This is a genomic window from Aporhodopirellula aestuarii, from assembly GCF_023701485.1.
Lineage (GTDB): Bacteria > Planctomycetota > Planctomycetia > Pirellulales > Pirellulaceae > Rhodopirellula > Rhodopirellula aestuarii.
The window spans coordinates 1-57671 of record NZ_JAMQBK010000029.1 but is presented as its reverse complement, the minus strand read 5'-3'; the positions used below and the strand labels follow the sequence as shown (position 1 = coordinate 57671).

Annotated in this window: 37 protein-coding genes, 1 tRNA gene, 1 pseudogene and 1 CRISPR repeat array (1 of these 40 running past the window's edge); of the genes and pseudogenes, 18 read left to right on the top strand and 21 right to left on the bottom strand. The window is 54.3% G+C overall.

What is annotated here, in order from left to right:
* From NB063_RS10800 to NB063_RS10790, 3 genes are all read right to left on the bottom strand, one after another.
* Positions 1-508, bottom strand: partial view of a trypsin-like peptidase domain-containing protein gene (locus tag NB063_RS10800; protein ID WP_261367321.1) — the 5' portion only. 890 nt of this gene lie to the left of the window's left edge; only the first 508 of its 1398 coding nucleotides appear in the window; the start codon lies at positions 506-508; its stop codon lies off the left edge, out of view.
* Positions 509-873: 365 nt separating this feature from the next.
* The gene (locus tag NB063_RS10795; protein WP_250928743.1) at positions 874-1629 is read right to left on the bottom strand and encodes a tributyrin esterase; all 756 of its coding nucleotides are present in this window, start codon (positions 1627-1629) and stop codon (positions 874-876) included.
* Positions 1629-2525 (bottom strand): purine-nucleoside phosphorylase, encoded by an 897-nt coding sequence (locus NB063_RS10790; protein WP_250928742.1) that lies wholly within the window; start codon positions 2523-2525, stop codon positions 1629-1631. Before NB063_RS10790 ends, NB063_RS10795 begins: the two co-directional genes overlap by 1 nt.
* 473 nt (positions 2526-2998) lie before the next feature.
* Here NB063_RS10790 and fusA point away from each other — a divergent pair, with 473 nt between their 5' ends.
* The gene (gene fusA, locus NB063_RS10785; protein ID WP_250928741.1) at positions 2999-5086 is read left to right on the top strand and encodes an elongation factor G; all 2088 of its coding nucleotides are present in this window, start codon (positions 2999-3001) and stop codon (positions 5084-5086) included.
* A gap of 373 nt (positions 5087-5459) precedes the next feature.
* Here the strand turns inward: fusA and NB063_RS10780 are convergent.
* Positions 5460-5545, bottom strand: a tRNA-Leu gene (locus tag NB063_RS10780).
* Positions 5546-5766: 221 nt separating this feature from the next.
* Between NB063_RS10780 and NB063_RS10775 the strand changes: the two genes are divergently transcribed.
* The 7 genes from NB063_RS10775 to NB063_RS10745 all read left to right on the top strand — a co-directional run bounded on the left by NB063_RS10775 (position 5767) and on the right by NB063_RS10745 (position 14430).
* Positions 5767-6243: a hypothetical protein gene (locus NB063_RS10775; RefSeq protein WP_250928740.1), complete on the top strand. Its 477-nt coding sequence runs from the start codon at positions 5767-5769 to the stop codon at positions 6241-6243.
* The gene (locus NB063_RS10770) at positions 6240-6479 is read left to right on the top strand and encodes a helix-turn-helix transcriptional regulator (RefSeq protein ID WP_250928739.1); all 240 of its coding nucleotides are present in this window, start codon (positions 6240-6242) and stop codon (positions 6477-6479) included. Before NB063_RS10775 ends, NB063_RS10770 begins: the two co-directional genes overlap by 4 nt.
* A 472-nt stretch (positions 6480-6951) precedes the next feature.
* Positions 6952-8340, top strand: coding sequence for a hypothetical protein (locus NB063_RS10765; protein ID WP_250928738.1), 1389 nt, complete (start codon positions 6952-6954; stop codon positions 8338-8340).
* Positions 8341-8759: 419 nt separating this feature from the next.
* Positions 8760-10439 (top strand): hypothetical protein, encoded by a 1680-nt coding sequence (locus NB063_RS10760; RefSeq protein ID WP_456061990.1) that lies wholly within the window; start codon positions 8760-8762, stop codon positions 10437-10439.
* Positions 10440-11034: 595 nt separating this feature from the next.
* On the top strand, positions 11035-12498 hold the full coding sequence (locus NB063_RS10755; RefSeq protein WP_250928736.1) for a hypothetical protein: 1464 nt from the start codon (positions 11035-11037) through the stop codon (positions 12496-12498).
* Positions 12499-12700: 202 nt separating this feature from the next.
* A complete protein-coding gene (locus tag NB063_RS10750; RefSeq protein ID WP_250928735.1) occupies positions 12701-13237 on the top strand; it encodes a hypothetical protein in 537 nt (178 codons plus the stop codon).
* A 500-nt stretch (positions 13238-13737) separates the two neighbouring features.
* The gene (locus NB063_RS10745; RefSeq protein WP_322975123.1) at positions 13738-14430 is read left to right on the top strand and encodes an NAD-dependent epimerase/dehydratase family protein; all 693 of its coding nucleotides are present in this window, start codon (positions 13738-13740) and stop codon (positions 14428-14430) included.
* Here the strand turns inward: NB063_RS10745 and NB063_RS10740 are convergent.
* Entirely contained in the window at positions 14427-14618 is a 192-nt protein-coding gene (locus tag NB063_RS10740) for a DUF2997 domain-containing protein (protein ID WP_250928733.1), read from the bottom strand. The two genes, NB063_RS10745 and NB063_RS10740, sit on opposite strands and share 4 nt — an antisense overlap.
* A complete protein-coding gene (locus tag NB063_RS10735; RefSeq protein ID WP_250928732.1) occupies positions 14615-14785 on the bottom strand; it encodes a hypothetical protein in 171 nt (56 codons plus the stop codon). Before NB063_RS10735 ends, NB063_RS10740 begins: the two co-directional genes overlap by 4 nt.
* Here NB063_RS10735 and NB063_RS10730 point away from each other — a divergent pair.
* Together NB063_RS10730 and NB063_RS10725 are read left to right on the top strand one after the other, a co-directional pair.
* Positions 14768-15523 (top strand): hypothetical protein, encoded by a 756-nt coding sequence (locus tag NB063_RS10730; protein ID WP_250928731.1) that lies wholly within the window; start codon positions 14768-14770, stop codon positions 15521-15523. The two genes, NB063_RS10735 and NB063_RS10730, sit on opposite strands and share 18 nt — an antisense overlap.
* Entirely contained in the window at positions 15504-15764 is a 261-nt protein-coding gene (locus NB063_RS10725; RefSeq protein WP_250928730.1) for a hypothetical protein, read from the top strand. Before NB063_RS10730 ends, NB063_RS10725 begins: the two co-directional genes overlap by 20 nt.
* Here NB063_RS10725 and NB063_RS10720 read toward each other — a convergent pair whose 3' ends face one another.
* From NB063_RS10720 to NB063_RS10670, 12 genes are all read right to left on the bottom strand, one after another.
* Positions 15765-16757, bottom strand: coding sequence for a hypothetical protein (locus NB063_RS10720; RefSeq protein ID WP_250928729.1), 993 nt, complete (start codon positions 16755-16757; stop codon positions 15765-15767). It lies immediately after the preceding gene.
* Between the two features lie 233 nt (positions 16758-16990).
* Entirely contained in the window at positions 16991-17233 is a 243-nt protein-coding gene (locus NB063_RS32600) for a tetratricopeptide repeat protein (RefSeq protein WP_407652607.1), read from the bottom strand.
* A 204-nt stretch (positions 17234-17437) separates the two neighbouring features.
* Complete coding sequence (locus NB063_RS10715) at positions 17438-19537, bottom strand: DEAD/DEAH box helicase (RefSeq protein ID WP_250928728.1); 2100 nt, start codon at positions 19535-19537, stop codon at positions 17438-17440.
* Positions 19538-19620: 83 nt separating this feature from the next.
* Positions 19621-21327: a DUF262 domain-containing protein gene (locus tag NB063_RS10710; protein WP_250928727.1), complete on the bottom strand. Its 1707-nt coding sequence runs from the start codon at positions 21325-21327 to the stop codon at positions 19621-19623.
* A gap of 10 nt (positions 21328-21337) precedes the next feature.
* A complete protein-coding gene (brxD, locus tag NB063_RS10705; protein ID WP_250928726.1) occupies positions 21338-22654 on the bottom strand; it encodes a BREX system ATP-binding protein BrxD in 1317 nt (438 codons plus the stop codon).
* Between the two features lie 2 nt (positions 22655-22656).
* Positions 22657-25350 (bottom strand): BREX-2 system phosphatase PglZ, encoded by a 2694-nt coding sequence (gene pglZ / locus NB063_RS10700; RefSeq protein ID WP_250928725.1) that lies wholly within the window; start codon positions 25348-25350, stop codon positions 22657-22659.
* Positions 25351-25353: 3 nt separating this feature from the next.
* On the bottom strand, positions 25354-26049 hold the full coding sequence (locus NB063_RS10695; RefSeq protein ID WP_261367320.1) for a DUF1016 N-terminal domain-containing protein: 696 nt from the start codon (positions 26047-26049) through the stop codon (positions 25354-25356).
* Positions 26050-26166: 117 nt separating this feature from the next.
* Positions 26167-27879, bottom strand: a complete 1713-nt coding sequence (locus NB063_RS10690; RefSeq protein ID WP_250928723.1) for an RNA-binding domain-containing protein — start codon at positions 27877-27879, stop codon at positions 26167-26169.
* On the bottom strand, positions 27876-31610 hold the full coding sequence (locus NB063_RS10685; protein ID WP_250928722.1) for a DUF6079 family protein: 3735 nt from the start codon (positions 31608-31610) through the stop codon (positions 27876-27878). Before NB063_RS10685 ends, NB063_RS10690 begins: the two co-directional genes overlap by 4 nt.
* Before the next feature lie 66 nt (positions 31611-31676).
* On the bottom strand, positions 31677-35303 hold the full coding sequence (pglX, locus tag NB063_RS10680) for a BREX-2 system adenine-specific DNA-methyltransferase PglX (protein ID WP_250928721.1): 3627 nt from the start codon (positions 35301-35303) through the stop codon (positions 31677-31679).
* Positions 35304-35305: 2 nt separating this feature from the next.
* Entirely contained in the window at positions 35306-39619 is a 4314-nt protein-coding gene (gene pglW, locus NB063_RS10675) for a BREX system serine/threonine kinase PglW (RefSeq protein WP_250928720.1), read from the bottom strand.
* 18 nt (positions 39620-39637) lie between these two features.
* A complete protein-coding gene (locus NB063_RS10670) occupies positions 39638-39892 on the bottom strand; it encodes a MerR family transcriptional regulator (RefSeq protein ID WP_250928719.1) in 255 nt (84 codons plus the stop codon).
* Between the two features lie 242 nt (positions 39893-40134).
* On the opposite strand from NB063_RS10670, the gene NB063_RS10665 reads away from it, so the two are divergent.
* Both NB063_RS10665 and NB063_RS10660 read left to right on the top strand, forming a co-directional pair.
* On the top strand, positions 40135-40506 hold the full coding sequence (locus NB063_RS10665; RefSeq protein WP_250928718.1) for a hypothetical protein: 372 nt from the start codon (positions 40135-40137) through the stop codon (positions 40504-40506).
* Positions 40507-40564: 58 nt separating this feature from the next.
* Positions 40565-40891: a hypothetical protein gene (locus tag NB063_RS10660; protein ID WP_250928717.1), complete on the top strand. Its 327-nt coding sequence runs from the start codon at positions 40565-40567 to the stop codon at positions 40889-40891.
* Between the two features lie 121 nt (positions 40892-41012).
* Here NB063_RS10660 and NB063_RS10655 read toward each other — a convergent pair whose 3' ends face one another.
* Together NB063_RS10655 and NB063_RS10650 are read right to left on the bottom strand one after the other, a co-directional pair.
* Positions 41013-41564 (bottom strand): hypothetical protein, encoded by a 552-nt coding sequence (locus tag NB063_RS10655; RefSeq protein ID WP_250928716.1) that lies wholly within the window; start codon positions 41562-41564, stop codon positions 41013-41015.
* 515 nt (positions 41565-42079) lie between these two features.
* Positions 42080-42724, bottom strand: coding sequence for a hypothetical protein (locus NB063_RS10650; RefSeq protein WP_250928715.1), 645 nt, complete (start codon positions 42722-42724; stop codon positions 42080-42082).
* An 893-nt stretch (positions 42725-43617) separates the two neighbouring features.
* Between NB063_RS10650 and NB063_RS10645 the strand changes: the two genes are divergently transcribed.
* From NB063_RS10645 to NB063_RS10615, 6 genes and pseudogenes are all read left to right on the top strand, one after another.
* Positions 43618-45270, top strand: a complete 1653-nt coding sequence (locus NB063_RS10645; protein ID WP_250928714.1) for a Cas10/Cmr2 second palm domain-containing protein — start codon at positions 43618-43620, stop codon at positions 45268-45270.
* Positions 45271-45386: 116 nt separating this feature from the next.
* On the top strand, positions 45387-47471 hold the full coding sequence (locus NB063_RS10640; protein ID WP_250928713.1) for an RAMP superfamily CRISPR-associated protein: 2085 nt from the start codon (positions 45387-45389) through the stop codon (positions 47469-47471).
* Between the two features lie 126 nt (positions 47472-47597).
* Positions 47598-48974 carry an RAMP superfamily CRISPR-associated protein gene (locus tag NB063_RS10635; protein WP_250928712.1) on the top strand — a complete coding sequence of 459 codons (1377 nt, stop codon included), beginning with the start codon at positions 47598-47600 and terminating at the stop codon, positions 48972-48974.
* Positions 48974-51490 (top strand): hypothetical protein, encoded by a 2517-nt coding sequence (locus tag NB063_RS10630; protein WP_250928711.1) that lies wholly within the window; start codon positions 48974-48976, stop codon positions 51488-51490. Before NB063_RS10635 ends, NB063_RS10630 begins: the two co-directional genes overlap by 1 nt.
* A gap of 36 nt (positions 51491-51526) precedes the next feature.
* On the top strand, positions 51527-52822 hold the full coding sequence (locus tag NB063_RS10625; RefSeq protein WP_250928710.1) for an alkaline phosphatase family protein: 1296 nt from the start codon (positions 51527-51529) through the stop codon (positions 52820-52822).
* A gap of 363 nt (positions 52823-53185) precedes the next feature.
* Positions 53186-54618, top strand: a pseudogene (locus NB063_RS10615) (IS701 family transposase).
* Positions 54619-54795: 177 nt separating this feature from the next.
* Positions 54796-56341: direct repeats of the CRISPR family, unit length 37 nt; unit sequence GTTTCAATGGCCTGTGATTGGCCGGCAGTACTGAGAC.
* 225 nt (positions 56342-56566) lie between these two features.
* Here the strand turns inward: NB063_RS10615 and cas1 are convergent.
* Positions 56567-57671, bottom strand: a 1105-nt coding sequence (gene cas1 / locus NB063_RS10610) for a CRISPR-associated endonuclease Cas1 (RefSeq protein WP_250928707.1), incomplete at its 5' end; no start/stop codon positions are given.

The following is a 57671-nucleotide window of genomic DNA, read 5'->3' as shown; positions in this document are numbered from 1 at the left end:
CAACGACTTTTTGCGAACGCCCCAACGAGTTAATCGCCGAGCGAGGGTCCGCGGTGGTGGCGGATGTCAGCGACTCCAATGATCGCCAACCGTTCTCTTCACGCTCACGTCGCACCGAACGGTTTGAAGAAGAACTCATTCCCCCGGTGTGCGCCGGCAGCGGTGCCAAGCGCGTTTGTGGCTCTTGAATACTGGCCGAAGGCCGTGTCGGCACTGCGATCTGGCTACCCGTCGATACGATCTGACCGGACGGGCTTTGCTGCAATGCGGCTTGTAACTGCGATCCGGTCTGAGCACCGATCAAACGAGTGACTTCGCGTCCCTCGCGGAGAATGACATAGGTTGGCGTGCTGCGAATTTTGTATCGCTGAACGAGTTGTGGTTCGGAATGAACGTCGACTTGGCGAACCGGGACTCCGCGGGCGATCAGCTCCGAGACGATCGGCTGCATGGCTCGACAAGGTGGGCAGTTCGATGAACTGAATTCGAGCAATACCGCATCCGCCATCGCGGTGCCGGCGAATCCGACAACCGCCAACAAGAGGAGCGTGGCGGACCACACGGCTGGAAAGGTAGCGCGTTGATTTGTGGGGGTATGTCGCACGTTTCGTCCCTCCTTGGACGCTTTAGAAAAGGAGTACCGCCGCCCGCATGCGAAAAAACTCGATGACACAGACCGTCGATGGTCAGCGAGAAATTTGAAGTCCATTACCGATCGCGATCCTTCACGATGGCAATGACGCGTTGACTGCGGTGAAGGGGGATCGTCGGCGATCCGGCCGTTTGATCACAACCCCAATGGACAGCGAACGAGGCGGAACTTGAATTTTTTTGAGTTTCACAGGCAAGAAAACCCAAAAAAGTTTAGAAGACCTACCGCCAGTTTGGGCGTACTTCGCCGGCACCGGCCTCTTCCGCCTTCCAGCGGGCCTCGGGAATGATGCGTCTGAAATCAGCTGCCTTGCCCCGTATCGAAGCGCTCATCAGGAGCAGACCCAAACGGACTTCTTCGCGTTTTCGCAGCGGTGCCTCGATCACGCCCGGAGCGAGCGAAGTCGCCTTGCCACGCAGAAAAACCGTGACGTTGTTAAGCCCGTCTCCGAGGTTTGCCCCCGCATCTCCTCCGACGACAATCGTGCCCGCCAATGCCCCCGCCCCGGTATCTTCGCCCACATCACCGCGAACAAAAATGCTGCCGCCACGCATCGCAGCCCCGACCCGGGGCCCCGCCGCACCGTAAACCGCGAGCGTCCCGCCCGTCATCGCGGCCCCCAAACCACAACCCGCGTTCCCTGTAATCCGAACGACGCCCCGCCGCATTCCTTCGCAAGCTCCGTCACCCACGCTGCCTTCCAAATGCAAATCGACGCCGTTGAACCACGCAAACGCGAAATCGCCGAGATCCCCCAAGGCATGCACTCGGACGAGATGAGACCAACGCATGCAGGCGGATTCCTGACCACTCAACCCGGTCAATCGAACCAACGGAAAGGCCTCCACACCAGACGACGAAGAGTCTGATTTGCTAGCAGGATCGTCCGTGGGAATCGCCTGCACCGCGGACTTCAATGCAACGTAATCGATGCCCTGAAGGTCAAACGTGTAGTCGGCCAACTCGGTTTCATTCATCACATGGACTCCGTTTCGTGAACGAGTGATCGGGCAATCGCCCGCACTACTTTCTCGAGATTCATTCCCGCTGCCTGGGAAACCGTCAAAACATCTTCGTGGGTCGTCGTCGCTGGCGAATCCGGTATCGCCATGTTGGTCACAACTCCGACGGCGAGCGTCCGCAAACCTGCCCGACTTGCCAGCACGACCTCGGGTACCGTGCTCATCCCGACCAGATCCGCGCCCCAGTTTTTCATCATCCGGCACTCCGCTCGGGTCTCGTAGTTCGGCCCCGTGACCGAGAGATAGGTCCCCCGACACAATCGAAAACCCGCCTCGCGAGCCGTCCGCTCCGCAATTTTAGTGAACGTTTCATCACAAGTGGGACGTCCGCATCGAAGCGCCCCCGCCCGTTTCCTCTCGAGTGCTTGATATTCCGGCAACTCTCGGTCCGCCCCGACCGCACCCATCTGCCCGTGTAGGAGGCTGATATGCTCATCAATCACCACCAAATCACCGACCCGATACCGCGGATTCAGTCCGCCAGCGGCACAGCTCACGATCACCGCCACCGGATTCATCGCCGCCATCACCGCCATCGGTCGCGTCAGGGCCTCGATCGAATGTCCTTCATAGGCGTGCAACCGGCCCGCCATCGTGACCACTCGGATGCCCGCGATCTGCCCCAGCAAAAACTCGCCGCGATGGCCCGCCGCAGTTGAGGCCGCTAGCCCCGGAATACTCTCGTACCGGATCACGGTCGGCGATTCGATTGAATCCGCCAGTCCCGCCAACCCGCTGCCCAACACGACCGCCAACAAGGGCAAGTTCGAATCCACGAATCCACCATCTGCCAGAGCACGAAACCGCTCCGTCGAATCGGACAAACGGAAGCCTTGAGAGTGGGCTTTCAAATTTCTCGCCGTTGAGGGCACGTTTGGAAAGGGAACTCCCCGCAAACGGGGATGGATGAATGATCGGAGGCCGAAACGATCACCTGCCAACCTAGCGAGAAAGAACCGTTCCTTAAAGTCTACTTGCGGGCAGCACGTGACCCCCAGACCGCACGTCAATTGCCGCACTGATTCATTTTGGTTCACACCGCCTGTGGCAAATGTTCGCTGCGCGGGCTCAGGGAGTCGGCGGCGGCCCACGAATTGCTGACGAAGTATCGGCGATTTGCGTGTTTTGGGGTTTCCGTTTACGCAGTCCTTTGCGATATTTTCGATTCGCGCGCACCCATCGGTGAATTGAATCTTAACCATCCACACCACGACGATCGAGGCGATTTCGCCTCCGAATCCGCCGGCTTTTTCCAGATGCACACGTTTGTCGCATCCCGGGGTTTCAGCGATCGAGCGTGTGCGTCAGCTTAGGTGAATGTAGCATGAAGTTGGAGAAAGTCAGGAACATCGGTATTAGTGCCCACATCGACTCGGGCAAAACCACATTGAGCGAACGCATCCTGTTCTATTCAGGACGGATTCACAAAATTGAAGACGTTCGTGGCGGTGGTGACGGCGCGACAATGGATCACATGGAACTGGAAAAAGAACGTGGAATCACGATCACCAGCGCCGCAACAAGCGTTCAGCACAACGGCCACCACATTAACCTGATCGACACTCCCGGCCACGTCGACTTTACCGTCGAAGTGGAGCGGTCACTGCGTGTCCTTGACGGTGCCGTGTTGGTTCTATGCAGCGTTGGCGGCGTCCAAAGCCAGTCGATCACTGTCGACCGGCAAATGAAGCGTTATCAGATTCCACGCCTCGGTTTCATCAACAAGATGGACCGCACCGGTGCCAACCCACGACGCGTCGTCGAACAACTCCGCACCAAACTCGGTGCGGACGCGTTCCTGGCACAAATCCCAATCGGCGCCGAAGAAAACTTCCGTGGCGTTGTCGACTTGATCGAAATGAAGGCCTACACGTTCGAAGGCGAGCAAGGCGAAAAAGTCGTCACGTCAGATATCCCTCAAGACCTTCAAGACGAAGCCGCCGACGCCCGCATCGCCATGCTCGATTCGCTGTCCAACTACAGCGATGAAGTCATGGAATTGCTGCTCAGCGAAGAGGAAGTCTCCAAGGACCTGATCTACAAGACCATGCGTCAAGCCGTCCTCAACGGTGCCACCCCCGTCTACTTGGGCAGTGCGTTCAAGAACAAGGGTGTTCAGCCATTGCTCGACGCGATCACCCGTTACCTGCCCAGCCCGCTGGACCGCGAAATCTACGGACGCGACCCTTCGGACGAAACCAGAAAGATCGAACTCGCTCCCGACAAAGACAAACCGTTCGTCGGCATGGCGTTCAAGATCGTCGAAGATCCGTTCGGCCAGTTGACCTTCATGCGTATCTACCAAGGTACGATCAAGAAGGGTGATGGTTACGTCAACCAACGTTCGGCCAAGAAGGAACGGTTCAGCCGAATCGTCCGCATGCACAGCGAAAAACGCGAAGAGATCGAAGAAGCCTCGGCCGGTGACATTGTCGCCGTCATGGGAATCGATTGTGCATCCGGGGACACCTACTGTTCCGAGCGTGACTACGCGACGCTTGAGTCGATGTTCGTGCCTGAGCCCGTCATCAAAATGGCCGTCACCCCACTCAACCGTGGCGATGGCGACAAGATGAGCAAGGCTCTGCAACGATTCCGTAAAGAAGACCCAACGTTCAGCGTTTACACCGATGACGAAACCAATGAGATCTTGATCTCGGGCATGGGTGAGTTGCACCTGGAAATTTACATCGAGCGGATTCGTCGTGAATACGGCGTCGAAATCGAAGTCGGTGCTCCGAAAGTGTCCTACCGCGAAAGCCCAACCAAGACCGTCAACTTCGACTACAAACACAAGAAGCAAACCGGTGGTTCGGGTCAATTCGCTCACATCAAGGGCACGCTCATGCCGATCGAATCGGACAGCGAAGACAGCTTCGAATTTGAAGAGAAGATCGTCGGTGGTCGGATTCCAAAGCAGTACATCCCTGCTGTGGAAAAAGGCTTCCGCGACAGCCTCGGCAAAGGCCCGATCGCCGATTTCCCTGTGGTGGGAACCCGTATCGAACTGCTCGATGGTAGCTATCACGAAGTCGACTCGAGCGAAAAGGCGTTCTATACCGCCGCACAAGGTTGCTTCCGTGAGTACTTCAAGCAGGCTGCACCGAAACTGCTCGAACCGATCATGAAAGTCGAAATCGAAGTTCCTGAGACCTTCCAAGGTACGGTCACCGGTGACGTCATTCGCCGCCGTGGTGTCATGCACAGCAACGATACCAACGATAACATGACCGTGATCATCGCCGAAGTACCGTTGGCAGAAACCTTCGGCTACGCGACCGACCTTCGCAGCATGACGCAGGGCCAAGGTACCTTCACGATGGAACTCGCGAAGTACAGCCAAACGCCAAGCAATATCCAAGAAGAGATCATTGCCGAACGCAAGAAAGAAGAACTCGCCGGCGCCCGCTAATCGCGAAGCGTCGATATTCTGAAAACAAGAAAGCCGGGGACAATCGTCTCCGGCTTTTTTGATGCGCGTTCACAAACAGAACCACCGCATTTCCAACAAAACGCGAGACAGACCGGGTCGAGCGTGTCACCAAGGCTGGTGCAAAAGGGCAAATGGAAAAACACCCCAAACGCTAAACCTGATTGCACCTGTCCCCGATCCCAGTACTGCACCGCAGCAAGCCAATTCGGCCATTCGTGCCAGGAGCCAAAACTCCGTCAATGACATCGCGGCACAGGGGGACGGACGGAAACTTCACAAAGTCGAGGACGTCGAAAAACCAGCTGAAACCGCATCTTTCGACGCCGACAATTGCCTTCATTCCTCTAAGAAATACCCAGGGCGGGACTCGAACCCGCAAGGCCGTATCCGGCCGGGGGATTTTAAATCCCCTGTGTCTGCCAATTCCACCACCTGGGCGTTGGTTTTTTTGAACTTCTCTCCAATTGGGCACCAAATAGGGCACCAAGGCTGCGAGCGAAAATTTGAGAAAGATGATCATAATCCTGGGATACCCGCCTAGAAAGCCCAAAATTGGGTCCCTCCTCATTGAAGCGATGTTCAGCATCCATTTCTTGTGACGGTGAGTGCCACTAAGTAGATGGCGACACCCACGCAGACCGTTCTAGGGAGCTTTCAGGATGAATCAAAGTATTGGAGTCAATGGTCGGCCGTTTGTTGCAATCGTAAAGATTGCAGAGAGCCGTAGTCACTTTTTCGGCAGCCAGGCCGCGATCGCCCGATGGCGTCAACGCATCGGCGGCAAATTTAATCTAGCGGTAAACTGTGCCAGCGAAACGCATCGTCGTTTCTACCTCAACTTGAGGTTGAAAACGGCTGGTTGCGAGTTCGCTCCGTCGAGGTCTCGCCATCCTGCCACGCATGGCCCCGCCTCGGATGCGTCACGTGACGTCGCGGTCGAATTTGGGTCGGCGACCGTTTGGAGCGAACACCAATTCGTCAGGTCGTCTCCCCAGGAAAAGATTGAAATCGCACTTCGGTTACAGACTGCCGGAAACTCAAATTCCATTGAACAGGAACGGTTAGTTCGGTGCAGAATGGATATTCGATTCACAATGCCCACCGGCCTGTCGGAAACAGAGGAGGTGATCCAGTGAAGCGAAAAACGAATGGCGCAGATGCACTTAAGTTTCACTTTCCGCCAACCGCGATGCCCAAACGGATTGCCGCTTACTACTGCGGATTATCAGTGCGGAGTTTCGAGCGTCTCGTCGCTACTGGCAGGATTAGGCCGAGGCGGGTAGCTGCCCGCACCATCGTCTACCTTCGCTGGGAGTTGGACGAGTACCTGGCTGGCCTGCCCGCCGGCGGTGGCGAAACGCCAACTGCCTGAGCGAGAGCCCCAGTTCGGAAACGGGCGAACCACGTTCGGAATCCAGACAAGAGCTAAGACGGCCACGTGAGAGCCAAGACGGCTCGCCCAATTAATCAGGCATCGCGCACCCTGCTGAGTAGGGCACGACTGAACTGAATGGGTAAGTGCCATGAGAGGCGAGAGCAGATTCGACTCGCCCGCAATAGGGAACGCCCAACAGTCAGGTCACAGACAAACGTCCGACGTCGGCGAGCGGGCCGCAGGGAAGCCCCTGAGAAGAGCAAGAGTTAGAAGGAGACCTGGGAGGGGGTAATAACCTACCAGCACATTTAAAAAGGCTCCGGAGACGAACGGTCTCGAAAGCCTTTGAATTGATTTGTTGGGTGGAACCAACAACCAATGACGCACGCGATTTATATCGTGCTTGGGAGTCTAGTTCCACCCTCAGTACATATAGCTGAGGCAGTACATATAGCTGAGGACAGAGAACGTGAAGACGAAAGACATCACCGAGGCCACCGACCGCCATTACCCGACACATGCTTGCTTGGTCGATTGGGTGGAGAGGGAGTGCCCAAGCAAAAAGCAGTGGGCCAAGCAGGAGCTGGCGCTGCTCTACCGGCGCGCTGAATACACGGGTGAATTCACCATCAACCTGAAACGGTTCAAGCATGGATTCAGCAGGGGCTACTACGAGATGTGGCATGTGCTCAATAAGTGCCCCTACATCCAGCAGACGAGCGTGGGCCGGAAAGGTTGCTCCGCTGGTCAATACAAGTTCAAGAATCTCCCAGGTGCTCAAAAAAGGGAACCAGATAATGGGAGGGAGAGAGAGTGGAAGGGGTGGTTTGTGTGGGGGGAGAAGTCTAACAAACAAATGTGGAGTAGTGATAAGTCTGAACGAAATGATGAAAATGGAAAATTGAAGGATGCGAAATGGGAGAAGTATGGACGAAACGGAAAACATTCTGACGATATCCGCGTTGAAGGTCAGCACATGAAGACAATCGTCGCCACAGGAGAGTTTCGAACGAAGCGAGCGATAAAGTGGCAGGCGTTTTGTGACAAGGAAGGCTACCAAAACAAGGTTGATTACCTCGCATGTCGAGAGGAGACGCAATACCTGTTCGACGTGTTCGAGCGCATTCGATTCCCTGATGACCCCTCGTTCCTGCAATTCCTCTCGGGTGAAATGCGGAAGACCAAGGAGGGCAAGGACAAGATGAGCGTACGCGAAGCGTGCGCTAAATACTGGGAGAGAGCGACCAGTGGGAAGATGATACGAAAGTGCGTCTACACCGATGGCCGGATTTACCACACGTTGTCGGGATGCCCAAAGCAGTTGCGGTGGCTGATGCAAATTGACGGTTGCCCGGTATTAGAAGCCGATTTGAACGTCTCCTACTTCGCTTACCTCGCTTCATTGGTCCGAGAACATGCCGACCGTAAGAAGTCTATCGAGGCTGTGACGTCGGGTGAGTTTCGCGAGCGATTGCAGGACATGGCTGGCACGGACTTCACCGAAAACGAGCTGAAGAACGAGATCATGCGGATGCTGTTCCGTCGGTGGCGTGACCCTGAGGAAGTGTACCCACTGGACGAAGCCTTCCGTCGTGAGTTTCCAGGCATGTGGCGTGCATCCACCAACGAATTCAACCGGGTCGGATGTCGTGGGCTCAGCCGGATGTTGACTCAGGGCGAGGGTGCTGTGATGTCGGAGGCGCATCGTCTGCTCCGTGTCGACGGGACGCCGTACATCCCGAATCAGGATGGAATCATCTCGAAGAATATCGACATCGAGAAGACGGTAAAGGCGATCGAGACGGCAGGGCTGTCGATATTCGGGTTCACTCCGCGAGTCGAGACGAAGCCGGAGTAACCACCACCGAGCGATCACCGGCCTGGGCAGCGATATCCCGCCATACGACTGCACCTACCGCGCCACCAGGGTGTTGCGACAAGCATTGAATACGCGGCAAATCTTAAGCGAAGCTACTAGGACTGCGTTTCGACACCGGGCTAATGTCGACGTCACGGGATTGCGACGCGATCCGTGATGACCATTGAATCGGTCCTTTGAAGATGTAGGCTCCAAAGCCTTGAGACATGGCGGCTGACCCTTGAGCGGCCGCCACTACGTTCCCCCGAGATTGCGCGAGGAATGGTTTCCTTCATTGACTATCAATCCGTAACTAGGAGATGAATCAGATGTCCGAACTGCGACTGGTTCCACTGGAGCTTCTGCACGACCACCCCCACAACCCCCGATTTGCATACGACGAGGAGACGATCAATGGGATGGTCACCGCGATGGAAGGCGGGGAGTTCCCGAAGGACATGGCGGTCACGTGCATGCCGAGCCCCGACGGAAACGGGTTTCAGATCATCTCCGGTCACACCCGGAAACGGGCGGCGGAAAAGGCCGGTGTCAAAATGGTGTGGTGCTTCGTCGATGAGGCGATCACTGAAACCGAGGCCCTGCTGTCGCTGGTTCTTTACAACCTCCAAAAGGGGCTTGATCCGGTCGAGATCGGGATCAACTGCTATCTGGTCTGTGATCTCGCGGCTGGAGGGCACGGCCTCACCGGAGGCGTTTCCGAGTACGCCCGCAGGCTTGGCAAGTCGAAGGCGACCGTCTCACGGCTGAGGTCTGCGGGGATGGTGGTGCAAAGAACCGTTTCAAAATGGAACAGTTCTTGTGCACCCACTTCGTTCAAAGGGATGTCGGTGCAGCTGTATGAAATCAGCAAAATGCCCGAAAATTGCTGGTCAAAGTGCTGTGACTGGCTGGTGAACCTCAGCGAGGACTCTCGTAAGCAGGGCGTGGGAACGGTCGCCGACGTCTCCGAACGGGTGGCGATGGCCATGTCGATGCGAGTTCCGAAGGAGCACAAGGGCACTGCGTTGGAGACCAAGGCTCGGCTTCAGATGTTCCTCACGAAGAAGTCTCAGCTGAACGACGAGTGGAACAAGGTGGCGTCGAGTTCGGCCAAGCCTCTAGTCGCTGTGAAGCCGAAGGCCGAGAAAGGGGTTGTCGCCGAGCGACGACAAGGGGAGGGGTTCACCTCGATCGACACGACGATGTCGAAGCCGGTCAAGGCGTCACAGCCGAAGGCAGATGCCCCCGACCCGTCTCCGGTCCCGACGCGGCTCGAAGACACGTGGAAACTCCAGGAGCCCGAGACCGAAGTTCCCGAAAAGCACGAAGAGACAAATGAGGTTGAGGTCGCTGAAGTTGCTCAGCCCGTCACCAAGGCTGCGAACCCGTTAGCCGACGACGAATTCTTCGGGGTGGAGCCTCTCACGATGGAGGACGTCAAGCAGTTCGCCCGGCGTCTGGCGTTGAGCGGTGATGCGATCCAGGTGGCGGCGCTCGATGCCGTGATGGGGTCGGAGGACATGCCTGAGAATGCCTTGAAGGCCAAGCATGTCGAGCCGGTCGCTAAGTTGATCAACGGCGCGACCGACAAGGTCCGAACCAAGATCGTCGAGCCATGCATTCCCCACCTCAACGATCCGTCCAAGATCCGGATTCTCAAAGAGATCACCAACATTCCGGATGAGCGAGTGCTCTCCGAAGTCCGGCGAATAGCCAAGAAGCACCTTGGTGAAGCCAACATCAATTTGGTTGATAAGCCGTCGTCGGCCAAAGAGGTCATGGCCTATGCGAGGGAATGCAGGGACAGCGGCAAGAGGGTCGACGCGATCAAGTACGCCGAGATGTTCTGGGATCACTTCGAGAGCAAGGGTTGGCAGATCGAAAAGGGCAAGCCAGTGGTGAACTGGAAAGCGAGGTTCCTGATTTATTGCCGCATGCTCGGCGGCAACGGCACCCTTGAGAGGCGAGTCGATGTGGTGACGGCCAAGACGATCGACACGATCGGCGAGCGGAGGAAGCAGATCATTGAGGAAAACAAGCGAATAGAGGAATCAGAACGCGCTGCTAAGTCAGCACAGAAGACCCTAGAGGGATTCTAACGCCTCGTTCTCGTGCACTCACGGACTGGAGGCGGCAAGAGCAGCCGACGAACGAGGAGCAATACCAGTGCCGCTAGAGGCGCCTAGAAGGCGCTGTAGAGCAAGCGATCACTGTTCGAGAAAGCACGAGGGAGTCGAGCACAAACGCTTCGAAAACTCACCGAGACTAACCCACACAACAATCGCCATTTGCGATTTACCTGGATCACGCGAGTGAAGTCGCCACGCACTCGCTCGAACTTGGCCACCGGGAGAGAACGACGCCTCGTAAGCTACCGTACGAGCATCGCCTTCGAGCAACCGCGCAGAGCCGCAAACGTCCAAATACATCTGGCAATTGGACATTTTACCCGCCTAGTTTTTGAAGTAACGGGCCCTTGCCTAATTGAGTGAGGAACGCTCCCGACAGCTTGGCAAGTCGATCGGAGAGACCCAATCACTCGGATCGCGTTTTCAATACCTTCTTTTCGATATCGTGACTGCAAGAGCGGCCGCGACAGACGACTTGCGAGGTTGTGAGCCCAGACGTTGGCTCACGGTTCGGGTGTCATCCAGCAGTGGAAATCCATTTTCCATTTACTGACTGAACCCAAACATGAAAACGAAAGAGCTATCTGCACGTGCAAGCCTTTCGCTTGGTGCGGGTGATGCCTTTCAACGATGCATCACCCTGATTGATCTGAAAGCTCAACATTACTCACTACCCATAGTCACATTCAACGAAGACCATTCGATGCCAAATCGTCCATCACCTTCTTTCGTCGCCATTCCCGCCACCGCGGATGTCCCGAACACGGCCAAAGGCGACAACTTAAAAATATTGCTTCAGTACCTTTCAAATCGCATGGTAATGAATGGGGAGAATCCCAGAGACTACTTCATCTCGGTATCAAGTCAAAAGTTAGAAAAGCTTTGCGGCAGTCGGTATAAGCTTGTGATCGATCAAGCGGTGTCTGACGGTTTAGTAGAGCGAAACAGTACCTATAGCACAGGCAGGGTAAACAGGCCGCCATTTACCAAGTCGTACAGACTGGCAAAAGATCACCGACATGGTCGAAGTAAGATTGTTCCCATCGTTGGAGCCCACGCACGTCGCCGGATGGCGACCGCATATGAGCCAGATCCCAAGAATCTGAAAGAATCGGGGATGCACCTAGTCGGTCATTCCAAGAGTTTCAATTTGAATGATGCTGCACTCGATAGCAGCACAATCGGCAAGCACGAGAATCGGTGCGCGGTAGCGAGGTACGCCAACCAACAAGAGTTCGCCAAACGCTGTAAAAATGGCCGGCACCACTCGCTGAACACACAATTACCGGCGAGAGAAAGAAGACACCTTTCGGTAACACGACCAAACGGATGCAAGACAGGCGTGGCCTTGGTCGACGTATCATCCTGTCAACCACTACTTCTTGCAGCACTGGTGGCGCACAACCAACGAACAGGGACACCAGAGGTACCATTATATGTTCCCCGCTTTTGTGACCTGACCGGTGGTTGGATGAATGAAGTTTCACCTTCAATCCGAGATTGGATTTCACTCTGCGAGAGCGGACAACTCTACTTGGAGCTTAGGAAGATAACTCTGTCGATGGAGGGTCCCTTGACAGTACCGATTGAGCTGACCAACGGCCGGTGGATCAACATCGACTTGAGAAAGAAGTCAGCGCGTACCTTCAAACGTGCGGTGCTGGTTCCCATTTTCGATCGAATTGATGCAATGCTGCAAAATCCGATCTTTCATGCCATCAAAGAGCTCTGTCCACCGATCGCGGACTACGTCCTCGCCGCCAAGTCGCAACATGGTTATAAGGCCGTTGCCAACTACTGCCAGCGGCTAGAGTCGACACTCATGGTTGACAACGTTATTGGCCATTTCATGCGTGAACACAAACAGGAGCCGGTCCAAACCATCCATGACGCCTTGATGGTTTCGGAGGAATTCGAGGACGAGGCGAAAAACGTCATTCGTCACGAATTTGAATCGATCGGTTTGAAGCCAAAAATCAAAAGTGAATTCCCTGGGCGTTCATGTTCCAACCAGCCGGACCGGCCATGAAGTCAAAATCTTCAGTTGCGGGTTGCCGGAATCACGTTCAACAGATTGGGGACCGTGGCGACGGCCGCGAACTTGAATCGCGAACTTGAATACTGGGATCGCGACTGTAGGTTCACCCGTGAACCGTCTTTCGGGGTCAGCGAGTTCTGTTATTTGCCGATCCGCCGTCACTATTTTTGGTTAAATTTAAGGAGAGAGAGAGATGTCGAAATCAACGAAGGAAGCACCGCAGAAAACCGCCGATCACGATGAATTATACAATTACGTTTTTGGCGCCCCTCGATCTAACCGGCTCAGGGCATTCGCGGAGATCACGGCACAGATAGCCAATGAGGACTACTGGAGGCTCCTAGCGAAAGTGTACATCGACTCTGAAAACACTGGGCAAATGTTGGAGCTGTACAAGATTTACTTTGCCTCCAAACGACCGGGGCGAGAGCACATGATGAACACTGACGAGCGTAGCTTTCTAGCAAAACTCCCGAGTGTGATTCCGGTTTACCGTGGCCATACGCATCGCAAAAATCAGGGGCTCAGTTGGACCCTGGATCGCAACATAGCCGAGTGGTTCGCACGCCGCTTCGGCGGTGATCCGGTTCTATTGATCGGTAATGTCAATAAGGAGGATGTCATCGCATATTTTGCCGAGCGGAACGAGCAGGAAATTGTTGTCGCCCCAGAGCATGTGACCATTTCACAACGGTTGAAACTCGCACCAACTAGTGAGAGTGTGTGCTGATGAAAGAGACTGCACCGTCCGCTGGAATCGGTTCTCACCGGTAGCGGTGGTGAGTCGTGAAAGACGTGGGAGTGTCTGGGCGGACGCCTGCTCCCGCGTGAGGTGTTGGGAGATCAGGTTCGATGCGGTCATAGCTGCCCGAACGCAGGAGCGATCGTTGCGGATGACCGCGATTAACGCCGGATGCCTTCACTTGATCACCCACGCCCAGAGTTCACGGCCACTCAACACCGAACCTCTCCGCAGCAGACGGATATAGGGGTTACAGGGGGGAGGCCGATCGCGTAGTGATCTTACCTATATAGAACCTGCGCATTGGGGCGTGTGGTTAGTCCGACGTGGGTACTCGTTGAGACCGGAGATCAGCATCAATAATTCAGATGCGTCTGAGGCGCAAAATCGGACTGAAGAAATTTATCTCGGTCACGCGAGAGCCACTGGCGTTCTCCCAATTACGACATGTTGGATTGTCTCGCTAAGATCGCAAAAGGGGATGGCGTATCCAGAACGCACGTGCCACCGAACGCCTTGGAGCCGAAGGCGACATCGTTGACTTCGTCGAGAAAAACGTCGTGGGCACATTGAAGCTGATTGAAGCCGCTCGCTCTGCTGGAGCCGGTCGTTTCATCGCGTTCTCAACGTGCGCCGTCCACGATCAAATTCTCGCTGAGCGACCACTCGATGAAACTCATCCGCTCTGGGCCAAGAGCCACTACGGCGCCCACAAAGCAGCCATCGAAAAGTTTGTTCATAGTTACGGACTCGGACAGGGCTACCAAATCTGTGCGTTACGACCGACGGGCGTCTACGGTGCTTCCCGACCACCTGAACAAAGCAAGTGGTACGATCTCGTGTCAGCAGTCGTCCGTGGGGAGAACGTCGAGTGCTCGCGTGGTGGTAAAGAGGTCCACGCGGCCGATGTGGCGAAGGCTGTCGGGATCTTGTTGATCGCAGACGGGATCACCGGCCAAGCATTCAATTGCTATGACCGATATGTCTCCGAAGTCGAAGTCGCAAAGATCGCCCAAGCCCTCACCGGAAGCAACAGCCAGATCACCGGCGAGCCGAAACAGCCGAAGCATCAGATTGTCACCGACAAGATCCGAATGCTCGGTATGGAGTTCGGTGGGCACAAATTGCTGACGCAAACGACTACAGAACTGATCGACCACACTCGGCAATCGGGCGGTTAAGCCTGTTCCGTGTTTGTCTGACGCGATTGCTGGTGATGGTACTCATTCGTCAGCGTTTCACTCGTGCGAGTACCCAGGGCCTTCTCGATGAATGCGCTCGCTTCGCGGCACTCACCACCCGAGAAGCCCTTCGTTTCAACTTGTGTCTCACCTGTAGGAGCCACAAGGACTTCGATGATCTTGGTCACAAGGCACCTCCCACGCGGATGGTGAGTTTGATCGATCCATTGTCGAGCTTCTGCTCGGTGACCGAATGACCATTCTTGCGAGCTTCGATCGTAGCCCGCTCGACCGCATAGGCCTGCAGGAACTGATCGAGCCGAGCCCGATCACCCCAGTGGCCTTCCGAACCCATTTTGCTGACTTCACGGATCACTACGTGATGATCGGTGGGCCGGATTGCTCGATCGCCATGGAGAGCGTCGGGATTCAATTTCGGTCCACCAAAGACCTCGATATTGTCCTGTGTGTTGAAACCCTGGATGTCCCGTTTACGGAAGCGTTTTGGCAGTTCGTGCGAGACGGGGGATACGAAATACACGAAAAGGCGACGGGCGAAAAACAGTTCTACCGTTTTAAGAAACCGAAAGCCGATGACTTCCCTTTCATGCTGGAATTGCTCTGCCGATCACCGGAGTTGCTGGAGCCGATTGGTGAGAGCCATCTGACGCCCATTCCCATGGACGATTCCGTCAGCAGCCTGTCCGCGATTTTACTGGACGAGACCTACTACGGATTCCTGATCAGCGGCAAGCAATTACTGGATTGGGTGTCAATCGTCGGACCGGGGTATTTGATTCCACTGAAGGCCCGAGCCTGGCTGGATTTGACTGATCGCAAAACGTCGGGCGAAAGCGTTGACTCTCGGGACATCAAAAAACACAAGCTCGATGTGTTTCGCTTGCTCACGATTGTGGACCCCGGATTCAACAGCGTGATCCCCGATTCCGTTGGCACCGACTTGGCCCAATTTTTGGATCGCATGTCCGATGAAGCCATCGATATGAAGGCGGTTGGCCTGGGCCAGCGCAAGAAGGAAGACGCCGTGAATGAGTTACGGAGGATCTACCAACTTGTCTCATTCATCGAATGACACCGAGGCACCCGTGATCGTTTCGATCGCGGACGCGCTAATCAAGTCCGTTCGCGGCGCCGCGGTTTACAACGCTAATGTCGAAGTGGCTCCAGCTTGCATCTTGTGGCCTGACCGGACCAACCGTATCAATGATGCCATTCGTGACGGGATCAGTGATGCGACGGTGGGCGATAGCTTGCTGGTGTACTTGCTTCGGGTCATTCCTCTCTGCATCCCTTTGGTGCTGGGCAACTTATAACTAACTCAAGCCGTCGTCATCAAGAAAGTCAGTACCGTGTTGCGACAATTCTCCTTCGGCTACCCATCCTGGTGGGGGAAGCGGCACTCGATCCACTCTGGCCATGTCTGTGTAGAGATAATCGGTCGGTTTTTCGAACTCAGCGAATGAGTGGAACAAGCCGTTGGGAGCAGTCGCCGCTAAAGCGACTTCCAGCCATCGTGCGTACTCGGGGTCTGGTCCCCAACCAGCACAAGCAATCTCACGCCGTTCCCGCACAAATCTTATCGCCAACTCCGTGGGAGTGCTAAAAGCGGCATCATTCCACCCAAATGGGAACTGGCCACTAGCAGACGAGTAAACGTGTTGGCCGCTCTTAATTCCGAACCAATGCTCCATCTGCGAGTTCGGTTCATCGTACATTCCGCCGTGTGAACGCAGTGTCCAGTAAGCCGGAACGATGGGACATCGCCATGCCAAGGGGTATTCGTAAGCTGGTGCTCGAAGCCTTTGGAAACCTAGCTGATGCAGTTCTCTTACCATCAGGAGGATTCGGCGGTAGGGCGACAAGCACATCTCGGATGCCGCAGCCAGAAGCCCTAGATCTCGTCGGCGTGATTCTAAGTTTCCAGACTCACTGATTAGGCTCTCTGCATCTTGAAAATCCAACCATGCAGCCCGATTGCCTTGGTGGGGGACCGGCTGGCCTTCATTTTTCATCATGCCCGCAAGGTAGAAGCCATTGCTGTTGGACGTAGACCAGACAATCGGAATGGGAAACACGCCTACTACACTTTGCCCAACTTGATCACGAAGGCAACGTTCGACGGTTTGGCTGGGGCGTTCGTCGATCTTGACTTTAACTTTGTTGAAGGTCGCAGTCACGCCGTAAGGATGCCCGTTGGGTTCCGTGACGAGGTATTGCCCCAACGTGTTGGTTACCACAAACCCCAGATGCGTTACGCCATTTGGCACCACGGAGTTGATGGCATCGTGTAGTTCTTCCGGTATCATGCAGACACGCCTTTCAGTTTAATAATTGCGTCTTGAGATAATGCAACGCTGGTAAATCGATGCCCATTTAGCCGTGAAGACAAGCAACGAATGAACAGGGCATCAGGTTTTGTGCAGGGGGATCAGGCTTTCACCAATTATTTCCCCAAAATGCATCGCAGTATTTGCCAAAGGTATTCGGCATTGGAGTCGCAGCAAGCCTGCGCAAACGCAGCGGGGTCAATCAGACTTTCTCAACAGTAGCACCCGTCACCAAAGAGATAATGAGTTGTCTCCATCTTCTCTTCTGATTCACAAGACAACTCAAATGCCTTCTCCCTATCTTGCTCAACTCCATCTCCATTTGAGTAAAGGATCCCTAGCTTGTACTTTGCCTCGTCAAATCCTTGAGCCGCAGCTTTCTCGAACCATATGGCTGCTAACGAAGAGTCTTGAGCTATTCCCTTGCCAACCCACAATAGATGGTTGCCATACATTACCCGATGTATCGACGATTGGTTCAGTGCTATCATGGCGCCACGCTCGCTCAAAGGAGACGAGTTCCCCGTAGATTGCCATCTCACGTCCGGCTTTGCTGGCGATCTGCCTGCGGGTTGCTTTTATGTGCTTGTCTTCTGGCATAACGGTACTCCAATGCAAGCGTTTTTCTACGCTAAGGTGTTAATGGGTATGTGACTTTTCTATTCCTGCTGAACGACAACACGTCGCCGCTCCTGAAACGCTTGTTCAACTGCCTTGCGGTCGTTGAACCGAGACGTAAACACCTCGGCTGAGAGTTCGTCGGAAAGGCATTCGGAGAATTTCAGGTTCTCCATCGCTTGGATGTTGGGGATCGGCCTTACGTTTTCTGGTTCGATCTCGTTGATCAAGGCGGCGATAGGGTCGAGTGATGTCGCTTTGGGGAATACCAGCGAGAGGTTGTCTCCCTTTACGTCACAGTGTGGTTTCAATGCGTCAGCCAGCAGCGTGTTGGCGATGCCACCGGCGAAGGTCCACCAGCGGAGTTCGCCATTGGGCTGGAGGACGACGGAAGTTGATTCTGCTGATATCCATGGGAACTCTTCCCGGATCTCAGCGAATTGAGACTTGGCTCTTGATGACCATGATGGATCGTCGTTATCTGTGCTGAGGATGCGACGGATGCTCTGGCAAATCGCTTGGCTGAGCATCTGACCTTCGCCGAGCCAACGTGACTTGCCCTTCTGGTCGGTTGGCTCGACGTGAGCGATTTTTCGCTTCCAGTCCAAGTGCTTTGTCTTCCAACTTCGGCCAGCGAGTGCGAGGATCGGTGGTCCGTCGCTGTCGTCTTTCTTAAAGAAGGTGGACTCGTGGACGAATCCAAGTTCCTTTTGTCCCGACATCACTCGAAACAAAGGCGGCGACGTGAACACGGACAGGAGGTCCATGAAGTTCTGGCGACCAAAGATCGACTCACCTTCTGGTGCAAAGGAGACGATCCCGTTGTCGTCCCACAGGATGAGCTTGGCGATCATGTACTCGACAAGTTCAGCGACACGCTCTTCGGGCATCTGGGTGAAGGCTGGAACATCTGAAACCCACGAGAACCATTGCGACCGTCCGACACCACGCTCCTGAAGGATCAATGCCATCAATTGTTGAGCCAGAATATGATACGGGCACGGTGGAGCTTGAACCGGTTCGACATACTCTCGTCGCCACAGTTCGATCAACGCTGCCGCACGAAGAAGCCCTTCGTCTTTTGTTGCCAAGAACAAACAGTTTCGAGTCGTGTTCGATCTTCGACCCGTTCGTCCCATTCTTTGTAGAAACGATGACACGCTTCCGGGGGCATCGATTTGGATCACTCGGTCGAGGTCTCCGACATCGAGACCAAGTTCCAATGAACTGGTTGCCACAATCACACAATTCTGGCGTTGAGCAAATGCTTCTTCTGCCTGTCGCCGCTCATCCAATCCAACTGAACTATGCGAGACGAATGTGTCTACTCCATAGCTGCGAAGGGAAACGGCCAACTGCTCAACCCGTGATCGGCTGTCGCAGAAGACGAGGCGTTTTTCACCCTGATGTAGCAAGCTGATCACTTTGGCGGCGTTGGCCAGTGAACCAACGAAGTCCAGTTGAACATCAGGTTGCTCATCACTCTTACCTTTCGGCCAGACAACCTTTTGCGGACGTTCCGATCCAGACGACAACCAAGACAACATTTCATCGGGATTGCCAACCGTCGCTGACAATCCGATTCTCTGAAGATCGTGTCGGGCAAGTTTGGCGATTCGAGCGAACACCGATAGCAAGTGCCAGCCTCGGTCGTCACCAGCGAATGCGTGAACCTCATCGATAACCACCACCTTGATGTTCTTGAAGAATCTATGGTGGTCAATTTTGGACGAAACCAGCATGACCTCAAGAGATTCCGGCGTGGTTAGCAACAGGTCCGATGGTTCGGACAGTATTCGCTTTCGCTCACCTTGTGGAGTGTCGCCATGCCACAAGGCGGCTCGGCGTCCGACCAACTGCATGTATTTGTGAAGACGCTGTTCTTGATTGTTCAGCAACGCCTTGATCGGGCTGACGTAAAGAACCGAAATGCCTTCCCAAGACTCCTCCAACATTTGTGACATGACAGGGAAGAACGCAGACTCCGTTTTACCGCCAGCGGTCGGAGCCAGCACGACCATATTGTTTCCGTCGAGGTACGCATCAATTGACAACGACTGCACTTCTCGCAGGTCTCGCCAGCCAAGCGAGTTTACGATGTGGTGTTGAAGTGCGGGATGAAGTCGGTCAAACGCTTTCATCAGTTCCTTTTTTATTCATGTTGGACACGATAACTTCAGGGTCAACAGTGATATGGATCACCGCTGTTGAAATGCTCCCAAAATTAAAGGTTTCGCAACGCATCGGAAATCATTTGCGTTCGGGCCTCAGTGAATTCGAGAAAGTCATCAAATGTGTACGAATCCAGTTCCGGGATCATGTGTCGTTTGCGGAAATCGGCATCTCTTGTGGTGAGCCACTGGTCGAAGGGTGTCGCACTCTTCGACATGTTCTCCGTGTCAGTCAAGAGTTCCAAGTTGCAAAGAGTGTTGAATCGTTCCATGTATGCTTCAACCTTCGGTTCGTCATAACCACGCTTGCGGAGTTTGCGGACCTGGAATTCGGACTGGGGGAAGATGTGATCCTCATGGAACACGGCGTTCTTCCAGTCTCGGTCGGGATAGAGGAGCGAAAGCACAAGATAGGTATAACGGCCCTGATACTGGTGGCCCAGAATCCTCTCGATCTCTGCATCGTTCAGGTGAGGTTCAATTTCCAACGACTGATACAGATCGTCGGCTGGAAACGAAGAAGACGTATCGCAATTTTGAAGAATATCACGAAGGCGAGTCAACGTCGTATCAGACGAACTGCCGAACGCATTCTTGAGTGTGCCGAAGATAAACCAGCGTCTTAGTGCGACCTGAGCTACAGCATCGCTCTCGCTTGATGAGGTGTCGAAACTCTTGCTGGCCTGCTTCATTACAAAGAGCGCAATCGGCAACACTCCGAGTGGGGCAACAATGTTCTTGGCGCTGAATCCAAACCTCGCCATCAACCGAACAGTCGTCGTCAACGACTCTTTGATGGTATCCCAATTCGCTTCGATCTTTGCCAAGTTGGGCCTTGTAAAGTTTTTGACCTTGTACTGAATTGGCAAGTCTTCAGTGAGGTATAGGCTCGCCTTGAGAACGAAATCCTTTCCGAACTTGTAGCCATTCCCAAATTCGTTAATTGAGTCTGTGAACTGGTGGATTTCTTGGCGGGCGTCCCGTGACTCCCACTTCGCAGTCGCAGTCGCAAGTAGCAAATCCGAGTATTCGAGCGATTGTCCCGCCGAGTTAGCTCGGACGAAAATCTGTAACACTTTCTCGGGGTTCTGGTCGTGCTCCTCGTAGTAGTTCCCGACGAGAACCGTGTGAATGCGACTGTGCAGTCGACCAATCAACTTGTTTGCAGTATCTCGCTGGTCATCGGTGAGTTCTCCCAGTTCATCCTTGACATTGGCTTTCGCATCCTCTGCGTCCTCGTGATCCAGAATTCGACCAACTAAATACCAAAGCTGTTCGCCTTCCATATTCTTGTCTGACGTTTCGTCTTCTCGAAACGCAAACTCATAGGTCAGATCTTCGGGGTTCTCCTCATCGGGAATCGGAGCTTTTAAAAGATTGAGGTACAGCCGAGTCTTTTTCCAGCGGTAATAGAAGTATCGGTAACTGCCTTTCAACCCAAGGTAAAGCGATGTGATTCGCTGTTGCCCATCCAGTACGAGCGTGATGTCTCTGGTGATTCCTGCCAGATTCGCAGATGGATTATGCGGAGATTCATCATCGAAGGCTCGAATGAACTCGTAGATCGGCCATTTATCCTTGTTCTCCAGCTTGAGTTTCCAGAAAAGAAACGAGCCGATGGGAAAGTCACCCATGATCGAGTCAAACAAACGTGCAACCTTCTCAGGCTTCCAAACGAATTCTCGTTGAATCGCCGGAAGGTAGATGTCTTTGTTAATTTCACGAATGAGATCACTCACTCGGACGGGACGGTATTCCATATTGCGTTCCTTAGATATCCAACTCGATGTCATCAACGGTCTTCGCTTGAGCCTCTCGCTCAACGCTGGTCATTTCACTGGTGGACACGGTTAGCTCGTAGTCTACGAGTGGATCAAAGTCATCGTTCTGATCGATGAGATCGAGAACGTTAGTAACCAGCTTCTTTAGAAACAAACGTGGAGCAATCCCAACTTTGCCACCAAGTTTTCCTGCCATCGCATGAGCTAGGGTTTCAATGTAACTATCGTTCGCCAAACGTCGCACTCGATCCGGGGCGGAACAATCAGCGGCGTATAAGTCTCTAACTTTCGTCCCAACTTCAACTAGTCGTTCTTTGTCGAAAGCAGTGAGTCGCAATTGCACGGCTCGTGGGTTGTCAAACCGACCATCCTTCCGAAAATCCACATGCAGCCGTTGTGCTAACGGCTCAAGTCGCTGAATTCCTTGCGGACCATCGTAGAAAGCGGGAGTACCGGTGATTGCCAGATATAGATTCGGAAAGCGGCCACCATCCACGTCGTCAAGCAACTGCCGCAGCGCATTCAAGCCCTTTTCACGAACGTCAGACCGAACACGTTGAATCGTCTCGATCTCATCCAGCACCAACACCAACCCGGAATACCCGGAGTCCTTCAGGATCAGCAGCAACCCACGAAGGAAACTCAATGCTGCGAAGTGATCTACGTCCCCTTTGACTCCCGCTGTTCGCTTGACCGAAGCAGAGATATGCGGCTGTCCTGCCAGCCATCCCGCTAGTCCTTCTGCCGTGGCGTGATCATTGGCACGCTGAGCGGCTCGATAGGAGCGTAGTGCAGCGGAAAACTGAGGAGTCGCCCGTGTGATTTCAACGAGTCGTTGTTCAAGCAACTCGTCCGACTTCTCGGCCAGCGTTTCAACATCGTTGGGGTCAATCGTGCCTTCGGCCAGAACGTCTTCTTCCAGTCCATAAAACCAACCATCGATGACCGAGCGGAAGGCACCCAGAAAGCAATCTGCCGTCGAAAGTTGTTCCATGGCTCGACGATATACAGTCTCCAGTTTGTGCAGCGGCGTTTCTGTTTCGCTGATTTGCACCTCGGCGGTGGCGAAACCGTTCAGCTTTGCTTGTTCCTGAACCCAACGCCCAAAGAAGGTTTTGCCGCAGCCATACTCACCACGCACCGCTTTGAAGATGGCACCGCCTTCAGACACTTCGTTGAGTTCAGACTTAATGGTCTCCTCAAATGGACTTAGGCCGACTGCCAGAAAGTCCAGTCCACGCTGTGGAACCGTGCCCTTCCTCAGAGCGGAAATGATCTCTCGTCGTTTTTCGGGACTAACTTCCATAATTACTCAACGTCAAACTGTCGTTTCAACTTGGCGATATTCAATTCCACTTTGTTTTCCGTGCGATCAATCACGAGGATCTCGTATCCATCCACATTCAGGACTCGCCGGATATTGGCAATCACCTGATCGAGCCGTGCAGCAGGCATACTGGTTTCTTTGATGAACGCACCGGGCGTCAGGAAACCTCCTGCCGCATTCAGTGTTTCAAGAACCTGACGGATGACCGAATCCTGTGGTGGGTGTCTCTTGATCTTAGATTTCTGATCCTTGTATGCCTGAGACGCCAGCAGTCGATCAATCCAGTCTGCACTGGCTGGCAGCACTTCAACTGGAGCGGGTTGTGTCGGTGCCTTCACCGGTGGCTCATCCGGCTCCAAATTGTCAAACAGCGTGGGTGGGCCAGAAGGCACAGCCACATGAACGACCGGCTCGTATTCCACAGGTGATGCCACGGGAGCAGGCGACCACCAATCGGGAAACGGGTAGGCGCACCGTTTCAAATTGGAATAGTCGCTGCTTCTGTCGGTGAGCAGGACCAGCGGGCACACCATTTCCTGTGGAGTCGCTCCGCCGTGATACCCATGTTGTTTTCGTTTGTAGTGAATCGTTTCCGTCCATGGGACGATGATGCTGTCAGCCGGAATGACACGCTTGCCCGAAACAACAAGCTCGCCGTCTTTGCAGTCACTATCGTTCTGACGCCAACGACTGCCCTCGGTGGATGGATCGAACTGTGCGTCGGCTCGATGCCAAACGTGACCATGATCACTGGCCAAGACAACCACTCGCCCTGAATCTCTGGCCAACCGCAACAACGCTCCCAGCGGGTTGATGCGGCTGATCGACCAGTTGTCACGAATCTGTTGAGCATTCGCCAAGCGATCATCGATAGCGTTGATCACAACCCCGACAACATTCTGTTTGTCATCGAGAAGAGCCTTGCTAACTTCTTCGGAAACCGCCCCTCGACTGCCTTCGGTGATGTCCTTCTTGTGGAACAAAATTGGAGGCTTGCGACGATCCGAACAATCGACGAGGGCTGGATTCTCTTTGAAGTTGCGTCGTTCCTTCGTCTGATCGCCATCGGTCAATTCGCCAGATAGCAGGCTCGTTCGTGAATACCTCGTCTCACTCGGCACCGTGGCGATAACCGGATGTGGAATGGCCGAGTCTTCGTCGAAGGTGGATTCAAACCAGTGATCCTGCCGGATGTCTTCCAGCAACTCGTGACAAACCGCCCAACTCATGCCGTCCAGCACGATTATCAGCACACGGTTCTTTTGGGCCACGACTTTGGCAACCACTTCTTCCAGAACATGCTCGACACCGATCACGCCGATGCTGGTTGATCCGACTGACGACCAGTCCGCCAACCCTTTGGCGAACGACTCCGCAAAGCCACGTTGCCGTTTCGAAACTGCCGCATCCAGAGCGATGTAGGCATCCGATACTTCGGGAATGTCTTCACCTCGGCATACCGCTTCCCGTGCCCAATCGGCGAACGCTAATTCTTTGACGTAAGCGTTCGACTGATCAGCAAAGGAAGTGACCTTGGGCAACGGTTGGTTGAGCCAGCGAATAAGGCGAACGGCCATCTCCGTTCGTGAAACCTGCTCGGCGTAGCGCGGTTGTTTTCCAATTCGGTGATTGGCCACGCACTCCTGATGCTGTTCGCATTCCGCAATCGCTACTTCGCTGGGCTTGGCGATTGCCCGTTTGATGTGCTGGCCAAAACGAATGAGCCGCTGCTCGTAGCCATGTCGAGACAGTCCGTTTCGATAGGAGTGGTCCTTGCATTGAAACTGTTCCAGCAATGCGTCGGCCCGCTCCAGATGGCTCTGGGCAATTCGCGGATCTTCCCGGCGATCCAAGTCGGCGATGGCGTCAATGGCCAATTCACCCAGCATCCGACCAATGGCTTTTGAAATCGTTTTGTTCTGGTGGTACTGTTCCAGTCTAGCTGCTGCTGCATCCAGAACGGGTTCATCGCCGCTGCCAAAAATAACCTGACAGGTCACGGCCAACGCAACGGCGTCTCTACCAGCTCCACTGTCAACCATTCGCAGGATGGCGTCGGCTGCATCCCCGAGTCTGGTGTGCAGTCGGCGACGCAAGCTGCCCTTCAGTTCATTGGTGGCTTCGATGTACCGTTTGGGGCCGTGGTCCTTTGTCGCCCACAACAACAGGCTGACCAAATCGGGTTCACGGTCTCCCATATCAAAGACTTGACGACACAATGCACTCCAGACTGTCCCAGCATCCAAGACGCCTGCCGACACAGGTGGGTAGCCGTCACGAGGAGAGTATTCCAGTAGTGCGTTGGCAATACCGGGATCACAAATAGAGCGGTCCAGTTCCTTTGCTTTGAACAACGAACACAAACTGGCAACATGATTGAAGGGGAACAGTCGGCTGCGAGCCAGACGTGCTACGACATCATGTCCCAAATCGCCCTGCTGAAGCTTCGTCAGCAAGATGATACGGTCATTCTTTTCTTCGGCTTCCAGAAGTGCTTCCCGAATCTGAAACACATTGTCCGCTCGCAGGACATGCGCAATACCAAACTCGAACTCCACCTCCGGAGGTCCTTTCACGGAAGGCGACACATGTAGGCCAAACGCTGCTGCATCAGCGTCCTCTTCCCATAGGTCTTCGCAGATCGATTTTAGTTGTTGGGTATTGAGATTTGTCATTTGTTATTTGTCATTCGACGATGCTTGAGTTTCGATGGCTCGCTTGGTTCGTTCAAGCTCTCCCTCCAACAGTTTTTTCTCAGGCAAAGCAAGTTTGTATTGGCTGGTCATCACTTTGTTAGGCAGGCCTTCCAGTGAATAGTGAGCGACGGCCTCTCCAGCAACAATTTGCAAATTCGCCGACAGTGTTGGCGATTTTTCAGACGGCGTCTGAATTGTTGCCGCTGAAGACTCCTCAGACGCTGTCTGGGGAATTGGACCGCCAGTAGATTGCGCAGACAGTGTCTGCGCAATTGGCCAAGCCAAGGAAAAACGAAGCATTTGCTCGACATTTCGCTTTGAGAAGCCTCGACCAAACCTCGATGTCAGGTCACTCGAAAGACGTTTCACAACTTCTGCGCCATATTCGGCCTTTGTGGTTCCGCCTTGGTCTAACTCCACAATCCGACGACCGATCTCCCAGTAGGCGGCTGTCATGATCGAGTTCACCGCCCGAGCAGAAGTTCGACGGGACTGCAGTCCTTGGAGTTGGCCCTGAATGGCATTCTGAATGGCATAGCGTGATCGAAAGCCTCGGGGTATGCCATTCGCAAACTGTTGCACTGAAAGGACTTGTGTCGATCCTGGGAGATGGGAATGGCATGGAAATGCTATGTGTATCGGCGAACGAACTGCGTTTATGCCATTCGCAAAACGCATGGTTTTGGATGAGAATGGCATAGTTTCCAGCAACCACTCCGTCGAATGCAATTCGCAAGTACAGCACAAACGGGGAGTTACGGCAGCGTTCGGATTTTTCGCAGGAAATTGCATGCACTATTCCTCCCCTTTCGTGCCGGAGGAATGCAATTGCCAAACGGAACCTGCACCTCTCCCTTCGCTGTCAATCAACTCCGCTTTTCGCATGTCTTGCAGCAAATTCATGATGAACGTCTTTCGCTGCGTCTCATCCAAAGCGTCTGAAAGCCGATCGAGCAGCAGTCGGTCGATTTCGTTCCGTTTGGCTGGTCCCTTGCCAAGTAAATCGAGAATCATTTTCTGACAGTATTCGCGATCAATTCCTCGACGACGCAAATAGTCCACCATCGTGTCCGTCGCAGCCGCTACATCAGCGGAGACATGAACATTCGGCCTGCGGCCTTCGATCAGCCTCTTGCCACGCAGAGACTTTGCTTCCTTGTCGTTGATAGGCTGCGCTTTTTGCACTTTATCCAGTGCGATCACGTCCAGAAGATCCAAGCCCGTCTGGCTCATCAGCATACGTGTGTAATTCGGGTCCAGAATCTGACCAATCAAGCGGACCTTCACTCGTTCGGGATCACTCAGGTCGTAAGTTGGCAGGGGAAAGTTACGATCCCGCTGAATGCGTAACGTTCGTTTGATCCCGCTGCCAATCGTGTCGATCATGTTCAAATTGACCATCGCCTGGGCGAGACGAGGATTGGCCGAGTATTCCTGCGGACTATCACGGACAACGACCTCCTCGACGCTACCGGGATAGAACGCACCCAAGTTCGTAAACAACAGCGAATCGGGTTGTTCGATGACAATGATGCGACCCGCCTTTGAATAGTCTTGGTGAGCAATGCAATTGTGTAGAGTCTCTCGCATCACCCATGGGTCGTACTGGCTGACGTTAATAGGAAACAAAGTCCCGTCCGGCAAATAGCGAACGGTAAGGTTGCGGATATTATCCAGCAGTTCATCGACCGCCAACAAAAACGGCGGATCGTAATGACGGTAATCCTGCTCAACGTTTTCGTCATCTTTCAAAATCCAAGTCATTCGAGGCTGAGCAGGTGCTACATGATGAGTTGATTCTTCTTTGCCCAATAGAATCAATGCAGCCCGAGTCAATTGTCCATCGATCGCGACTTTAATCTTGTTCAAGAAAGTAACATCGTCCCATTCCCAAACCTCTTTTGCCAAATGAGCTTTCTTGGGATCGCCTTCAAATCGTTCTGCATATTCGCTGCGTGCACGGTGAATCGCATTGGGGTCCAGGTTGTTAATGGTTGCCCCTTCGCAAATTCCTGCTGACCAATCGACGGCGGGACCGGAGACAATCTCCCAAAGCTTGCGTTCTTTTTCGGGATGCTCTGCTAACGGTTTCTTGTGACTTCCCACACGTACATAACGGCGCCCAGAAAAAGCAACGGGAGCAGTGTTCGCAGCCTGCACCTCGAACATCACCATCGGAAGTCCGTCTTCTGAGTCGAACTCAAAGATGCGGAAGTTGATGCGTGGAGCCAGAAGTTTGTTCAGCCACGGTTCCAAATCCTCATTGCCGTGGCCCTTTTGTTGGCGAGGCTTGAAGGTCGTTCCAACGATGTTGTGCGTACCATCTTCGATACCCCAGACGATGTAGCCAAAAGCCTGACTTTCAAGCGCGGCAGCATTCGAGATCGCAGACAGGTATTCCCCAATCATCTGCGGATCAGAATTGTTTTGCTTGAACTCTGCCCACTCTGTTTCGGTAGGTAAATCTCGCAGTTCAGCAAGTTTGTCTCGAAGCTGCTCCAAGTTCATTCGGATGCTTCCTCCAATATCCATTGGATCGTGACACGCCGCTTGGGATTGTCTCCCAGCTTGGCAGCCAGTTTTTCCGTCAAGGTCGAAAGGTCACTTCCCGACATGCGTTCGGTGGAACCGCTATCCAGCCGTTTCCAGCCGGGCTTCGTGGGAGGAGGATCGGGGATCGGAGCAGGACCGGGATCAACCTTCGGTGGTCGCAACAACTTCACGGCCCGGCCCTCGGCATCCGACAACTTTGCAGGAAGACCGCCAGCCAGAGCGAACTCATCCATCATCAGGCTGTCACGCAGATCATCGATCAACAGAGTTGCATCGGTCTTGCGACGGTCGTTGATCTCGGACACTGCCTCGAACAATTCCCAGCGGTTGGGTTCCAGCAGGCTGGCCAGTACGGTTGCCGCCGACTTGATGCTGCGGCCCAGTGCTTTGCCGCTAGTTTCAATTCGGGACGCAGCAATCGCCTTTACCAACGGCGTTGGTTCCTGACCTTCGACGGCATCGAAGAAAGCACGGGCCGCCTTGGCCGTCTTCACTCGATCACACTGGGCCGCATCGTCTTCACTCACACCCAGTTTGTGCAGAATCAATTGCAGGCGATTCGGCAGGGCATCGCAGTCGGCTTTGAACTTGGCGATGTAACCGCCGTTGTCTGAAAACTTTTCGCCCAAGCCCGCCAAGTTGGAAGCATTCAACAGGCGTGACAAATCATCGCCGAACAGGTCCGCTATGCGTTTTTTGGTTTCCTGCCATTCGTCTTCCGTGGGAAGCTCTTCCTGACGCAATTCCAACTCACCGGGCAAGTCGTCCAGCTTCGGGACAAAGTTGCCGCCAAAACGCACGAAGGCCCGATTGGTCTGCTCGGCGTAGACCATGATCAGCAGGTTTTCGATTTCTCGTGGCAAACCACGGTCGTCACCCATCCATGCCTTCATGTCGGCAACATCGGGATTGTCCTTCTCCGATGCCGCCAGCGATTTATTGAATAGCGTCTTCCAAAAACCTTCCAGGACAAAGTGCGTTTCCCCCATCGAACCCAGTTCCAGTGGATCGCAGATATTTCTCAAGGCTTTGCGGATGCGGCTGTCTTCGACAAAGATCCGTCCGTCCTGCGTGTGGGCCGCTTCCTGACAGACTTGCAGCACATCCTTCAGGTCTTTGTTGACTTTGATCTCTTGGCCAAACTTCGGATGTTTGGGGTACTGGTGCTTGAGAGCCTGATCGAGCAAGTGCTCCATCGCCTCGCCCAGCGTCGAACCGACCGGTCGTTGCAAAGACAACGAGGGAAACAGCGAGGTGAACTGCGAGTCCGTAATGTTGTAAGAATCATCCAACGAGCCGGGGTGTGGCACGCTGCGAATGCCGTAGGCGGCTTCGACTATGGATTGTAGCTTCGAGGCCAAAGCACTTTGGCGGCTTTCGAGGATCGTCCGAGCAGTCTCTCGGTCCTGTGATGACAAATCCGAGGCGTGCTGATCGAGGTTGTTTCCTCTAAGCAAGTGATCAATGATCACCAACTGGCCAAGTTCCGTTTGCGTCTTCGTTGAGAAGAACTCGGGAAGCCAGATCATCGTCTTGTGCGACTCCCCCTTCTCCTTAAACTTCTCGATCCGGTCGATGTCTTCCTGCGGAGTCATCCCTTCGTTATCAAAAGGGAAGTCGATGACCAGTTTCCAATCGTCGCCGCTGGATCGCAGCGCCTCGTCGGTGGTTCGTCGGACGTTCTCGAACAGCACGTCACAAATACGGTGTGTGCCTCGCCAATTGAACTTATGGGCAAAGAACATGTTGTCCTGTTCGGGCATCCCGAACGACTTCAGCAACATGCGTTTGACTTTGAGTTGTCGTTCGCCCGGTCGGTCGTAAGCACGAGCCGCTTTGATGATCTGGTCGGTATCGACGCCCACCAATTGCAACGAGACCGTGGGGTTGGTGGCATCACCCGACAATCGGATTTCGCCGTGCAGTCCCGACCAGTCCTGAAACTTGTTCTTGACCGTCTGGTATTCACGCCCGGAGAAGCGTGATTTCACATTGCCATGATTCAGTGCCGCCAGCTTGGCACAGGTCATGTCCTTGAGTGTTTCTTCGCCCTCGACCAACGCAGCCAGCAACAGGCTTTTGATTAGTCGATTGTCGTTCTCGAAGGCTTGGAACTTGCGAGCCACTTCGGGATCGGTCTTCGCCTTCTCCTGATCGACTTCCAAGTCCACCGAGTGCTGTTCTTCCAGCATCGGCAACAGTTTGTTGGTGTAGAGTTTCTTGGCATGGGCAAAACGGACACGCAGCACATCGGAGAACGTGTCGTCGCCATCGGCCACCACATCCCACAGGTCGCCCAGCGGAACGATGTCACCGACGTAGAGCGATTCTCGCCGTTTGACCAGCATCTCCAGCATGATCTTCAGGGCGGTACGTTCACGTTGCAGGGCACTGGAGATGGCGATCAGAGATTTGATCAGTGCCGGGCTGAACGGATAGACCTGCTTGAACAGTTCCTTGTTGCCGTCACGAGCCAGCAGAATTTCCATCACTTCTGGCTGGAGTTTGATCGCCTGTTCGTAACCATCGGATAGTTCTGCCTTGCAGGCATCGTTCTTGGTTTTCAAAACACGCTTTTGAGCGATCAACGGCAGGTTGCGATCCTCCAGCGTGATCATGTCGAAGCGTTCTTCCATGTGCGACAGAATGTCGGACAGGTTCACTTGCTCGATACCACTGACGGTATCGCCGATCAGATCACGCAAGTCACGCTGACGAGCGACGTAGCTGATGATCGGGATGGGCCGCTCAGACTTCTTGGATTCGACCAGTTTGACCAGTTTGTTGGCTTCACGCTGAACGAAGTCGAGGTTGCCGCTGTTGGTGGCCAGCCACAGGATCAACTCGTCCAGAAACAGAATCAAACCGTCATAGCCAAGCGATTGAGCGTGGGCGCTCAGGATGCCCAAGCCTTCATCCAGTTCGACGTAGGCTTCGTCTTTGGCGTGGGCGATACCACGGAAGGCCGGGAAGATGTTCTTCACCAAGTCACCGACCAGCAGAGATCGCTCTTTGCTACCCGGCTCGGCTTCCAGTGCCTCTTCAAAGCTGGTGGCATCCCAACCGTCTGACGACAGCTTGGCGTGTTTCATTTTGCCAAAACGAGGCTTTCCGCCACCACCGCTTGGATCACCGCCCGACTTACCCTTGTTCAGTTCGGCAAAAAACTTTTCGTCGCCGAGGCTGCTGCGGTGTGACCTTGCGTTGTCAAAGATTTCATCGGCCAAGAACACTCCGGGTAGCGGTGCATCGGGGTGCAGTTCCGCCACATGATCGACGTAGCCACCAAAGATGGCGGTCTCCATGTCTTTGGCGTTGATCATGTGATACGGCACCAGCAGGAACTTCTTGTCCTCGACCCACTTGTGCGTGTCACAGACCGACTGCAATTCCTTGACATTGCGCACATCGGAATTGTTTTGCAGGATCAGGTGCAGCACGGCCATGAAGTGCGACTTACCGGAACCGAAACTACCGTGCAGATAAGCGGCTTTGCTGTTGTCAGCCTCCACAGCGGTCTTGATCAGGTTCAGGCTGTCGTTGAAGCATTCCACAAGCTGCGGAGTGACGACATACCGGTCGAGCGTCTTTTGTGGCTCGTTGACTCCTTTGGACAGATTCAGGACGAAATCGCCCTTGCGAACCCGTTCCGGGAGATCGAGTAGTTCACTGATGAGTTTGGACATAGTTAGTAAGTCTTCAGTTTTCGGTTGTCAGTGTTCGCTTTCGGCTTTGGCAAATTCAGCGGCGGCTCATTCGCCTTCCGTTGCTTCAGCGCTTTTAGATTTCTTGCGAGGCTTGCTCACTGCCTTCTTCTTTTTGGCTCGCTTCTTGGCTGGAGGCGTCCAGTTGCGGATCTGCTCCAGCGTGAGCCCAAGTTCTTGTGCTTCGGATTCAAGCAAGGTTTGGAACGAGGTGCCTGCTGTCTCGTTGTATTCGGGGTCAATCTCAGGATGCCATTGGTGAATCCATGGCAGCAATTGATCGAGTGCAGCGAGCAGCGGCGTCAGTCGTTCTGCTGACCAACCTTCTCGTTTTCGAGCATCGTAATAACTTGCGATGGCTGTTCCCTGCTGAAGATGGGTCCAGCCTGCCCAGCCGACAACCAACGATGGATCGCCTTCAGTGTGGCAGTTTGGAAAGCTAACAAATCTCTCTTTTGGAACGCCTAAACGTCCTCGCAATCGGCTGTAATCTGGCTTCATAAAGTCGGTGTTCGAATATTTAGGCGGCGACTTAATCTCGCCGATACCTTCACCCCGGTCTTCTTTTCGCTGCTGCTCCCACACTTGTTCCCAAACCAGTCGCTTCCGCAGTCCAGAAGGTTTGTAGGTCAAAGCTGGGAGCAACGGAACGGACTCTGCTCCAACGAGGTCATCAACCAGTTTCTTAAGATCGAAATCCTCACGCTGGCGATAAACCGACGCAACTGCTCGAAACGCTTTGTCGGCCCCCGCAATGTCTGCAATCCTTGAAGTGGACTTAAGTTGAGGCTCGCCCTGCCAATAGGGTTCACTTGCCAACCGCTCAAGGAGCCACCGCTTGCATTCGGTTCCGAGTTCGTTTTGCTGAGCAGTGAGATTAAAAAGCCCCTGACGCCCGATCCACCTTCGTTTGTAATGATCATCTTCTAATAGACGCAAATGCGCATTGGTCTTAATTGCCGACAACCGCTTTTGCCACATCTCACGAAGTTTGTCTGGCCACTCGACAGGAATCTCTGTTGGCGTATCAAACCCGTCAACATTTTTACCATGACGAATTTCAAACGGTCTCATTCCTGCATCGACTGAGACACCTTTCCACTCTGATTCAGAACTCAAGAGAGAATCGTCGACGAGTCCGTAAAGGGCATAGGCTGTAAAATCCAATTCTTCCTGTAAGAGGATCATTTGTGAGCGAAGCAGTTCCTTTTCCGTCTCACTTTCGGCAAAGGCTTTATCAATATCTATGTTCGCCGCTAGGCTCCTCCCGATAACTTGATATGCCGAAAGGTCAGAAATCTGCTTGCCTTTCGACTCAAGTAGCCTCGCTATCTCAAGAATACGGTCACGCAGGCGGCCTTCTCGAAAACCCTTCGGGATACTGATTCGAAGTAATTGCGTGCCAGCAAACTCGTAAGGGACCTTCGCCCGAGATTGGACTCTAACACCATCACCACCTGTCAATTGTTTTTGATGCGACACCTGCTTCATAAGAAAGCAAAACACAGAGCTATTGAGCAGGCCCAATAAGGCTAGATGGTCGTCTTCTGTGGCATCCTTTTGCAGCTTCACAAGTGGGGCAGACCGATTGAACACGCTACCTCCCCGATCAAGAACAAAGTGATTGTGAGAGGCGACGAATGGAAACGAGATTGATAGTGGTGTTGCGTACTTCTCCTTCGGAATTTGGTGGTACTCCCAAAATGTTCGACCAACTTCTTTATAGGTCTGTTTACTAAAGTCATTTCGATTCCAGAGCAATGTTCGCAGCGGCCAAAAATGCTGAAGAAACTCTTCGACTGGCAGGAGCGAAATTGAACTGTCGTAAGGGAACAGAACTCTGGTTTCCCAAGAGTAGGTCCAATCTCTCAGGTTCTCGCCCTCAACAAAGGGCCGGATATGCGTATCAGGCACACAGTACGGAAGTGCGCATTCGACCGGAAAGCTGTAGGCTTCATCTTCGCCCAAGATTGATCCGAACCCGATGCTGGCGCAATAATGGGCGAGACTATCGCAAGGCGCATTGTCAATCAGCATCTTTAACTCAGCAGCGCCACCACCCTCTAAACTCCACGGGTGGCGAGCAAGCACGGATCGGGACAGGTCCGCAACGGTCGAAAATTGATCGCCGGAGCCCACTGTGTCTATCTGAGAAATAATTGATTGCCATACTTGACCGTGCGCTGGATCGTCAGGGGTCGTTGGTTCTCCTTGTATGCCAAGGACACCACGAATCGTCTCGCCCATGGATTGTCGATTTCGGCCAAAGAGAATCACGGTTGGGGTGCCATGTCCCGGAATATAAGCACCCGAGGTGTCAATGACGTGGGTAAGGTCAATGGTGGGAAAAAAGTTTACGATCAGTTTCGTTCCAAACTCACGCTTCATGAAAGCGTTAGATGTAATCGTACCTACATAGCCAGCCATCCCGGTGGCACCAGAACATGCCACTTCAAAGAAGCGCTCAGCGAAGGGAGCGGCTAATGAGAATTTGCGATGACATGTTGAATAGCGGTCTCTATATGCTTGGTTTAGACTCCGATCCCGCACAATGATGTACGGCGGATTGCCGACAACAACGTGGTATTGTTGTCCGAGAACCTCCGAAATCGCCTCTTTATCCTCGCAGGCATAAATTTCTGGTGCCCAACTCTCTTCATCAGTAGAGAAGAACTGCTGTTCTCCCTTCTTTTTGCCGTCTCGATCCCAACGAGTGCCAAAAAGCAAGCTGTCGCCAGTAGCCAAATGAACTTTCCAAGCAGGGGCACTTCTCAAGGTCTTAATGTTGCACGCCTTGAGTGCCGCCACGATCAATCGAAACCGGGCAATCGCCACGGCAAACGGATTGATGTCCACGCCCCAAACGCCATCGAGGGCTTTCTGTGCAGCCACAATGTCGTTGTCTTCCCGCTTGACCCACAGGTGGAACAAGCGGGCAAAACCACCCAGTAAAAAGTGACCGGAACCACAGGTTGGATCGATCATTCGCACTTCGTCGAGACCAAACTCGTCGATGGCCGGATCGAGCGTGCGATCCAGAATGAACTCTTCGACAAACACCGGCGTTTGCAGAAGCGCATATTTCTTTCGGGCTCGCTCAGAAAGGTCTTGGTACAAGTCGCCCAAGAATCGTGTGTCGCCTTCTTCAACGTCGAACGTCCGTTTAAGATGGCCGCTATCGGTGTCGATCTCTCGCCAGAAGGCAAGCAGCTTCATCGCCGCATCACCACTGGGGCCAACTGCCCACAACGGCGTCTTCCCTTCAGCGAATAAATCCTGACACGCCGGGATCTTGCCGACTTCGTGGAAGACATGCTCAAAGTATTCACGATCTGACTCACGAGGATGCTCACGGAAGTAAAGCTCGTGCGAATCTTCGGCTTGCTTTCGTCGGTCGCCTTCACCTGCCAACCAGCACTCGTCAATCAGATGATTGTCTTCCATGAACCGCACAAACACGCAGCCCAGCACCCATGCCACAGCCACCTGATCGAGATAGTCCTCCCGCCAGACTTCAAACGCATCCGCCGTGCGTCCACCTTTTTCAATCTGCGTGTACGCTTCCCGCAATCCTGCATCGATCTCCCCACTGGCGGTACTGCGAGCCAACAGGTCTTCGGACAGTTCCGTGACCAGCTTTTTCAACTCGGGAAGTAATGTCTTGATATCAACCATGTTTACGAACCACTTCCTGTTGTCTTCTCGGCAGTTATTTCTTTGGTGCGGCCTCGATGCAGATTGTCGATCCAGTATTCCGAAACGGCGGCTCGCTGACCTTTGCTGATCAAGGGAATCTGAACGCCATCCAAGTACGGCATCTCGTTCTGGCTGTCCGTGGCGATCAACACCCAAACCGTGGGGCATTTGGCATCGTGACCCACTCGATCTCGCAGCGTTTGCAACACCGACATCATCTGGTAACGAGCGATCAGGCCGGGATGAACCAACAGCAGAGGCCGCTCGCTGTTCATTAACTCGGTCTCAATGTTCGGACCAACTTCGCTCATCAAATGCAGCAGATTCGCCCAATCATCGGTGTTGGTGCCTTCGGAATCGGCTTCGTACAAGTCGCTCCATGGGAATTCGTATTCCTCGGACTTGGCTCGTAATTGCTCAAACAACAGATCGTCGAACGAAACTCGTTCCAGTTCAGGGAACCGATGCAGCAGATTGCGTTCACAGGGCCGTAGGTAACTGGGCTTCACCGTCAGCACCAAGAAGCCGCCATCTCGATACGCATGTTGCAATCGGTCTTCGGTCTGCCGTGCTTCCGCCGTTTCCGGTGATGTGGAATCGACATGACGAGTGGACGTGGCGGTGTCTCGCCTGCTGCCAATTGACGAACCCGACGTGACCAGAATTTTGGCTTCTCGACGACGAAAGACTTCGGCGTCTGATTCCCATCGCACATCGATGCCGACTTTCTGAAGCATCAATTCCAGTTGTTTCGGATCGCTTGGCAATGCCATCGCTTCCGGGTAACGACTGCTGACTCGATTGTGAACCTGCCAGATCGTGAAGCCTTCGTTCTTCTCTCCTAGTCCCAAGCCACTGAGCGCCCCGATGCCCAACTTGAGGGCTCGCAGTGCTTCCATGTTGTGAGGATAAAGTTCCTGACGTGACGACACCGCCGCTTCGCTGCTCATCGCTGCCGCCAGCTTGATCAACCGTTCGTTACTAAACGGCTGGCAACCGGGAACCGGTGGTGGTTGCGTTACGTCATACAACTCCTGAAACACTCGCAACCGAGGCAACAGCGGGTCGGCCTTGGCAATCCGGTCGGCAACCTCGCCCAGCTTTTCAGCGTAAAGCGCCAAGTCATCCGTGCAGGCCACGACTGTTTTGCCAGCCAATCGTCGTATCTCAAAACGAGGTTCCGACAACGAGCCTTCCGTCTCCACCGCCGCACGAGCAATCGCCGATGCCAGCCGTTGTTGTTTGTTTGTGTCGATAGTTTCGGCAGCAGGCCGTAGCAGGATCGTCAGATCCACAAGTTCGCCCGTGGTGACGACGCCGCCCAATCGTTGAATCTGCTCGAACAATTCGTGACGAAACGCCGTCAGGAAAGAATCTTTGCCCCACCGCTTTTGATCCGCCGCCAACGCCTGACCGACCTTGGCACGAGTCTCATTCAAGGCGTCGGCCACATCCGACTGGCTGGGCCAAGCATCGACCGGAGTGTCATCTTCGGCCAGTAGGTTCAACAGGCCAGAACGAACTCGCCACTCGGTTTCCTTCTTGGCATTGCGAGTTCCCACGACTCGATTGTGCAATCGTTCAAGACTGGGGTTCTGATCGTCTTCGGTGGTGGATGTCTTCTTGGCTGTGACATCAGGGAACTTTTCTCGCAGTTCCGCAATGAAGCCCATGATCTCTCGTCGGTATTGATCACCGACACCACGCATCAACCGAATGTCATGGATGGAGCAGAGCAAAAGATCTTTGACGGTGGTGATATCCAGACTGTCCAACGCATCCCGAGCACGAGCCGACAGATCGAGTGCGGCAACCAGCGTGTCGAGTTCCGCTTCCTCCAGCGGAATCGTGGTCGTGACTTTCTCGCCACTGGGAGTGGTGACAGTTTGGTCATCGGCCTCCATGAAGACCTTTTCCCAAGCAAACCGCATCTCCTTGGCGTTGTCGAATCGCTTGTCGGGATCACGATCCAAAGCCTTGGTGAAGAACTTTGTCAGTCCTTCACGAACGCTCGGCTTGAACTTCTCAACGTCCAAGATGAGTTCGTCTTTGGTGTCAGCCGGATTGGCAACATCTTCCTCGCCCCACTTCGGCAGTTGATCATGCCCCAACGTCATTTCGTACAACGTGACACCAGCCGAATAGCGTTCCGCCGCCAAGTCCCATTTTCCCGACTTGCGAGTTTTCAGAAACGGATCGGTGTAACCCGTTGTCCCGATTCGCACATTGTCCAACGGTGCGCTGGTCAACGAGAAGTCGTACAGGATCAGTTGATTCTGCTGTTTGTTGAACGAGTGAATGCCAATGTTGTCTGGCTTGATGTCTCGATGAACCACGCCGTGACGTTCCAGTGATTCGACAGCAGACAACAGGTTGCTGCCGTAGCGTGAGAGCAAGTCGAGTGTTGGGACACCGTACTTCCGTAGATGCTTTGCCAGTGATTCCTCGCCTGCGACTTGCAGCACAAGGATCGTTTTGCCTGCGATCTCGATGGTGTCGAAGATCTGAATGACGAACTCGCTCTGAATCTTCTTCAGAGCTTCACCTTCGGCCACTAGCCGCAGATTATCGTCCTCGGTCAACGCCACTTTCAGAACGAACTCTTCGTCGTCTTTCGTGACCAGCAACGCTCGGGCCGTGGCACCTTGCCCCAAGACACTCTTAACGATGAAGTCCTGATCCAGCCGGTCGCCACGTTTTGCCAGCAGCGGATCAACGATGGCCGACTGATCGGGCGCAGTCAGTTCGTCTTCCACTTCGTCGAGCATCAACAGGAAGTCTTCGACGTTACCGATGCGAGTCAGTGCATCAGGATGCGTGCTCCACTGAATGAATTCCTCTAGCTTCGCCCCTGCACCATCCATCACCGACGACACGCTCAATCCTTTGCGGTCACGCAGGATTTGCGTCAATTCGCTCAAACTTCCCGCTGGTGGGCGAGACGTGAACAGGTGATATGCAATCGCTCCTAACGAAAAGATGTCGGACGCTTCCGAGACTCGCCGTGGATCGGCAACCGCTTCGGGCGACATGTAGACCAGTGCTTGCGACTCAACCAGATCTTCAACTTCCGTCACTTGAGCCGTGACACTGGTTTGCAGTCTCGCACCAACCTGCCAGTTATAGACTTGCAGGTAAAGTTGCGAGGGATCATCGAAGACCGACGATTCTCGAACCGTCATGGTTCCGGGCGGAAGCTGCTTTTCAGCCTCCGTGCGTCCGCCATCATCTTTCATCACCAAGATGCTGTAGGGCGACAACGAGCGGTGGATGACTCGCTTGCGGTGGGCATACCGCACGACATCGGCGATATCACGCAGGAATTTCAACCGCTGGGCCGTCGTCAGGTTGTGACACTGCGTGGCCAGATAGTGGTCAAAGCGTATCGAGTGCGGATCGGCATAACGGAACAATAGTGCCGGGCCGAGTTCGTGTTCCTTGTAGTCCGTGACCGGCAACACATACGGATGATTCAGCGTCCGGATGATTTCATATTCACGAATTGCCGCTCGTTTACGGCGCTGACGATCTTCTTCCGAATCAGCCGCCGCCACGGTATAGAGACGGACTCGCCGAAAATCGTTCTTCACCGACACATGTTCGGCAATGCGATCCTGATAACCCGGTCCATCGGCAATTAGTTCGCCCAGCACAAAGTCGCCGATCCGACGTGACTTCTGTGATGGCCGAATTCCCGAATCATCAATCGCTTTGGCCAAAGCACGAGCGACCTTGGTGTCGATGGTGCTGCGAAGCTCTGGGTCAATTCCTTGGCCTTCACGACGCATCAAAGCTGCCAGAATGCCTTTGCGTTCTTTCTGGGATTCAGATGCTTTGCGATCTTTTAGAAAGACACGATTTGCTGCCGGGCCGGTGAGATCACAGTGCAGATCGTCCGCCGAGAGGAAGACAATTGCATCCAGCCACGGAACTCGGATCTTCTTGGTGGCCGACTGAGATTTCAGCAGTGACGATAGCGCCTTGGCTTTTCGATTGGCCAGCAGTACCGGGTTGTCGTCGGAGATCACTCGACCTTCCGGCGTGGTGCGAGTCCAAGTTCCAGCATCGCCACGAACTCGTCCCGGCCAGCTTTTGATTTCGACCAGAAAGAACCCCTGCTTGGTCAGAACCAGCAGGTCCACTTCGTAGATCGCCCCATCGTGGGTCTGGAACTCAAAGTTCGACCAAGCACGATACGGATCATGATCCGGCAAGCCAGCACGAACGAAGTCGAGGCCACGCCGTTCATGCTCGTATTGCGAGGGTGTAATGATGTTCCAACGAGGTGTTTCCATCGCCTGCGGTCCGCCCCATTACCGAGGTTTTTTGTTCGGGTTACTTGTCTGTTTTTTCTTGCCTGCTTCTTCATCCGGCTCGACGACTTCGCTGGACTGGATTGGCCGCAGCAATTCGTCGAGTTCTTCCTGCTTAAACAACCGATAACCGTTCACCGGATGCCGATGTGCAGCGATCTTGCCAGCGTTCTCCCAGTTGCGAAGCGTGTTCGGCGAAACGCCGAGATACTCCGCCGCCTCAGAGATGCGCAAAAAGTCTTTGAGTTTGTCCATGAGCGGTTTCCACCTGCCACTAAACGGGCTATGCCTGTGCTTGGCCAACCCTACCAAACACAGTTACACTTGTCGATCAGGTGAGAATGGTCAGCAGGCATTTGCTTAGTTGCCGTTCTCGGTCGGTCAGATCGGAAACAGAGAGTTGATTCGGCAGGGGCGAAGACATGGCGGCCAAACAAGAAGCGACCTTCACAATTGAGATCATTCCGGGTGAGTCAATCGGGCCATTGCGACTGGGAATGAACACGACTGAATTGGATGAGGCCATTCGTTCATTAGGAGCCGACGTTCCGATCACACTCGACGATCTCGGCATTGTTGCTTGGAGCCGTGGTGATGACGGTGGCTGGACCAATACCAATGAAGCCGGGCCATGTGTGAGGCTAGGAATTCGTGTGTACAACAACGACCATAAAATTCTGTTGAAGGGTCAGCGAGTAAACAACATCGGCAGCGATGAAGCGATCCAACTTTTCGAGTCTTTTGCGGGAAAGGTCAGCCACTCCTATGGAGGTTTCGATGCTGCCAAGGCCGGAATCGATGCAGTGCGTTGGGAAAACTCTGATCCTTGGATTGATTCAATTTTTGTGATGGAGCCCAAAACAGAATGACTCACAATTTAGAGACTGACGCTGATCCACTTCTCGGTCAAACTTCGAAGAGGCAGCATTGAAAACATTTTTCTTCCATGGCCGGCACAACGTCGTCGGCGGCGTCAAACCGACGTACCTGAATGACGCTGGCCACGAAGCCCCGAATCCGGCTCTTGCCTTCACGACCGAGCAACAGTCACTCGATGTGTTGGATGGAATCAATCGCCGAGTCGCCAAAGGATGGTTTCCATCCCGTCCGCCGTTCGGTTACAGCAATCGCCGAGTCAATAAGCGGAGCATTATTGAAACGCACCCTCAAAACAGCAACAAAGTGCGATGGATCTTCGATCTTCGAGCCAATCACGGACTGCGTCGCAAATTCGATGGAATTGCCAGCTTGTGATGCATCTCATGTGCCAGCGTCCTGGCGACGAGTTCGGCTCGTTCTTAAGAGTGGTGTCACGGTACGCTTGAAAAGGTACCACCTGTGGGCGTCTCGCCGCCTATCTCCATTGAGCAGCAAACTAGTCTGTTTCGTCAACCTGAGGTGCAGCGTCAGTAAGCATTGCGACCTCTTCCTCGGTTGCGACGACAAGTACGCAGAGTCGGCGGATGTCGAAGCATCCATCGGTGTACAGGCACTTGCAGTGAGTCGCGAATTCGTCAGCAACGCGGAGAACAAGAATTCGGAAGCTGCGGTCCCACCTAGCCTTGGAAGCCGATTGTTCCTTCAACCTCCAATTGGTTAAAGCTTCCCTAGTGAGCCAATCCAATCGCCATGGCTTAATGGGATCTTTGCTTTCGAGGTGATTCTTTTCAACGATCTTCCTGCAGAACGAACGAACTGATTGTTCTCGTTGTTCGTCAGTTAACCGTTCAATCCCATCGATCTCGGATAACAGCGAAGCGATTGAGAGGATAGCGATTTCGTTGTCAGTGGCGTCCGGATATTGAGTTCGGCGGATGTAGTCAGCGAACTGCGAAAGTGCCACCTTTGCCAACAGATTGAAAGGTGGAATGAAAATGCTGCTAAGGTCAAACATCACGATCTGCTGAAAAGCCTCAGATGGTGGCACCGGTGCGTTTCCTCAGGAAACCGGCGTGAATCTGCGTTTTGCGAACCCACATTGGATAACGAATTGCAATCTATGTAGGCACAGGGGGAACATGAATAGATCGCGAGTTGAATCTTGTCGCCGCCCTGGCGTCGTCTTGGGTTGGAGTCAGACGGTTCCACTCGTCAGGATGATTCTACCAGATGCGACTCGGCGCGTGTCCACACGGGTTCCTAGGACCGGCGCTCACAGCGTCCCATTGCCAACGACAGAACAGGTTGTCACGGAAGCGAGAGAGCCTCTCGGCGGGCCGTGTGCCGCTCCAGCGAATCCCGGTGCCTCGGCAGTAGTCGCAGATCGGATGAAGTGGATGGCGATCGCAGGCTGACCACGAAAGACAGCAACGCTTTGTATGAATCCGTGGTCTTGCAGAGAGTCGTTTGGCTGGCCCCGAGGCAACCACCACACCAACCAGGAATGCTGGTCAGCCACACATCTCAAAGATCGGCGTCTCGCAAAGACCGAAGCCGTCGTTGTCATTGCTCATAGGAAAGATTCACGATTTCGAGATCCAAAACGGCTAGCGTCGGGTGCGCCGAAAGGAGAGCACGGAGAACCGACCTAGTTCGGAATCTTCGCCTCTCGTACTGAGATTGAGCGAATGGAATACTAGCCATTTTCTGCCAGTGTATCGATCCATTAGGCTGTGGTTCCTCCTTCATTATCGAACCATAATCATCATCTAAATGCCTAAGCAGGCTCAACTCATCTTCCCAGTTCCGGTCGAGATCCCACAGCAGGCCGTGCGTCTCGCACCAAGCAGTTTTGACTCCCTTGGGGATTGATTTCCGGGTTGAATGCTCCGACCACTGAGAACCGTTAAACAGTTCAACGCCCTGTCCTACGTAATAGCGAATCCAGTAACGCTCACGTTCCTTCGCTTGATCTTCTGCCTTCTTCTGGTCATCGTGCTGGAGTTCCTCGATGGCAATTAACTCTGCTTTACGACCTGCGTAAGAGAGGTAAGTTGGCCAAACGTCCTTAATCGTAAAATTCCATGCAGCCTTGGCGACGTGCATTCTGTAGCGCATTCCGATGTCGTTCGTGCGACCGACGTATCTGACAGTCTGCGGCATGGCAGGATCGACAAGTCCGTAAACGAACTGCTTATTGGTTGTCACAAACTTACCTTAGAAATCTCACCCATTGGCCCTGCACCGCACAGCGAGCCATCGTAGCGACACATTATGAGAATCGTCAGCGACCCACAGCGAAGATTATCACATCGCGAATCGCTAATTTCTCGCAAACCGCAAGCACTCGACTATCGGTAAAATCGATTCTTTGTCATCCAATCACTCGCAACACTCGTTCCTATGAAGAAGCCGATTAGCCCGCCAAACAAGCCGAACAATCCATAAGCGACTACACCACAGAAGACGCCAAAGACGATCGCGGATAACCCCGCATAAGTGTTCAACGCCTCTCGCTTCTTCCGTCCGCGTATTCCCAGCTGGTGAAACGCAAGATCGTAGAGAGGCTTCGTCGCTGGTTGGCTGAATCCGTTGGGGCGTTTTTGATTTCGATTTCTCTGACGGCGTTGCATATTCTTACTCGATCAACGTGGATTGGTAGGGACTGGGAAGCTATTTCACTCAGTAAACGACGCCTGCTGAGGCTCGTGACACGCTGGTCAGAATTTTTGACTCCTTTGGCTTGTACTGAACGAATCGAGCAGGATCACAAACATCCATCTAAACAGACGCCCGCAGCGATTGAACAAGGACATGTCAGTTGGCTGCATGTGTCAACGGTATTTGCGGCTACGTCGTGAAAGTCGAACTACCGTATTTGCGCAATCATGACATGCTCGGTAGTCACAGAGGTCAGGCACACGGACAGAGGCAAATTTGCCCACAGCATCGAAGATTTCGGTCGCGGCCCCGTTCGACGCGGGATTTTGGCAAATTTCGCCCGAGATGTCACAGGACGGGGGACTCAGTCGTTTCCCTTGTGACAGCCAGCCACCCGTTTGGTCGCTGGCACGCGAACGAAGTTTTGAGCCGCGTCCAACATGATTTTGACATACGACATCCGTGGCATTCAGAAAGCCATCTTCTCGGTTCCAAGGCTGCGATGCATTATCGGCACCAGCGAAACCATCGCAGAGTTCGATGGAAGTGTTAAGGCAGAATTCGGCGAACGCTGCATCTACGCGGGCGGCGGGGGCGGTGCAATCGAATTGACACAGGACGAAATCGATCCTTGCATCGAAACGCTGACACAGCGATCTCAAGGCCTCGGGTTGGACCTTCGTATCGGCACCGGCGACTCCCTGTCCGAGGCAAAGTCAAAAGACCGGTTGTACCCTTTTGTCCCACCTGCATCAGACGGCCCCCCCTGTGCCATTTCGGGTCTGTATCCAGTCGGGACCAACGACGCCTGGAAGAAGCAGAAAGATGTTCACCATATCATCGGTGCCCGCATGGAAGCCGGCTACGCTGATCGATGCGGCGGGCAGTTGGCAGAGAAACTGAAAGAGAGCATCGCGAGCCTATTGCAGGACGCGCAAAGTCACGAAGCGTTTCAGATGCCATGGCGGTTCTTCAAGAATGTCACCACGGAGACATCCGACATTGGCGAAGACAATCGCGACGAGGCCATCGCCGGATCGAACGCACTCGGTGGCCGAAACCGTTGGGCTGTCGTTGCAATGGATGGTAATGATGCGGGCAACCAACACCTGCGGGCCCAAAAACTCGTTGACGAAGGCCAATGGGATCCCGACTCTCGCGATGATTGGACACGCCGCATGAGCGGTCACTTGCGAACGATCACCCTCAATTCCTTTGTCACCGCAGCCTCATCCGCCATGCTGGATTGGATCGAGAGCGACTACTGGCGAGACAGCATCGTCAGCAACGGACAGGGCACTCATCTGGTCTTGCCGCTGCGACCGTTGATTATTGGCGGTGATGACATCGTCACCCTCATTGCTCCTGATATGGCGTTCGATTTTGTTACCGCACTATCACGTCAATTCGCCACGGAGGCTTCCGATGCTGGAGCGTCTTTTGAAAGTGAAACGGGGCGACCTTTGTGGCCCGCAACCGGTAACAGGCTGACCATCTCGGCCGGAATCCTTCTTGTGAAGACGACCTATCCACTCCATTCCGCGATCGCCTACGCGGAAAGGTTGCTGGCAAGTGCCAAGGGCAGCTTCCGCGGCAAGCCGGACTCGCCTGACGGCCCCACACCGGCTGCTGTCGATTTCGACATCGTTACAGACACGATGCTCGATACCCCTGAAATGCGCCGCCGCCGTGAACTGACCTTCCATGATGATGATCTAAATCGGGTGGTGCATTTGACTCAAAGACCGTACCGCATCGAGTCGTGTGCGGACGGCGCAAAGCAAGACGAGGGCGTCGAAACGATCGACGATCTGCAAGCAATGACCGACGATCTTTTTTCCGATCCCGAAAAACTACCCGGCAGCGTCGCCGCGGACCTGCTCCAAGTCATGACTCGACCATGGTCCTCCCGCGTGCAGTACTTGGTTTCGTTGAAACGAAAGTATCCGAATTTGGTAAGCCACCTCAACGAAGAAAACCCAAGCAAAACAGGCCGATTCTGGAAAGCTGATGCGCAAGAACAATCGACCAGTTTTATCGATGCATTGCTACTCGCAGAACACCGACACCGAATCGCACAAGGTCCCAATTGAAAGAAGCCAACGGCAAGAAAACAGTGTGCCCATTTGCATCACCACAGTTGACCTCCATTTCAAACATTCAACGGCTGAATCCCTGCACTCGATAGAAATCAACGAGCCGATCCCGTATGCCTAGAAAATATCCATTCACAATCACGCTCAATAGCGACGCTCAGCCTGCCACGGGTTTGGGCGGCGAAACATTCAACAGCCTCGTCACTCGAGACGCATCCGGAAACGTTGTCATCCGCGGTTCGCATCTCAAGGGGTTGATGCGAGATCGGTTCACAGCAATCGGCCGTCCTCTCGGATGGGACCCGACCTGGACCGATGCATTGTTCGGTCGACCGGGAAGCCAAATCGATTCCGATTCCGCCTTTCGCATCACCGATGCCACCACGGATAGTCACAACAACAGGGATCTCGTTCGCACAATTACTCGAACCGCGATCAGTAGCGAAGGCACCGCGGAGGAGCACACTTTACGAACCGACGAAGCCATTGCGGCAAAAACGGCTTTTCAAGGGCATATCATCGCAACCAACGATGACGAATCCTTGTTGGAGGCCTGGCAGTTGGCATTATTGAGTATCTCCGCTATCGGGGGTTCGCGGTCGCGTGGATGCGGCACCTGCGTGGTCGATGTTCCCGATTCGAGCGATGATGTCGCCACGTTGCTTCGCCGAGTCCACAAGCGGGCTGTCGAACCGATACCAACACGCCCGGTAACCACACCGGAACCCATCCAGCTCGCGGATCAGACCGTTCGCACTGTGCGATTGGTCTTTCACGCAACCGCACCGGTTTGCTGCCCCGAAATCGCCGATCGCACCAACACCATTCGTAGCGGGTTCGTGATTCCCGCGTCCGCCGTGGGCGGAGTCATTCTGCATCGACTCGGCGCGCTCGATCCCGCGTTGGCAACGGCGACGTTTGAATCGGACTCCTTTCTCGCTTGGCCGCTTTTGCCGATGGCCACCACTAGCGATTGGAAAGACGAGAAGATACTGCCCGTTCGCGTCGGGCTAACGCACCGAGGAGCCAAGTTCGCGATCGATGACCGCTACAAGGAGCATCATTTCAAGGATCGAGCGATTGAAGCGGTCAACCTGGCCGACCTACCCGATGGAGCACCACTGAAAGCGCTCGATGGAGTGCTGCTGCCTACTGCGGAAGGAGTCAAACTGTGGCGTGATTCTCACATGCCGCGTGTGGTCACAACGCATGGCGTACGCAATGACCCCAATACGCCCGATGGACGCAACCTATTCACCGTCGACGCGATGGCTCCGATGGTGTTTAGCGGCATCGTTCGTCTACCAGCAACGGCTGCCGAAAAGCTGATTGAAAGTTTGCAAAAGAACAACGATGTCACTTTCGGCAAAGGCCGAAGCGTTCGCGGGCACGGAACGCTGACCGCCGACGTACTCGATTCAGCAATGCCGTTCCGATCCATCGATGGGGATGCCGAAATCATCGTCACGCAGTCGCCGATTCAAGTGGATGTGCAACAGATTGACGGCGAACCTCAGTCCGCGGACGCGATGCTGCTGGCCACGCTACGTCACTGGTGCCAACGTCACGAGATCGCTCCTGAAGCGATCAAATTAGACGAAGCCGAAGCGTGGGCCACAACGTCGGTTCGCTTCGGTTGGAATCGAACATTGGCGACGCAAAACCAGAGCGACGCCGCGAATCCTAGCGACCAAAATTCCAATGAACAGGGACGTCTCTCTGCCGTCACGATCATCGATCCGGGAGCCGTGATTCGATTGCCGGTACGATTGAGCGATTCCCAATGGGAACTACTGATGCGAGGACTCGGTCCAGGTCGGCAACGGGGATTTGGTGCGGTATCGCCACACCCCGGCAAAGCGATTGGACTCTACAAACCCAACTCAGAGGTCTCCCGTCAGGGCAATCCTGAACTCGCTGACGCGATGAAAAAGGCGATCAAGATCGCAAACGACAACAACAACCGACTACCCACCGCCAGCCAACTGTCCGCGGTGCGAGAACGGCTGACGGAATCCCCTCAAGCAGCCAAAGACTACTTGCGGCAACAGAAGGAACGCACCGAACACATCTTCGCGGTGTGGGAATCGATCTCAAACCAGATCGACGAACTACTCGATCATCGTTACGGCATCGAGGCCCTCACCTATCTGATTCACAGCGCCACACGTGGCACCAAAACGGATACCGACGATTAATAGCGAGACGATTCTGACAGCCGATCTGCACGGACGATTCGCGCCAGCGATCGTGTCACTCGGATCGGGGCATCTTTTGATTCCGCTCCGCACCCCAAGGTCTCTACCGAATTAACGCCTAAGCTCATGACCACCATCGATAAACTGTTTTTCCCCATCGAGTTCCCCGAAGGCGTCGCGCCGGGCGAAGGTACCCAGATGAACGTGGCCACCATCTCGCGAGATGGGATCGGACGCTACGTTCTACGCGGCACCGCCATCGCCGGTTGTTTGCGGAGCAAGCACTCAAGACGAACAACACACGAGGGTGCCGCCGAACCCCAAGCGACGAAGTATTGGTTCGGATCAGCGGCGGACGACGAAAACGTTCAAGGATCCCTTGATGAAGACAGCCGTTTGGTAATCGAAACCGCAGTCCTCGACGTTGGCCGAACGGGCGAGGTACTGACCACTCACCATCAACGCAATCGCCACACGGGTGTCGTCGCCGACGCTGGTTTATTCACCGTTGCCTCCTGCCCTCCCGGCACAAGCACCATCATTGCCATCGAAGTCAAGGGTGGTGATGAATTTGGCGGCACCGACGGCATCATCCAATTTTTACACGAGACTTTTGCAGCCGGTATCCAGTTCGGCGGCAAGACCGCTCGCGGCGTCGGGCGGTCAAAACTGTCCGCCGAGGTGCAGCACCGTCGCTATCACATGCGTGACGTTGATGACGTCGCAGCGTACTTGCAAGAGACCCGAGCTTGGCAGACAGAATCGACGATCCCCGAGTCAGCAGCGAAGCTTCCCAATGCGAACGTCAAAACGGTCGAAGACCAACTGCACATCCAGGTCACACTGCAACTCGCGCGTGGTCAAGACATACTAATCGCCCAGGGGGCAGACAGTCGGATGATGCGGGTTCGTTCTGCCGATGGCGCCGAGCACTGGCGGATTCCTGGATCGACGTGGCGGGGTGCCCTACGTTCCTGGATGACCCGGCTAGCAGCCATCAATGGTGCCACGGTCAATGACTCTTACGAATACTTTAGCGACCTGCCGACTGAGAAACGGTCTCGTCATCCTGATGCCAAATCCATGAAAGAGCCGGAGTGTCCGATCAATGATCTGTTCGGCACGACGGCTAGCGCGGGACGCATCCACATTGCCGACACGCTCGTTCCGGCAAAGCACGGCGAAGAGCAATTCCGCATGCATGTCGCTATCGACCGTGTCACAGGCGGAGCGGCAGAAGGGTTACTGTTTCAGAACACAGTGCTGACACGCGGTTCGGAAGGCCCAAAGTTCTCGCTAGGGATTCAGATTGATCAACCAAGCGAAACGGAAGTTCAATGGCTCGCCGAGTCGTTGCTTGCCATTCATCACGGCGTTCTAAGAATCGGTTCGAGCAAGGCATCAGGACGACTCGAAATGAATGGTCAGATTCAAGCAGACGGACAACATGCGGACCTCTTCCGCCAAACAGTCGAACAATACTTTGCGCCGGAGGCGGTCTAATGTCGGAACAAGGCAAACTGAAGAAAACCAAAAAAGGCGGGTTTCAGCTTGAGCGATTGTCAAAGAAGGGCAAGCCGATGTCGAGCCCAGTTCCTGAGCCGGCACAGTGGTTTCGCCCGGACGATGTAACGACTGAAGGCGTCGATGCCGAGTACGAACTCGGGCCTGATGGCAATTCGGTTGTCAAAGTTACGATCGTCGGCAAAGAACCAGTCCCGCCAAAACGCTCGGCCGCGCCCAAACAAAAGGGGGGGAGAGGAGGCGGGAACCGACCGAATCAAAACCGGGGTGGGCATTCGACCGGTCAGCGGGGCAACGGCCACAAAAAGAAATCTCGCAACGAAATGAAGCAGGCCCCGCCGTCTGTTGTCGAGCGGCCGTTTCACAACCCCTACACATTCCTACCATTCGGCGATCCGACCGATCGGCGGCGTGAGCCCACGCTCCTGACCTCAGAAGAAGCATCCGGCGACCCCAGATACACCGGCACACTACACCTGAAGGTGACCACTCAGCGACCACTGATGACGCTGAACCCAAAGCCGACTTCGGGTGACAAAGATTCGCATCGCACCTATGCAGCGATGACGATCGGCAACGATGTGATCGTCCCCGCAACGGGCGTTCGCGGTGTGCTGCGAACACTAATGACGATCATCACTGGCGGCACGTTGGGATACCTCAATCAAAACAGCTACCTGTGCCAGAATCGTGATCTACCGATGGCAGTCCAGGACGGTAGTCTTACTGATGGACATCCCGACGCGGACAAAACGAAATGTATTCTCGCGAGAGTCGAGGAAGTTGGTACGGCGGTCAAACCAGGCCGCGTCCGCATCGGCGAGACCAAACTCGTCTTGGCCGGCGACCTGATCAAATTGCTCGGTGGTAACCAACGACCAGACGGAAAAGGGTCGGAACAACTGCGAAATGGGCATGCGTACTGGATTGGTTTCGATGGACGTGGAGAGATTGAATTCATCTCACCCGAGCGAACTGACCGAACGCCTTGGCAGGTCAAAGCATCCGGCACGCCCGTCGGCCGCGATGTGGCTACGGCGGATTTCAATCGGTATCGAGATGATCCGGATGCACAACGAAGTCTCCATCGAACCGATCGACGAGAATGGAATCGGCTGCGAATGCTACGCAAACGGGAAGGAATCTTCCTAGCTGATGAGTCCGACGAAGCCGTTGTGACGCTGGCACCGGAAATGTGGCAGGCCTATTTTGAACGTCATACAGGAGATGCAGCGAAGCGAATCCAAAAAGGCGATCTGGTTTGGTTGCAACTCTCCAAGGACGAACAATTTATCGAGAGTATTCAGTGGGCTCGTTGGGGGCGTGAGGGGGAACAACTCGCCGAGTTGGTGGCCAAGAAACACGCCGCTGTGTTGCCCGACCATATCGCCGTGGGAACTCGTGCACCCGATGGCAAGGTCGATGAGATCACGGCGTTATTTGGTCAGGTCAATGTCGAGCAGCATGACAAGGTCACCTCCTTCGCGGGACGTTTGCGGCCGGACAATTTAGTGTTCCAAGACGGAAAATCCAAACTGGAGCGAAATGTGGACTTGGCCCCGATGTCGCGTCCCAATCCGGGGTGCGTCGCATTCTACCGTGACAACGATGACCCCAAACGGATTTCTCAGGATGACGGGTTGCGTGGTTACAAGGTTTACCGCGTGGGTGCCGACGGCGACGAACCTTGGCGATGGACAGAGCAACCGGTCTTTGACCGTGACCGCCCGGCGGATGGCAGAACTCACAAACTGAATCGCACCGTCGACCTGTTGACCGCGGGCTGTATCGGAGAACTTCAAATCAGCTTTCGCTCTCTCTCTCAACGCGAATTGGCTCTCCTGATGGCGGCGTGTCACCTGCCATGGCGAATCGGTGGCGGCAAGCCGCTCGGTTTGGGTTTATGCGACGTGAACGTAGTGGCGCTCCGTGATTCACTCGGACGGGCAATGTCCGTCGAAGGATGGACCATCGGAGCCGGTCGGATTGACGGTTGGCAGTCCGATGTTTCCGAAGATTTTTCGGGGCGTATGAATGACTACCGCGCCTCGCAGCAACCTATCAAACGCCTGCGATATCCGCGTGCCGCGAAACGCACCAACCAAGGGATTAACGCAGGAGGACACATTTGGTTCACTTCGTTCGCCAAACCGCGGGTGGGTCGAGACAACACCAGCGAACCTGGACTGGAAACCACTGCGCTCGAGCGTGGAGGGAAACTTGAATCTCGGTTGCAAAAGGACGGTATCGAATTTGATGACGACTCGCTGATCTCAGGACAATGCCTTCCAAAGTTTCGTCCGGACGATCCCATGGCGGACCTGCTGTTCGGATACGACCTGCAGTTATCGCACGGCGACCTCGACGACCTGGATGATTTTCAACCCGGAAGCGGTCCCGATCCCAAAGGTCGCGGGCCAAAAAATCGTGGCCCCAACACCAACCCCAATCGCAGTTCGAGGCAAGCGACTAAGAAACATCGTGGCAGACGATAAATCTTCACCAACGGGTGTGATGGTGCAACAACGATAATGAACTGGTGCGAGGTTACCATCCAAGCGGGCGCCGCGACGGTTCGATTTCATCCCAGTCCCGATCGTTTTTGGACGATTGAACACATCGCATCGCATCCGTTACCGGATTGGACGGGGTTGAACTCGGTGACACTAACTGGACCGGGTGCGATTTGGATGTACGCTTACGCGGCCGCCCATGCCGCACAGGCGGGCGTTCCAACAATTCGTGGTGTCCTTGCGGACGGCCAAACCGCGCTGCGGCAGTTCCCGGACGCACCTTCGCGATCAGGTGAAAGCGAGGCGTTAACAGAGCGTTCCTCCGAAGACCAATTGATTCACGTGATCACCCAAACTGATCATGGTGGCAGTTCAATCACTTTGGAAGCGGACCTGCCGGCCGGGCGGTCGGCGAACGCGGCCGACATCCAATCTGCAATGAGATCGGCAGAAACGATCTTGCGAAACACACCACCGTGGCAGCGTTGCTACTTAACAGGTCGCGGCACGGTAGAAATGTATGCTTCACAATCCGTCGCAGCCGTTCGGTCCAGTGCATCGATGGTCATCGTGATCGCTCCACGAAATGGTCACATTGTCGTACACGGCTCGGATGGCGGGGTGGTCCCACGCTTGCTTCCTGAACACTCTCCGTCAACCGACCGCGGTCACCTCATCGGCGTCATCGGAGACCCCAACTGTGGCAAGTCCGTATTTAGCCACGTGCTGAATCTGTATCGTGATCAAGCGGGAGCGAGTGGTTGGCGAATGGACTGCGATGGCCAGGCCCCCACGCCGCCCTGGTATCTGAGTGGCAGGGAGCGACAACCGGAAGTCTTCGAAGATCTCCGTCGCCAGCAAAAACGTGCCTGGACGGATTCGATGGAAACCCATTTCACCTCACAACTACAATCGCTACGACGGCATTTTGCAGTTGTTGTTGCCGACCTTCCTGGAGGGGACCACCGACACAACCCTCCGCGGCGGATCCCCCCGGGCCGCGAAAGAATGCTGAGGGAGATCGATCAATTCATAATCCTGCAGCGACACGATCACCAAACATCCGAGTATTGGTTGGACGCTCTGAATTCACACCAGCTCGCCGATAGGACCGCAGCGATCGTGACGTCCAAGGAACCGAACACCGCGCCGTCACTGAGGCGGACGGCCGACACCGATAGTCAGCACTGGAAAGGGATTGCAACCGGACTTGATCGGTCTCGTTCGGCATCCGAACTGTGTTTGGCGATGGAACCGGCAATGGACACCCTCTGGGATCATCTGTTTCCCTCCAGTTCACTCGGCAAATCGTGATCGATCTTGATCCTCACCTCGCGTTGGGAGTTGAGTGGAAACGCACAAAGACATCACGAAAGGCTGCTGTGCCTGAGCGTTGACGTTTCAAAGAAGAATCGGTGCGGGACATGGAAAGCAGGTCCTCGCAAGCTCCGCGTTCACTCGGTCGCTTGAGCAACAACGGGATGCCGACGATCTCAAATTCTAGCTGGACAGCGCCACTTCGCGGCTTGCTGATTTCGTAAGTTGTGACTGTACCGCGAGTTATCTCGCTTGACTTGGGAGTCAAAAAGAAACGACCCTCCGTGTGCTAATTGTTTCACGACGAAACCACGGAAGGTCGCCTCTACGTCGCTACAGGATATCGCATCGCTCGGAAAGATGCTCGCCCAATTTCTCGCCCTCTTTGCCGATTGTTTCCACGGCGTCAAAGGTCGACGACTCTTTGCCGCATACGTTCGCGGGTTGCTCTCGGAGTTGCAGCGAAAGAACGTCGAAGCGATCGCGTTGAAGCAGGGGGTCGCACCGCGAACGCTCCAGCGATTCCTCGAATCCATTAAATGGGACCACGACGAAGTACTCCGTCGATGCCGCAAGGTGGTCGCCAGCGAACAGTCCGACCCAGAGGCCATTGGGGTGATCGACGAAACCGGAACGGCCAAAGCGGGCAAGGAAACTGTTGGAGTCAAACGACAATACAACGGAAACCGAGGCAAAGTCGAGAATGCGGTCGTCAGTGTTGCGTTGTCTTTTGCCACAGCGACTTTCCAGTGCCTGATCGCTGCCCGAATGTACTTGCCCGAAGACTGGGCCAGCGACACGCTGCGCCGAAAAAAACTCATGTCCCAGATGATATCCAGTTTCTGACCAAGCCGCAGATCGCGTTGGTGCTGATCGACCAAGCGATGGCCGATGGCATCACCGTGAAGGCATGGACGTTTGATGAACTCTATGGTCGAGATGGAAAGTTTCTTGATGGGCTTGATGAACGTAAGCAAGCGTTCGTTGGCGAAGTGCCGCCAAACTTTTATGCGTGGGCGCGAAAGCCCATTGTGTTGCGAAAACCGGGGCGAAACACCAAGGGACGACAAAAGAAGTATCCTCGTTTGGCCGTTCGCGACGCGAAGGCTTCTCAGGTGCAGAACTTGGCCAAGTACTCGCCCGGCTTGGCATCTCAAAGGCCGCAGCATTATCGCACACGGGACTCGCAAAAAGGTCCTGAGATTTGGGAAGTTCGATGGCATGTCGTCTATCGCAAGACTCAAGACGGTCGGATGGTCAGTTCGCAATGCACGTTGATCGTTGCCAAGAATGTTCGCACGGGTGAAGTGAAGTACTTCATCAGCAATCAAGTCCCCGGTCGAGACGGCTGGACGGTTCGCGAGTTGCTGCGAGTTGCGTTTGGAAGATGGAAAGTGGAAGCATGCTTTCGCGAAGCCAAAGAAGAGCTGGGCTTGGATCACTTCGAGTGTCGCGGATGGGAGTGCGTCCATCGTCACATGATTGTGACGATCGTCAGCCAATTGTTTTGTGCTCGCGTTCGTCATCGTCTATGCCGCAGCGAGGTCGTCACCGACGCCGAGCGTCTGACACTTGAACAGGTGCGTCGGGCGACCGATGTGGTGATCCGCTGCCTCTGCCTTCCCAAACGGCTTCGAGACGAGCAGTACGAAGCGGAGCGTCTCCGAATCAGCTACCATCAACGTCGCAATGCTATCGCAAGTCGTTACCATCGCAAGAAACGTATCGCTGACTATCATGACCTCGGAATCGACCCCGACCAAATCAAAAGCGTCGAGCCAAAATCCCCGTGAAACTAAACCCAACAACATCAAACTGGCGCTGTCCAGCTAGATGCCGATTTGCCAGAGGCGTGCGAGGCTGTAGTTCTGGTCCCTCCATGTCGCTCAGCGTCAAATAGGTTTCAGCGGCGATTTAGCTGCCGACAGTACTGAGACTCGTATTGAAACGAGTACAGTTACGAGGTCCCGTTTCAATTGGCCTGGGATTGGTCGGCAGTACTGAGACCCGATGCCAAGATCATTCGAGGCAAGATGGGTAAGTTTCAATGGCCTGTGATTGGCCGGCAGTACTGAGACGAAAGGTTCAGGCCGAGCATACGGAGCCGACAAGGCGTTTCAATGGCCTGTGATTGGCCGGCAGTACTGAGACGCGTATCTAGACCTAGCTCACATGGACGAGCTAAAGTTTCAATGGCCTGTGATTGGCCGGCAGTACTGAGACGATGCGCAAGAACTCGCCGCGTTCATGACCGACCGTTTCAATGGCCTGTGATTGGCCGGCAGTACTGAGACCCGTAGTGACTTTCGAATCCACAGTGTCGAATGTGTTTCAATGGCCTGTGATTGGCCGGCAGTACTGAGACCCTTGCGATTAGCGAGGTAAAACTGGCGATCATCGCGTTTCAATGGCCTGTGATTGGCCGGCAGTACTGAGACAGGAGCATATCCCGCACAACCCAGTCGATGAGCTGGAGTTTCAATGGCCTGTGATTGGCCGGCAGTACTGAGACAGAGGGATCGCCTACTATCTCGCCATGCTGGAAGAGTTTCAATGGCCTGTGATTGGCCGGCAGTACTGAGACCTACGCCTAGTCGGTATGCGATTGTGCGGTAAGTTTCAATGGCCTGTGATTGGCCGGCAGTACTGAGACCCAGCGGAGATCGTAGAAGGCGTCTACGCCGACTGTTTCAATGGCCTGTGATTGGCCGGCAGTACTGAGACCACTCGAAACTGACCCGGACCTATGTCCAGGATGGTTTCAATGGCCTGTGATTGGCCGGCAGTACTGAGACGAAGAGTCCAAAAAGACCATCACGCCTCCCAAACGGTTTCAATGGCCTGTGATTGGCCGGCAGTACTGAGACGGCGTCAATGTGTTCACGCAGCCAACTCCCGAGTTTCAATGGCCTGTGATTGGCCGGCAGTACTGAGACCTCGGCGGAGAAGGATCGCTATATGGACGACTGGTTTCAATGGCCTGTGATTGGCCGGCAGTACTGAGACGCGGACATTGAAAAGAAACGCAGCATTGGATTCAGTGCGTTTCAATGGCCTGTGATTGGCCGGCAGTACTGAGACCATTGCTATGCACACTCTTCATCAGGCCCTGCCTGTTTCAATGGCCTGTGATTGGCCGGCAGTACTGAGACATCGCCGCAAGGCGTGGACCATCGCAGATCACCCCGTTTCAATGGCCTGTGATTGGCCGGCAGTACTGAGACCCCGGATGATCTAGCCGCTACCATGCGGAAGTGGCGTTTCAATGGCCTGTGATTGGCCGGCAGTACTGAGACACGTGGTTCGGCAAATGGGTAGAGCTTTTGATGTACGTTTCAATGGCCTGTGATTGGCCGGCAGTACTGAGACAGTTAAGTACGCAACCACAAAGAACAGCACAAACCGCGTTTCAATGGCCTGTGATTGGCCGGCAGTACTGAGACGGTGAACCATTCATCTTTGATAGCGTCGGCAATGCTGTTTCAATGGCCTGTGATTGGCCGGCAGTACTGAGACGGTCGCCGTCGCAAGTTACCTTCAACGCTGCACTTAGGGTACGGTTTTGCCTGAGTCGAGACAAGATGCCCTTGGAAATGCGGGTCGCGATGATTTGCTCGCAGGTGCATTGACCTAAGTCCTTACCCAATAAGAATCTACAACTTGCCTAGTTCGCGATGGTCAGAATACGCTTAAATCCGCTAACCAATCGATTCTCCCAAATATCATCTACCTGTAAAGACATCACGGCGCATAGGGCCCATCATCGAGCTCTCGGGCAGCACGGGTCGCCCGTTTTTTCAGATACGCCGCCGCGCGGCTGGTCGATTCGCTCACTCGACTCCGAAGTCCCTCCGACCATCGCTGCAAGGCATGATCAAGATGTTGGACAAAGAAATTCTGATGCCAATGCTCTTCCAATCGACCTAAGACCTGGGGCAATTTTTCGCTTGAAAGCCGACATCCCGTTGGCTTTCGTGTTTCAAAATCCGAGATCTGAACCATGCGACGTGAGATCATCCCAAGTACAAAGCGATCGACCACTGGGATCCGCAGTGGCTCCATCAGATCACACGCCATACTCATGCGTCCCGGTCGGAACTCGTGCAAGGCTCCGAGCGAGGCTTCATAGCCGGCCGCCTCGATCCGCGCTACCGTGCGACGATACAAGTGCATGTATCCGAGACTGAGCAAGGCGTTGACGGGATCCTTGGGAGGACGACGATTGCGCCCAGAGAACTTCCATTCATTTGGCAACCAAATTCCCACACGCTGATACCAGGCTGCGGCGGCCGATCCTTCGATGCCTCGGAGAGCAGCCACATCGGCCGATTCGCACTGCCGGATAGCTGACTCGATTTTTCCGAGGTCGCCTTTGCAGACCGTTCTCCCTTGTCGCTGATAGTGCCGAGTGGCCGAGACAACCGTCTGTAGCTTCTCGCTCACCACCTGCCGAGCCGTTAATGTTTGCCACGTCCGGTCTTCCCAGGCCGCATATTGCATCAACCGCATCAGTGATCGCTCGGTTTGGTCCACCGAAAGCCGACCGCGAAGATACGCGCCGCCCGGCGTCATCCAAGAAACGGTAATCCCCGAGTCACTCGCCAATTGCATCGCCGAGGTGGTCAAGGTGACTTCGTCATAAGCGATGATCTCGTTCAGATCACCGGCATCAATTCTCAATTGACGTCCCGATTCGGTCTGAAACTCAAAATGATTCCCCCGCTTGTGCAAGCGACCAGCCCCGCACAAGTGCGTCACGCCGACAGCGACTTGAGGGACCTGTGTTACGTTGTTGTCTGGGCGTTGGCGGAAAAGGAAACGTCGCATAGGACTTGTTCGGAAATAA

Coding starts and splice junctions, on each gene's coding strand:
- NB063_RS10695 (WP_261367320.1), bottom strand. CDS start 26,049: ATGCGTTTTGCGAATGGCATAAACGCAGTTCGTTCGCCGATACACATA.
- NB063_RS10670 (WP_250928719.1), bottom strand. CDS start 39,892: ATGGACAAACTCAAAGACTTTTTGCGCATCTCTGAGGCGGCGGAGTAT.
- NB063_RS10795 (WP_250928743.1), bottom strand. CDS start 1,629: ATGAATGAAACCGAGTTGGCCGACTACACGTTTGACCTTCAGGGCATC.
- NB063_RS10760 (WP_456061990.1), top strand. CDS start 8,760: ATGGTCACCGCGATGGAAGGCGGGGAGTTCCCGAAGGACATGGCGGTC.
- NB063_RS10775 (WP_250928740.1), top strand. CDS start 5,767: ATGAATCAAAGTATTGGAGTCAATGGTCGGCCGTTTGTTGCAATCGTA.
- NB063_RS10635 (WP_250928712.1), top strand. CDS start 47,598: ATGACCACCATCGATAAACTGTTTTTCCCCATCGAGTTCCCCGAAGGC.
- NB063_RS10685 (WP_250928722.1), bottom strand. CDS start 31,610: ATGTCCAAACTCATCAGTGAACTACTCGATCTCCCGGAACGGGTTCGC.
- NB063_RS10750 (WP_250928735.1), top strand. CDS start 12,701: ATGTCGAAATCAACGAAGGAAGCACCGCAGAAAACCGCCGATCACGAT.
- NB063_RS10645 (WP_250928714.1), top strand. CDS start 43,618: ATGATTTTGACATACGACATCCGTGGCATTCAGAAAGCCATCTTCTCG.
- NB063_RS10690 (WP_250928723.1), bottom strand. CDS start 27,879: ATGAACTTGGAGCAGCTTCGAGACAAACTTGCTGAACTGCGAGATTTA.
- NB063_RS10720 (WP_250928729.1), bottom strand. CDS start 16,757: ATGATACCGGAAGAACTACACGATGCCATCAACTCCGTGGTGCCAAAT.
- NB063_RS10735 (WP_250928732.1), bottom strand. CDS start 14,785: ATGGGTTCGGAAGGCCACTGGGGTGATCGGGCTCGGCTCGATCAGTTC.
- pglX (WP_250928721.1), bottom strand. CDS start 35,303: ATGGTTGATATCAAGACATTACTTCCCGAGTTGAAAAAGCTGGTCACG.
- NB063_RS10630 (WP_250928711.1), top strand. CDS start 48,974: ATGTCGGAACAAGGCAAACTGAAGAAAACCAAAAAAGGCGGGTTTCAG.
- brxD (WP_250928726.1), bottom strand. CDS start 22,654: ATGGAAGTTAGTCCCGAAAAACGACGAGAGATCATTTCCGCTCTGAGG.
- fusA (WP_250928741.1), top strand. CDS start 2,999: ATGAAGTTGGAGAAAGTCAGGAACATCGGTATTAGTGCCCACATCGAC.
- NB063_RS10715 (WP_250928728.1), bottom strand. CDS start 19,537: ATGAAAGCGTTTGACCGACTTCATCCCGCACTTCAACACCACATCGTA.
- NB063_RS10755 (WP_250928736.1), top strand. CDS start 11,035: ATGAAAACGAAAGAGCTATCTGCACGTGCAAGCCTTTCGCTTGGTGCG.
- NB063_RS10640 (WP_250928713.1), top strand. CDS start 45,387: ATGCCTAGAAAATATCCATTCACAATCACGCTCAATAGCGACGCTCAG.
- NB063_RS10625 (WP_250928710.1), top strand. CDS start 51,527: ATGAACTGGTGCGAGGTTACCATCCAAGCGGGCGCCGCGACGGTTCGA.
- pglW (WP_250928720.1), bottom strand. CDS start 39,619: ATGGAAACACCTCGTTGGAACATCATTACACCCTCGCAATACGAGCAT.
- NB063_RS10665 (WP_250928718.1), top strand. CDS start 40,135: ATGAACACGACTGAATTGGATGAGGCCATTCGTTCATTAGGAGCCGAC.
- NB063_RS10710 (WP_250928727.1), bottom strand. CDS start 21,327: ATGGAATACCGTCCCGTCCGAGTGAGTGATCTCATTCGTGAAATTAAC.
- pglZ (WP_250928725.1), bottom strand. CDS start 25,350: ATGACAAATCTCAATACCCAACAACTAAAATCGATCTGCGAAGACCTA.
- NB063_RS32600 (WP_407652607.1), bottom strand. CDS start 17,233: ATGTATGGCAACCATCTATTGTGGGTTGGCAAGGGAATAGCTCAAGAC.